The following is a 54,860-nucleotide window of genomic DNA, read 5'->3' as shown; positions in this document are numbered from 1 at the left end:
GGGCGCGGGGCAGGGGCGCGCGGTCGGTCAGGTGGTCCACCGCCTCGCGCAGCGTGCGCGGCGCAAGCACGGGGACGGCGGCGACCCAGGCCGCCTCGGGGCCGCAGGCGCGCGGCACGATCAGCGCCCGGCCATCCTCGGCCGCGGCCATGGCGGCGGGCAGGGCGCCCGTCACCGGCGAAAGCCGGCCGTCCAGCGCCAGCTCGCCCAAGGACACCACGCGCTCCAGCGCCTCGGCCGGGACGACCTCCAGCGCGGCCAGCACCGCCAGCGCAATGGGCAGGTCGAAATGCGAGCCCTCTTTCGGCAGGTCGGCCGGCGACAGGTTCACCGTCACCCGCCGCGCCGGCATGGCGATGGACAGCGCGCCGAAGGCGGCCTTGACCCGCTCGCGCGCCTCGCTGACCGATTTGTCGGGCAGGCCGACGATGGCGAACCCCGGCAGCCCGGCCGAGACCGAGCATTGCACCTCGACCAGCCGCGCCTCGACCCCGTCGAAGGCCACGGTATAGGCAATCGCCACCATTTTCGTCCCCACGTCACCCCAGCCCGGATTAACCCGGCAGGGCTTAAAGATTGGTTAACGGGCGCGGCTCGCTTGTTCCGGCCCGCGCTTCGGCCTATGTCCTTGCCAAGCGTCACGGCAAAGGAAGCGACCATGCAGGGCAGCCGCATATTGCTGATCGTCGGCGGGGGAATCGCCGCCTTCAAGATCCCCGAGCTGATCCGCATGATCCGGCGCGAGGGCGGCGCGGTGGTGCCGGTGCTGACCAAGGCCGGGGCCGAGTTCGTAACGCCGCTGACGCTGTCGTCGCTGGCGGAATCGCCGTGCCACACCGCGCTTTTCGACCTGACCCGCGAATCCGAGATGGGCCATATCCAGCTGTCGCGCGCCGCCGACCTGGTCGTGGTGGCGCCGGCGACCGCGGACCTGCTGGCGAAGATGGCGGCGGGGCTCGCGGGCGACCTGGCTTCGACCCTGCTGCTGGCGACCGACAAGCCGGTGCTGGTGGCGCCGGCGATGAACGTGCGCATGTGGCAGCATCCGGCGACGCAGCGCAACCTCGATACGCTGGAGAACGACGGCATCCGGCTCATTGGTCCGGACGAGGGCGACATGGCCTGCGGCGAATACGGCCCCGGCCGCATGGCCGAGCCCGAGGCGATCCTCGCGGCGATCCGCAGCGCGCTTGGCCATGACCGGCCGCTGCGCCTGCCGCCCGAGGCGGTGGTGTCGCTGCCGCAGCGGGTGCTGACCGGGCGGCATGTCATCGTGACCTCGGGCCCGACGCATGAGCCGATCGACCCGGTGCGCTATATCGCCAACCGCTCGAGCGGTGCCCAGGGCACGGCGATTGCCGCGGCGCTGCGCGACCTGGGCGCGCGGGTGAGCTTCGTCACCGGCCCGGCCGAGGTGCCGCCGCCGGAGGGCGTCGAGGTGATCGCCGTCGAGACCGCACGCGAGATGCGCGAGGCGGTCGAGGATGCGCTGCCCGCCGATGCCGCCGTGATGGCCGCCGCCGTTGCCGACTGGCATGTCGCCAATGCCCGCAACGGCAAGATCAAGAAGGACGGCTCGGGCCAGTTGCCCGAGCTGCAATTCGCCGAGAACCCGGACATCCTGGCCTGGATCAGCCAGCTGCGCCAGGGCCGGCCCGAGCTGGTCGTGGGCTTTGCCGCCGAGACCGACGATGTGCTGGCCAACGCCACCGCCAAGCTGATGCGCAAGGGCTGCGACTGGATCGTGGCGAATGACGTGAGCCCCTCGACCGGCATCATGGGCGGGGCCGAGAATGCGGTGACGCTGATCTCGGCCGCCGGGACGGAAAGCTGGCCGCGGCTTGGCAAGGACGAGGTGGCGCGCCGGCTGGCCGCGCGGCTGGCCGATGCCTTGAACCATGCGGGCGACACCTTGCCGGGGGATCGGGCATGAACAGGGTCTATCTGGACTGGAACGCCACCGCCCCGCTGCGCCCCGAGGCGCGCGCGGCGATGCTGGAGGCGAGCGAGATCGTCGGCAACCCCTCCTCGGTCCATGCCGAGGGGCGGGCGGCGAAATCGGCGCTGGAGCGCGCGCGCGAGGAGATCGCCACGGCACTGGGGGCCGAGGGCGCGGATGTCATCTTCACCTCGGGCGCGACGGAAAGCGCGGCCTTGATCCTGGGCGGGCGCGACCTGGCCTGCGCCGGGGTCGAGCATGCGGCCGTGCTGGCCTGGTGCCGCGAGGTCTTGCAGGTCGATGCGGCGGGCGCCGTCGCGGTGCCCGACCCGGCCGGGGCCACGCTGCAGCTCGCCAATGCCGAGACCGGGGTGATCCAGGACCTGCCCGAGGGGCTGGCGGTCAGCGACATGACTCAGGCCTTCGGGAAAGTTCCCTTTGCCTTCAACTGGCTGGGCATTCAGGCGGGCTTCGTCTCGGCCCATAAGCTGGGCGGGCCGCGCGGCATCGGCGCGCTGGTCGTGCGGCGCGGCACCGAGATCGAGGCGCGGATCAAGGGCGGCGGCCAGGAACAGGGCCGCCGCGCCGGGACCGAGAACCTGATCGGCATTCTGGGCTTTGCAGCGGCCGCAAAGGCGGCGCAGAATGATCTGGATCAAGGAATCGGGGAAAAAATCGGCGAAATCCGCGATTCACTGATGGGTGCTCTGGAATCCCGGACAGAAATGGTTACATTTCCGGGGCGCGAATCCCGCCGCCTGCCGAATACATTGTCGATCCTGACGCCGGGATGGCGCGGAGAGACGCAGGTGATGCAGATGGACCTCGCCGGATTTGCCGTTTCGGCAGGCTCGGCCTGTTCCTCGGGCAAGGTCCGGCCAAGCTCCGTCCTGACGGCCATGGGAATCGCGCCGGAATGGGCGGGCGATGCGATCCGCGTCTCGATCGGTCCGACAACGGACCCTCGGGACGTTCAGCGTTTCGCGGATGCCTGGCTGGCGGCGCACGACCGCTGGCGGCAAAGGAATGATCAGCGGGAGACCGCGGGAAGGGTGTGAGATGTCTGTTGAGACCGGCGAGGCCATCGAAGTCCGCGAGGGCGTAGACCGCGAGACCGTCGAGACCGTCCAGAACATGGGGTCTTACAAATACGGCTGGGACACCGAGATCGAGATGGACTATGCCCCCAAGGGCATCAACGAGGACATCGTCCGGCTGATCTCGGAAAAGAACGCCGAGCCGGAGTGGATGCTGGAATGGCGCCTGGCCGCCTTTCGCCGCTGGCAGACCATGGTCGAGCCGAAATGGGCGATGCTGAATTATCCGGTGATCGACTATCAGGACCAGTATTACTATGCCCGCCCGAAAAGCATGGCGGTGAAGCCCAAGTCGCTGGACGAGGTCGACCCGAAGCTGCTGGCCACCTATGAAAAGCTGGGCATCCCGCTGAAGGAACAGATGATCCTGGCGGGCGTCGAGGGCGCCGACGAGGCCCCGGCCGAGGGCCGCCGCGTCGCGGTCGACGCGGTCTTCGACAGCGTCAGCGTCGGCACCACCTTCAAGGACGAGCTGGCCAAGGCCGGCGTCATCTTCTGCTCGATCAGCGAGGCGATCCGCGAGCATCCCGAGCTGGTGAAGAAATACCTCGGCTCGGTCGTGCCGCAATCGGACAATTTCTTCGCCACGCTGAACTCGGCGGTCTTCTCGGACGGCAGCTTCGTCTATGTGCCGCCGGGCACGCGCTGCCCGATGGAGCTTTCGACCTATTTCCGCATCAATGCCGAAAATACCGGCCAGTTCGAGCGCACGCTGATCATCGCCGACAAGGGCGCCTATGTCAGCTATCTGGAAGGCTGCACCGCGCCCAAGCGCGACGTGGCGCAGCTGCACGCGGCGGTTGTGGAAATCGTCATCCTCGAGGATGCCGAGGTGAAATATTCCACCGTGCAGAACTGGTTCCCCGGCGACGAGGAAGGCAAGGGCGGCATCTACAACTTCGTCACCAAGCGCGCCGATTGCCGCGAGGCCCGCGCCAAGGTGATGTGGACGCAGGTGGAAACCGGCAGCGCGATCACCTGGAAATACCCCTCCTGCATCCTGCGCGGCGAGGAAAGCCAGGGCGAGTTCTATTCCATCGCCATCGCCAACAACATGCAGCAGGCGGATACCGGGACCAAGATGATCCATCTTGGCAAGAACACCCGCTCGCGCATTGTTTCCAAAGGAATTTCTGCCGGAAAGGCGCAGAACACCTATCGCGGCCTGGTGTCGATGCACCCGCGCGCCACCAACAGCCGCAACTATACGCAATGCGACAGCCTGTTGATCGGCGATCAATGCGGCGCCCATACCGTCCCCTATATCGAGGTGAAGAATACCTCGTCCCGGGTGGAGCACGAGGCGACGACTTCGAAGGTGGACGACGACCAGCTGTTCTATTGCCGCGCCCGCGGCATCGACGAGGAGGCCGCCGTGGCGCTGGTGGTGAACGGCTTCTGCCGCGAGGTCTTGCAGGCCCTGCCGATGGAATTCGCCATGGAGGCGCAATCGCTGGTGGCGATCAGCCTCGAAGGCTCGGTCGGATGACCGGCCGCCGCCGCGACATGAACACAAGGGCGCCCGCCGCGCGCGCCGCCACGACCGTTTGAGGGAATAAAAATGCTGGAAATCAAGAACCTGCACGTCAAACTTGAAGACGAGGACAAGCAGATCCTGAACGGCGTCGACCTGACCGTGCCGGCGGGCGAGGTCCATGCGATCATGGGCCCGAACGGTTCGGGCAAGTCGACCCTGTCCTATGTGCTGTCGGGCCGCGACGGCTATCAGGTGACCGAGGGCGAGGCGAGCCTCGACGGCCACGACCTCTTGGACATGGAGCCCGAGGAGCGCGCGAGCGCCGGCCTGTTCCTGGCCTTCCAGTATCCGGTCGAGATCCCCGGCGTCGGCAACCTGACCTTCCTGCGCACGGCGCTGAATGCGCAGCGCAAGGCGCGCGACGAGGAAGAGCTCAGCTCGGCCGAGTTCCTGAAGCTGGTGCGCGAAAAGGCCAAGACGCTGAAGATCGACGGCGAGATGCTGAAGCGCCCGGTGAACGTCGGCTTCTCGGGCGGCGAGAAGAAGCGCAACGAGATCCTGCAGATGGCCATGCTGGAGCCGCGCATGTGCATCCTGGACGAGACCGATTCGGGCCTGGACGTGGACGCCATGCGGCTGGTTGCCGAGGGCGTGAACGCGCTGCGCTCGCCCGAGCGCAGCTTCCTGGTCATCACCCATTACCAGCGCCTGCTGGACCATATCAAACCGGACGTGGTCCACATCATGTCGGCCGGCCGCATCGTCAAGACCGGCGGCCCCGAGCTGGCGCTGGAGGTCGAGCAGAACGGCTATGGCGACCTGCTGGCGGAGGTCGGCTGATGGCGGACACGGCTGTTCTGTCGGCCCAGACCCCGGCGGTCGAGGGCAAGGCACGGCCCGGCGCCTCGGCGCTGTCGGCCCGGCTTGAGGCGCTGGACCTGCCGCAGGGCGGGTTCACCGCAGCCGCGCGCCGGGATGCGGCCGAGCGGCTCGCTTCCATGGGCCTGCCCGGCGCCCGCGACGAATACTGGCGCTATACCGACCCCGCGCCCTTCAACGCCCCGCGCCCCGAGCCGCTGGCGGTGCCGGCGCGCGATGCCTCGCTGTTCAGCGACATCGACCGGCTGACGCTGGTTTTCGTCGACGGCGTCTTCGATGCCGCCGCCTCGGACGATCTGTCGGCCGAGGGCTTGCAGATCGAAAGCCTCGCCGCTGCCGACAGGGGTGCCGACCATTGGGCGGCCGGGCTTTACGGCACGCTGGAGGCCGCCGGCCAGGTCCCGGTCAAGCGGCCCTTCGCGGTGCTGAACACGCTCGCCGCCCGCGACGGGCTGTTGATCCGTGTCACCGGCCCGGTCTCGCGCCCGCTGCATGTGCTTTACCGCCGCCAGGACGCGGCGGCGGACGTGGTGCTCCACCATGTCGTCAAGCTCGAACCCGGCGCCGAGCTGACGCTGCTGGAAACCGGCGGCATCGGCGCCCGCTCGAACACGATGCTCGAGGTGGATCTGGCCGAGGGCGCGCGCTTCCACCACATCTCCAGCAAGCGCGCCGATGACGCCAAGCTGGGCATCGGCCATATTTTCGCCCGCGTGGGCGAGGGCGCGCTGTTCAAGTCCTTCGCGCTGTCGGTCAACGGCCGGATGATGCGCAACGAGGGCGTGATCGAGATCGCCGGCGACGATGCCGTGGCCCATATCGCCGCCGCCGTTCTGGGCGATGGCGACGAGGGTGCCTTCCACCACGACGACACCGTCTTCATCACCCATGCCGCCGAACGCTGCGAAAGCCGCCAGGTGTTCAAGAAGGTGCTGAAGAACGGCGCGCATGGCATTTTCCAGGGCAAGATCCTGGTCAAGCCCGGCGCACAGAAGACCGACGGCTACCAGATCAGCCAAGGGCTTCTGCTGGACGAGGGCAGCCAGTTCCTCGCCAAGCCCGAGCTGGAAATCTATGCCGACGACGTGAAGTGCTCGCATGGCTCGACCACCGGTGCGCTGGACGAGACGGCGATGTTCTACCTGCGCTCGCGCGGCGTGCCCAGGGAACAGGCCATCGTGCTGCTGGTCCTGTCCTTCCTGGCCGATGCGCTGGCCGAGATCGAGAATGACGGGTTGCGCGACGCCATCCTGGTCCGGCTGGACGAATGGCTGACCAGCCGCGCCCGGGGGTGACGGCCAAGGTGGCGCAGGCCGGGATCGTCCCCAGGATCGTGCAAAGCTGGTGGGCGCCCGGTCGGGTCGTCGCCGGCCTGCGCGGCCTGCCCGAGCGCGGCCTGATCGCCGTGCTGATGGCGGCGATGCTGGTGTTCCTGATCGCCCAGGCGCCCGGGCACCAGCGGGCGGCGCAGCTCGACCCCTCGGTGCCGTTTCAGGCCCGGATGGGCGGGGCGCTGCTGGCGGTGATGTTCATGATGCCGCTGCTGGCCTATGCGCTGGCGGCGCTGGTCTCGGCCCTGTCGCGTCTGGCGGGGCGGCCCGTCGCGCCCGGCGATTCCCGGCTGGCGCTGTTCTGGGCGCTGCTCGCGGCGGCGCCGGCCATGCTGCTGGCCGGCCTGACCGAGGGGCTGGTCGGCCCCGGCGCGGCGCTGAGCCTGACCCGGGGGCTGGCAGGCCTGGGCTTTCTGGTGATATGGGGCGCGGGACTGCGCGCATTGGCGGGGAACGGATGACTTCGGGCGATCTTGGCGATCTGGTGGTGCTGACCCTGCGCAGGCCCGAGGCGGCGCTGCAGGTGCTGCGCCGGCTGGCGCTGCCCATGTCGGCGCGCTGGACGCTGCTGCTGCTGGCGGTGACGCTGTCCACGCTGCTCGCCTGCCTGTCGCTGATGCTGTTCCCGGTCGAGTTCGACAATGCGCTGTCGCGCCTGCTGTCGCATCCGCTGACGCTGGCCGGGGTGCAGTTCGGCGCCATGGTCGTCTCGGCGCTGATGATGGCACAGGTCGGCCGCTGGTTCGGCGGCCAGGGCGATTTCGCCGATGCGCTGCTGGTCGTGGCCTGGGTCGAACTGCTGCTGGTCGGGTTGCAGGCGGTGCAACTGGTAATGACGCTGCTGTTCCCGGCCACGGCGGCGCTGCTTTCGATCCTGGCCTTCGGGCTGTTCCTCTATCTTGCCGTGACCATGACCAAGGCACTGCACGGCTTCACCAGCACCGCCAAGGTGGTGGTGGGCCTGGTCGGCAGCCTGTTCGTCCTGGGCTTCGTGCTGTCGCTTTTCGCGGCGGCCTTCGGCATCGTCCCCGAGGTGACTCCATGAGCTTCGACATCGACACGGTCCGGGCCGATTTCCCGATCCTGTCCACGCAGGTCAACGGCCGCCCGCTGGTCTATCTGGACAATGGCGCCAGCGCGCAGAAGCCGCGCCAGGTGATCGACGCCATGACCCGCGCCTATGAGGGAGAATATGCCAATGTCCACCGGGGCTTGCATTATCTCTCGAACCTCGCGACCGAGAATTACGAGCGGGTGCGCAGCATCATCGCCCGTTTCCTGCATGCGCCACACGAGGATGAGGTGATCTTCACCTCGGGCGCGACCGAGGGCATCAACCTGGTCTCCTATGGCTGGGCCGCGCCGCGGCTGCAGGCCGGCGACGAGATCCTGCTGTCGGTGCTGGAGCATCACGCCAATATCGTGCCCTGGCATTTCCTGCGCGAGCGCCAGGGCGTGCAGTTGAAATGGGTCGAGCCCGAGCCCGACGGCAGCCTGCCGGCCGAGAAGGTGCTGGCCGCCGTGGGGCCCAGGACGAAGCTGATCGCCGTCACCCATATGTCGAACGTGACCGGCACCGTGGTCGATGTCGGCGCCATCGCGCGCGGAACCTCGGTGCCGGTGCTGGCCGATGGCAGCCAGGCCTCGGTGCACATGCCGGTGGACGTGGGCGCGCTCGGCGTCGATTTCTACTGCATCACCGGGCACAAGCTCTATGGCCCCTCGGGCTCGGGCGCGATCTGGATCCGCCGCGAACGCCAGGCCGAGATGCGGCCCTTCATGGGCGGCGGCGACATGATCCGCACCGTGACCCGCGACACGGTCGATTACGCCGATCCGCCGCTGCGCTTCGAGGCCGGCACCCCCGGCATCGTCAACCAGATCGGGTTGGGCGCGGCGCTGGAATATCTGATGGGCCTCGGGATGGAGAACATCGCCGCGCATGAGCGGGACTTGCGCGACTATGCCCGCGAGCGGCTGCGCAGCCTGAACTGGCTGGCCATGCAGGGCGATGCGCCGGACAAGGGCGCGATCTTTTCGCTGACCATGCAGGGCGCGCATGCGCATGACATCTCGACGATCCTCGACAAGCGCGGCATCGCCGTCCGGGCCGGGACGCATTGCGCCATGCCGCTTCTGGACTTCTTCGGCGTCTCGGCCACGGCGCGGGCGAGCTTTGCCATGTACAACACCCGGGCCGAGGTCGATGCGCTGGTGGACGGTTTGGGCTTCTGTCACGAGCTTTTCGCCTGAACCCCATTGCAGAGCCGCGCGTTTGCGGCTAATCAACACGGGCTCGCGGTCCCATAGCTCAGCTGGATAGAGCGCTACCCTCCGAAGGTAGAGGCCACACGTTCGAATCGTGTTGGGACCGCCATTTTCCTTGTAAGACACTGAAATCCGGGCATCCTGCCTTGCCTTCTGGCGCGCGGGGCAAAAGATGGCAAGCCCCGCTCGTGGCAGGAGCGGGGCTTGATCCGGCCGCCGATCGCAGGGAGGAACGATCCGCGGCCCCTGGGTGACTGATGCTTGATCCGTCTCCGCTGGCTCATCTGGGCACGGCGCGGGCAAAGCGGAATGGGTGGGATTACCTATGACGCAGCGTCAATCGCGCGAATTTCGCTCCGCGACTACAATCGGCGCATGAAAAGCCCGGCCATCGCGGGGCGCCGGCCGGGTCCATCGGGTCGGAAAGGTTCAGGCCAGTTCCAGGTTCAGGGCCTTTTCGAAGGCGCCGCGATACAGCTGCGACAGTTCCGCCAACGGGGCGCTGTCTCCGCCCAGCGTCACCCGATCGCCGCCGAAGCGACCGACGCGCGCCAGGGGCACGCCAGCCGCCTGGGCAGCCTCGGCCAGCTTGGCGGCATTCTCGGCGGTGCAGGCAACCAGGTAGCGGGCCTGATCCTCGCCGAAGAGTTGGCCGATCTCGGCGGCATCCAGCGTCACGCCCAGCCCGGCCGCCTCGGCCAGTTCAAAGGCCGCCAGCGCCAGCCCGCCATCCGACAGGTCGGTCGCGGCGCTGAACAGCTTGCCATGGGCGCGGATGAATTCGCCATGCTTGCGCTCGGCCGCCAGATCGACGGGCGGGGCATCGCCCGCCTCGATGCCGAAGGCCTCGGCCGCCAGCGCCGACTGGCCCAGGTGGCCGGCCGTCTCGCCCAGGACCAGCGCCAGGTCGCCCTCGGCGGGCAGACCGGCGATCAGATCGTCCAGATTGGCGATCAGCCCGACGCCGCCGATGGTCGGGGTCGGCAAGATGCCCTTGCCGTCGGTTTCGTTGTAAAGCGAGACGTTGCCCGAAACGATGGGGAAATCCAGCGCCGCGCAGGCCTCGCCGATGCCCTTGATGGCGCCGACGAGCTGGCCCATGATCTCGGGCTTCTCGGGATTGCCGAAGTTCAGGTTGTCGGTCGTGGCCAGGGGCAGCGCGCCGCAGGCCGAGAGGTTGCGATAGGCCTCGGCCACCGCCTGCTTGCCGCCCTCATGGGGGTTCGCCTTGACATAGCGCGGGGTCACGTCGCTGGTGAAGGCCAGCGCCTTGCCGCTGCCATGCACCCGCACCACGCCGGCGCCCAGGCCCGGGCGGCGCACGGTGTCGGCGCCGACCTGGGTGTCGTATTGCTCCCAGACCCAGGCCTTGTGGGCATGGCTGGGCGAGCCGATCAGCGCCCGCAGCGCCGCGATGGGCTGGATCGCCGGCAGCGAAGGCATTGGCGCCGCCGCCGGGGTCGGCACCCAGGGCCGGTCATATTCCGGCGCGCTGGACGACAGTTTCGACAGCGGCAGGTCGGCCTTGACCTCGTTGCCATGGACGATCAGGAAGCGGTCTTCGGCGATGGTTTCGCCGACGATGGCGAAATCCAGGTCCCATTTCTCGAAGATCGCCCGTGCCTCGGCCTCCTTTTCGGGCTTCAGCACCATGAGCATGCGCTCCTGGCTCTCGGACAGCATCATCTCGTAAGCCGTCATCGCGGTTTCGCGTTGCGGCACGGCGTCCAGCACCAGCTTGATGCCCAGGCCGCCCTTGTCGCCCATCTCGACGGCCGAGCAGGTCAGCCCCGCCGCGCCCATGTCCTGGATCGAGATCACGCTGTCGGTCTGCATCAGCTCCAGGCAGGCCTCCAGCAGGCATTTCTCGGTGAAGGGGTCGCCGACCTGCACCGTGGGGCGCTTTTCCTCGATGGTGTCGTCGAACTCGGCACTGGCCATGGTGGCGCCGCCGACGCCGTCGCGGCCGGTCTTGGCGCCCAGATAGACCACCGGCATGCCGACGCCCGAGGCGGCGGAATAAAAGATCTTGTCGGCATCGGCGAGACCGGCCGCAAAGGCATTGACCAGGCAATTGCCGTCATAAGAGGCATGGAAGCGCACCTCGCCGCCCACGTTCGGCACGCCGAAGGCATTGCCATAGGCGCCGATGCCCTCGACCACGCCCTTGACCAGATGCGCGGTCTTGGGATGCTCGGGCCGGCCGAAGCTCAGCGAATCCATGGCGGCGATGGGCCGGGCGCCCATGGTGAAGACATCGCGCAGGATGCCGCCGACGCCGGTCGCGGCGCCCTGATGCGGCTCGATATAGCTCGGATGATTGTGGCTCTCCATCTTGAAGACCACGGCCTGGCCGTCGCCGATGTCCACCACGCCCGCATTCTCGCCCGGGCCGCAGATCACCTGCGGGCCGGTGGTGGGCAGGGTGCGCAGCCACTTCTTCGACGACTTGTAGGAGCAATGCTCGTTCCACATGGCCGAAAAGATGCCGAGCTCGGTGAACGTCGGCTCGCGGCCGATGATCTCGAGGATGCGCTGGTATTCGTCGGGCTTGAGGCCATGCGCGGCGATCAATTCCTGGGTGATCTGCGGTTCTAGCATGCTGGCGCCCCCTTTGCCCGGTTTTCCGGGCCTTTTAAGCGGCGCGCGGCCATTAGGAAAGGCCCTGCGCGCAGCCGATACGACGAAGAACCGGCCGGGCTTTCTCTGTTTTCCAAATACCCCGCCGACCGCGATGCCCGCCGCCGGGGCAGAAGCAAAAAAAAGCCGGGCATGAAGCCCGGCTCAAGTCCAACAGGGAGGTTGAAGGTGATGAGAGTTTCCTCAAGATCACCGCCTTCGAGAGTGGAAATATGTGCAGAGTGCGAACGGTTCAAGGCGCAAATGCCCTTGGCCGCACATGGCCGATATGCATTCTGCGAATATCTCGGGCAGGGCGCTTGCAGCACCGCCCGTCCGGCGGTCACTTGTCGGACGGATGCACCGCCTCTTCCTCGCTCTGCTGCTTGCGGATCGCCTGGATCTCTTCCAGCACGAAATCGCGGAAGGCGGTGACGCGGCGCGAGGTGCGCAATTCCTCGGGGAAGGCCAGGAAGACCGGCACCTCGCCGGATTCGATCGCCGGCAAGACCCTGACCAGGTTCGGGAAATCCGGCGTCAGATAGTCCGGCAGCACGCCGATGCCGACATGGTTCAGCACGCCCTGCAGCACGCCGAAGTAATTGTTCACCATCAGCGTCGAGGTCATGTTCAGCCCCAGCAGCATCTGCGACAGCACCGCGCCCGAGCTTACCTGCGGCGTCTGCGGGTTCTGACAGATCAGCCGGTGCGGGACCAGATCCTCCATGGTTTGCGGCACGCCGGCCTTGGCCAGGTATTCCCGTGTGGCATAAAGCCGCATGCGGATGTTCAGCAGCCGGCGCCGGATCAGGTCCTGCTGGTTCGGCTCCTTCATGCGGATCGCCACGTCGGCCTCGCGCATGGGCAGGTCCAGCACCCGCTCTTCCAGCATCAGGTCGATCTTCAGGTCCGGGTAGCGCTCATAGAGCTTGGCCAGCCGCGGCACCAGCCAGAGCGTGCCAAAGCCGGTGGTGGTGGTCACCTTGAGCTCGCCGAAGACGTTCTCCTCGCTGTCGCGGATCCGGGCGGCGGTGGTGTCGAGCTTGCGCACCATCGAGGAGGTGGCCTCGAACAGCAATTCGCCCTGCTCGGTCAGGATCAGGCCGCGGGCATGACGGTGAAACAGCGTGGTCGCCAGCGAATCCTCCAGCGCGCGGATCTGGCGGCTGACGGCGGATTGCGACAGATGCAAAACATCGCCCGCATGGGTCAAACTCCCAGCGTCCGCGACGGCGTGAAATATTCTTAATTTATCCCAATCCATAACAGTGCTTTCTTGCGGCATCAGCCATGCAATCCGTGCAACCCTTATCACAGAAGATAGGGTGAACAACCCTGCAAAACGCCAACAAATCCGTTAATCCGGCAGTATGGGTGACCCATTATGGCACGGCACTGCCTATCCCTGCGTCCGGCGCCGGATCGGCGGGCAGAATGCCGCCGCAAAACCCCGATTCGGGCCGGTCCCGGTCACGTCGTCTTGAGCGGCGGAGGAAATGCCGCACCTGACATAAATCATGGCAATCCGCCGCCGCGCAGCCTAAACAAGGCGCGTCGCGAGCAAGGGGAGACGAGCCATGGCGGTAGGGGTATTCGATTCGGGTCTGGGCGGGCTGACCGTGCTGGGCGCCGTCGCCGCCCGCCTGCCGGAACTGCCGCTGGTCTATCTGGGCGACAACAAGCACACCCCTTACGGCGTGCGCGATGCCGAGGACATCTTCAACCTGACCTGCGCCGGCGTCGAGCGGCTGTGGGCCGAGGGTTGCGACCTGGTGATCCTGGCCTGCAACACCGCCTCGGCCGCGGCCCTGAAGCGCATGCAAGAGAAATGGCTGCCCGAGGACAAGCGCGTGCTGGGCGTCTTCGTGCCGATGATCGAGGCGCTGACCGAGCGCCGCTGGGGCGACAATTCGCCGCCGCGCGAGGTCGCGGTCAAGCATGTGGCGCTGTTCGCCACCCCCGCCACCGTCGCCAGCCGCGCCTTCCAGCGCGAACTGGCCTTCCGCGCCATCGGCGTCGATGTCGAGGCCCAGCCCTGCGGCGGCGTGGTCGATGCCATCGAGATGGGCGACGAGATCCTGGCCGAGGCGCTGGTGACCAGCCATGTCGAGGCGCTGCTGCGCCGCATGCCGCATCCCGAGGCGGCGATCCTGGGCTGCACGCATTACCCCTTGGTCCAAGCGGCCTTCCAGAAGGCGCTGGGGCCGGATGTGACGGTCTATTCGCAACCGAACCTGGTGGCCGAAAGCCTGGATGACTATCTGAAACGCCATCCGCAGATGCTGGGCGCGGGCACGGTTTCGCGCTTCCTGACCACCGGCGACCCCGAGCGTGTCTCGGGCAAGGCCACGCAGTTCCTCCGCCATCCGATCAGGTTCGAAAGCGCCTGAACATGGAAAGCCACGATAATGAAATCGCTCAAGAAAAAGCGTAGAATCCAGGTCCTGATCGCCGCCGCCGTCGCGCTGCTGCTGGCCGTCGCGCTGATCGGCTATGGCTTCCGCGACGGCATCAACCTTTACCGCTCGCCCAGTCAGATGGCCGAGAGCCCGCCCTCGGCCGGCGAGGTGTTCCGCCTGGGCGGGCTGGTCGAGGAGGGCACGCTGATCCGCGGCGCCGGCGAGACCGTCAGCTTCAGCGTCACCGACGGCGGCGCCTCGATCCCGGTGCGCTTTGCCGGCGTGCTGCCCGACCTGTTCGCCGAGGGCCAGGGCATGATCGGCACCGGCCGCATGGAGGGCGACACCTTTGTCGCGACCGAGATCCTGGCCAAGCACGATGAAAGCTACATGCCGCGCGAGGTCATCGACTCGCTCAAGGAGCAGGGCGTCTACGAGGATCCGAACTCCTGACCGCCCCGATGCAACGCGCGCCTGGTTAACGAAAGGTTAACCGCGTCACCGCAGCCTTGGTCCGCTTCAGGCAAGGGGGCTGTGGATGAAGACGGTCGAGGAAATCGCGGCGGAAATCGTTGCGCGTGAGGGGGGCTACGTCAACGACCCCGACGATCCGGGCGGGGCGACGAATTACGGCGTGACGCTGGCGACGCTGCAGCGGCTGGGGATCGACAGGACCGGCGACGGCAGGGTGGACGTGGCCGACGTCAAGGCGCTGACCCGCGCCGATGCGGCGCGCATCTATGTCGAGCATTACTTCCGCAGGCCGCGGCTGGCGGAACTGCCGGCTTCGGTGCAGGCCTCGGTCTTCGATATGTATGTCAATGCCGGCACCAATGCGGTCAAGATCCTGCAAAGGCTGGTGACGCGGATGGGCTTTCCGGCCACGGACGACGGCATGATCGGGCCGGCGACGATCCGCGCCGCGACCCAGGCCGACCTGGCGGCGCCGGGCTATTTCGCCGACGCCTATGGCATCGCGCGGCGCAATTATTACTACGCGCTTGGCGATGCGCGCCCGGCCAGCCGCAAATACGCCCGCACCAGGGCGGGCGGCAAGGGCGGCTGGATCACCCGGGCCGAGGAGTTCATCTCGGCCAAGTATCACCTGACGGCGGCCGAGCATCGGGCGAGGGTGGCGAAATGGGGGTGATGGACCGTTTCCTAGGCGCCGGCACCGCCGTCACCACGGTCGCCAATGCCGCGACCGGCGTGGCCGAGGTGTTCCGCGAGAACGCGACAAGGCGCATGGAACTGGACGAGGAGGCCTATGCCCGCGCCATCGCCCAGCTGACCGGCGAATTCGCCGCCCAGCCGCGCGGCTGGTTCGACGGGCTGATGAACGGGCTGAACCGGATGCCGCGGCCGCTGCTGACCTTGGGCACCATCGGGCTTTTCGTCTATGCCATGGCCGAGCCGGTGGGCTTCGGGTTGCGCATGCAGAACCTGAACCTGGTGCCCGAACCGCTGTGGTGGCTTCTGGGGGCCATCATCAGCTTCTATTTCGGCGCGCGCGAGGCGCATTACTTCCGCACCCGCCCGACGATCCGCAGCGCCGCGCCGACGACGCTGGCCGGCCTGCCCGAGGGCGACGCCTTCGAGGACAACCCGGCGCTGCGCGACTGGGCGGCGGGGCAGGCCGAGCATTAGCGGCGCAGCGCTAGCATCTCTGTGACAATCTGACGGGCGCGGGGGGCTGGCTTGCCGCCCGCGCCCCGGCTATTCTTCCGGCCAGCCACCCGGAGGAAGCCCATGATCGCCGAAATCGGCCATTTCGCCCTGATCCTCGCCTTTGGCGTGGCGATCTTCCAGATGATCGTGCCCATGGTCGGCGCCGCGCGGGGCTGGAGCGGCTGGATCGACAGCGCCCGGCCCGCCGCGCTGGCGCAATTCGGACTGATCGCGATTTCCTTCGTGGCGCTGACGCTGGCCTTCGTCAGCTCGGATTTCTCGGTCCTGCTGGTCTATGAGAATTCGCATACCGCCAAGCCCATGCTCTACAAGATCAGCGGCGTCTGGGGCAATCACGAGGGCTCCATGCTGCTCTGGGTGCTGATCCTGTCGCTGTTCGGTGCCGCCGCCGCCACCTTCGACGCGAACCTGCCGCCCCGGTTGCGGGCGCGGGTGCTGTCGGTGCAGGCCGCGATCGGCGTGGCCTTCCTGGGCTTCATCCTGTTCACCTCGAACCCGTTCCTGCGCATAGAGGCGCCGCCCTTCAACGGCCGCGACTTGAACCCGCTGCTGCAGGACCCCGGCCTCGCCTTCCACCCGCCCTTCCTCTATCTCGGCTATGTCGGGCTTTCGATGGCCTTCAGCTTTGCCGTCGCCGCCCTGATCGAGGGAAGGGTCGATGCCGCCTGGGCGCGCTGGGTCCGGCCCTGGACGCTGGCGGCCTGGATCTTTTTGACCATCGGCATCGCGCTGGGGTCGTGGTGGGCCTATTACGAGCTTGGCTGGGGCGGCTTCTGGTTCTGGGACCCGGTCGAGAATGCCAGCTTCATGCCCTGGCTGATCGCGGCTGCCCTGCTGCATTCCGCCATCGTCGTCGAAAAGCGCGAGGTGCTGAAAAGCTGGACCATCCTGCTGGCGATCATGGCCTTCGGCTTTTCGCTGATCGGCACCTTCATCGTGCGCTCGGGCGTCATCACCTCGGTCCACAGCTTCGCCAGCGACCCCGAGCGCGGCGTGTTCATCCTGGCGATCCTGGGGCTGTTCGTCGGCGGGGCGCTGACGCTTTACACCTTCCGCGCGCCGGCGATGCAGGCCAAGGGCGTCTTCGCCCCGGTCTCGCGCGAAGGCGCCTTGGTGCTCAACAACATCCTGCTGGCGGTTGCAGCCTTCGTGGTCTTCATCGGCACGGTCTGGCCGCTGGTGGCCGAGATGGCCTGGGACAAGAAGCTTTCGGTCGGCGCGCCCTTCTTCGAAAAGGCCTTCACGCCCTTCATGGTGGCGCTGGCGATCGTCCTGCCCCTGGGCGCGATCCTGCCGTGGAAGCGCGGCAAGCTGAAACGGACGCTGATGCCGCTGCGCGGTGCGCTGGCCTTCGCGGCGGCCGTGGCGGCGCTGGTCTTTGCCGTCTCGACCGGGCATTCGGCGCTGGCGGTGATCGGCGCCGGCCTGGGCGCCTGGCTTTTGGGCGGCGCGGCGGTGGACCTGTGGCTGCGCACCGGCAATTCGGGGCTTTCGCGGCTTTCGCGGCTGCCGCGTGCCGATTGGGGCAAGGCCGTGGCCCATGGCGGGCTGGGCGTGACCTTCATCGGCATCAGCCTGCTGATGGCCTGGCAGGTCGAGGATATCCGCGTGGCGCAGGTCGGCCAGCCCTTCACCGTCGCCGGTTACGAGATCACCCTGGAAAAGGTCGAGGAACAGCCCGGCCCGAACTACGACGCCACCATCGCCACCATGCGCGTCAGCAAGAACGGCCGGCAGGTCGCGCTGCTGCACCCGGAAAAGCGGGTCTATCCGGTGCAGGCCATGCCGACGACCGAGGCGGCGATCCAGAACGGCCTGTTCCGCGACCTCTATCTGGTCATCGGCGATCCGCAGCAGGGCGGCGGCTGGGCGGTGCGCAGCTATGTGAAGCCCTTCGCCAGCTGGATCTGGCTCGGCTGCGCGCTGATGGCGCTTGGCGGGCTGGTCAGCCTGTCGGACCGGCGCTATCGCGTCGCCGCCGGCGCCCGGCGCGGCATCGTCGCCCAACCGGCGGAGTGAGCATGCGCGCGCTGATCCTGGCCCTGTCGCTGCTGATCGCCCTGCCGGCCCTGGCCGTGCAGCCCGACGAGGTGCTCACCGATCCCGCGCTGGAGGCCCGCGCCCGCGAGATCTCCAAGGTGCTGCGCTGCCCGGTCTGCCAGGGCGAGACCATCGACGAATCGAATGCCCCGATCAGCCGCGACCTGCGGCTCTACCTGCGCGAGCGGCTGGTCGCCGGCGACAGCGACGATGCGGCGGTCGCGGCGGTGGTGGACCGTTTCGGCGAATATGTCCTGTTCCAGCCGCCGGCGCGGGGCGTGAACTGGCTGCTCTATCTCGCCGGGCCGGTGATGGCGGCCTTCGCGCTGCTCCTGGGCTGGCGCTTCATCCGCTCGCGCCGCCCGGCCGAGGAGCGCGCCGAGACGCTCAGCGCCGAGGAAAAGGCCCGGCTCGACCAGATCATGCGCGACTGACGCGAGGTCCGGGCTTTTCGCCGCTGCCCGTCTTGGGCAGGATGGCGGGCAAAAGCAGGGGGGACCGCATGAGCTTTCAGACCATCGCCGTGACGCATCAGGACGGCATTGCCCGGCTGGCCCTGAACCGGCCCGAGGTGATGAACGCACTGAACCGCGTGATGCGGGCCGAGATCGTGGCGGCGCTGACCGACCTGCCGCAGGGCACCCGCTGCGTGGTGCTGACCGGGACGGGGCGGGCTTTCTGCTCGGGCCAGGACCTGACCGACGCCACCGGCGGCTTCGACGTGGAAACCATCCTGCGCCAGGAATACGAGCCGATGCTCGCCGCGATCCGCGAGGCGCCGGTGCCGGTGATCGCGGCGGTGAACGGCACCGCGGCCGGGGCGGGGGCGAACCTGGCGCTGGCTGCCGATGTGGTCATTGCCTGCGAAAGCGCCAGCTTCGTGCAGGCCTTCAGCCGCATCGGGCTGATCCCCGACGCCGGCGGCACCTATATCGTGCCGCGCGCCGTGGGCCAGGCGCGGGCGATGGGCATGATGCTGTTCGCCGACCGCATCCCGGCCGCGACGGCCGCCGACTGGGGCCTGATCTGGGAAGCCGTGCCGGACGCCGAATTCGACGCGGTCATCGCCGCCCGGGCCCGCACGCTGGCCGAGGGGCCGACCGCCGCCTTCATGGCGATCCGTGCCGCGCTGCGCGCCTCGGCGGGCAACGACATGGCGGCGCAGCTTGGCGTCGAGGCGCGGTTGCAGGGCAAGATGGCCCGCACCGCCGATTTCGCCGAGGGCGTCTCGGCCTTCCTGGAAAAGCGCGCGCCGCGGTTTCGCGGCCGCTAGCCGATCCGCATGAAGCGCGGGTTGGCGTCGCGGTTGTCGAAGAACGGCACCGACTCGGGCGCGCGCAGCGGCCCGCCGCCGGCCCGGGCGATGATGCCCGCAAGCTCGGCCAGCACCACCTCGGTGATGAAGGGCAGGTCCAGCGCCCGCGCCTCGGCCAGGGGCACCCAATGCAGATGCGACAATTCGTCGCAGGCGCCGGCGAAGTCGTGGCGGTCGCCATGCAGGTGCTCGGCATCCAGCAGCAGGAAGCGGGCATCGAATCGCCGCGGCCGGCCCGGCGGCGTGATGGCGCGGAACAGATAGATCAGCGCCGAGGCATCGGGGGCAAGCCCGGCGCCGGCGTAATGGTCCCAGCCCTCGGGCGCGGCGCCGGGCTGGCCGGTCAAGAGCCCGGTCTCCTCGGCCAGCTCGCGCAGGGCGGCGGCAGCCAGGGCATGCGGATCGCTGGCGACACCCGGGCGCGGCTCGGCGGCCAGCCGCGCGGCGGTCTCGGGCCCAGGGCCCGCGCCCAGTCGGGCCGCGGCATCGGCGGCATCGACCGCGCCGCCCGGAAAGACATATTTCGATGGCATGAACACCGCCGCGGCGCCGCGCTGGCCCATCAGCACCGAGGGGCCGGCGCTCGCGTGGCGGTCCAGCACCACCACCGTCGCCGCATCGCGGATCGGGGTTTCGGCAGGGGTCTCGGCACTCACGGCGCGCTGGCCTCCAGATGCGTTGCGCCTTCGCCGAAGCCATGCATGCGCCGCGCCCATTGGAAGCCGACGAAGCCGCCCTTGATGCGCGGCAGCAAGAGCAGCGACAGGATCACCGCGCCCAGGCCGAAGCCGATCAGCATCGCCATGGCCGAGGGCCGATACATCATGTAGATCGCGAGCAACAGCGGCGCGCCCAGATGCGAGACCAGCAGGATGGTCAGATAGGCCGGGCCGTCGTCGGCGCGCTGGTGGTGCAGCGCCTCGCCGCAATGGGCGCAAGCGCCGTTCACCTTGAGATAGCCGCTGAAGAGCTTGCCCTGGCCGCAGGCGGGACAGCGCCCCAGCGCGGCGCGCAGCATCGCCTGCTTGATCGGACGGTCCGCGGTTTCGGCGGCGGCATGGGGCATGGGCGCGCTCCTTTTGTGCTTGGCCTTCTATCTAGGGCATGGGCGGGCCGATGAAAAGTCCGCCTTGCCGCGCGGCGAAACGTCGCAGGGCGCAAGCGGGGGCTCAGGCGGCGATCATCTGCGGCGCGATGACGATGCGGTTGCGCCCCGAGGATTTCGCGGCAAGCAGCGCCCGGTCGGCGCTGGCAAGCAGGCTCTCGGGGTCGGGGGCGGCCTGCTGCGGCGCGCGGGCCTCGCCGATCGCCACGCCGACCGAGACGGTCACGCCCAGTTCGGCGCTGTCGCAACCCGCCGGCAGGCGCACCGGCGCCGCCATCACCGCCTGGCGCAGATCCTCGGCCACGCGGCGGGCGGTGCGCACCGGGCAATCGGGCAGCACGGCCAGGAACTCCTCGCCGCCGATGCGGGCCAGCACCGCATCCTCGGGCAGGACCGAGGCCAGGCGCGAGGCGACCTCGGCCAGCACCGCGTCGCCGGCGGGATGGCCGTGGATGTCGTTCACCCGCTTGAAGCGGTCCAGGTCCAGCAGCATCACGGCCAGGTCGCGCTGGCGCTCCTGCGCCTCGAAGGCCAGCTCCGACAGCCGGGGCAGGGCGAAGCGGCGGTTGTGCAGCCCGGTCAAGGGGTCGGTCATGGCGAAATGCATGTTGCGCCGCGTTTCGTTGCGGCGCCGGTCGGCCTCGTGCTTGCGGGCCAACTGGGTTTGCAGCCGCACCGCCGCCTCGGGGGCGAAATGCGGCGCGGCCAGGTCCCAGGGCAGCACGTCGCCCGCGCCCAGGTCCAGCGCCACCGGCATCATCTCGGCCCGTTCGGGGCGCAGCGCGACGACGAAGCCCGCGTCGCGCGAATGCGGGCGCGAGCGCAGTTCCGACAAGAGCCGCAGCCCGTCGCCGGATTGGCGGATGTCGGCGGCGATCAGGTAAAGCTCGGCCACCTTGCCGGCGGCGGCCTCGGCCAAGGCCCGCTCGGGCTCGCTGACCGAGATGGCGAAATCCACCCGCGCCTGCAGGGCATGGCGCCAGCCCAGCGCCGTGGCGGGCTGGTCGGCGACGAAGACCGCGCGCGGCCGCGGGTCGTGCAGGAAGGCGGCCGCCGGCTCGGCCATGCCATGCGCGGGTTCGAATCCCGCCGCGCCGAACCCGGCCGCCTCGTGCCGCATCAGCCCGCGGATGCGGGCAAGCAGCGTCAACTCGTCGCCGTCCGGGTCGATCAGAGCCGAGGCACCGGCCCGCAGCGCCGCGACCCGATCCTCGCCCCGCGCCAACACCAGCACCGGCATGTCGCCGCCCTGCGGCAGCGCCCGCAGCGCCGCGCAAAGCATCGGGCCGCCGATGTCGGGCAGGCCGGTGCCGATCAGCACGATCTGCGGATGGATCAGCCGCGCCATGCGCAGCGCCTCTTGCCCCGAGGCGGCGGTCGCCACCTCGTAGCAGGCCGAGCTCAGCCGCACCTTCATGGTGATGCGGTTGGTCGGCGCGCCGTCGACGACAAGAATCCTTCCGGCCATGCTTTCGCCCGCTTTACACCTGCTGCGCTGCCGAGCATCTTGCGCGGAAATGGTTAACAAATCCTTTCCAGCCGGTGCGAAAACGCCGGAAAGCATCACGAGGACGAGAGCGGCATGACAGCGGGCGAGGCACGCGACATCGCGGACAGGGGCTTTGCGCATCTGGCGGGCGATCCGGAACTGGTGCAGGCGCTGCTGGCGCAATCGGGCTGCGACGCGGCCGGGCTGCGCGCCATGGCGGCGCAGCCGGAATTCCCGGTCTTCGTGCTGGACTTCCTGCTGGAGCAGGACCAGCGCGTGCTGGACTTTGCCCAGGCCGCCGGGCTGCGCCCCGAGCGGGTGCAGATGGCGCGCGCCGTGCTGGGCGGCGGCGATCCGTGGTGAACCGATCCGTCTAGGTGAATCTGCGCATTGCGGCGGCTCTGCGCATCGGCCTGAATGGGCCACCGGCTTGCGGCCGGCCGAATTCAGGAGGTTGATCCGATGAAACGCATTTCCGTCCCCACGCTCGCGCTGGCGCTTTTCGCCGGGGCTGCCGTTGCGCAGACCGCGCCCAGCCCGGACATGGCGGTGGCTGCGGCCAAGAACCAGCTGGGCGTGCTGGAATATTGCCAGACCGAAGGCCATATCGACGGCACCGCCATCGAGACCCAGACCAAGATCATGGCGATGTTCCCGGCCGCCCAGGACGAAGCGGCGGTCGAGGCCAGCTATGAAAAGGGCAAGACCGGCACCGTCAGCGCCATGGGCGTCGAGCAATCGCTGGCCGATGCCGCCAAGGCCCAGGGCGCCGACGAGGCCGCGCTGTGCAAGCAGATCGCCCAGGCGGTCGAGCAGGCAGCGGCGCAACTGCCGAAATAAGCCTTCGATGATGGGAAAGCGCCCCCGGACGCGATCCGGGGGCGCTTTCTCGTGCCGGCGTCGCGCTGGTCAGGCGACCTCGGCAAAGACCTTGTCGAGCGCCTGTTCCAGCTTCGACAGCATCTCGTCCATCTGGCCCTCGGTCAGGATGAAGGGCGGGCACAGCACCACCGACTGCCCCAGCGGTCGGCAGATCAGGCCCAGGTCGGTGCAGGTGTTGGCGATGCGCTCGCTGACCGACAGGTTGGCCTCGAAGGGGGTTTTCGTGGCTTTGTCGCGCACCGCCTCCAGCGCCCACATGAAGCCTACGCCGCGATATTCGCCGATGTTCGGCTTTTCGGCCAGACGCTTCAGCCCCGCCTCGAGGCGCGGGGCCAGGCGGTTCACGTTCTCGGCCAGACCTTCGTTCATCACCACGTCGATGGCTTTCAGCGCGATGGCGCAGCCGACCGGATGGCCCGAGGCGGTGAAGCCATGCGGGAATTCCTCGATCGCCTCGACCGCCGCCTGCACGCGGCCGGCCAGGTCCGGCCCGAGGATCACCGCGCCCATCGGAAAGAACCCCGCCGTGAGGTTCTTCGACGAAATGATCGCGTCGGGGGTAAAGCCATAGGTCTGGCAGCCCCAGGTGTTGCCGGTGCGCCCGAAGCCGCAGATCACCTCGTCCGAGATCAGCGGGATGCCGTATTTCTTCAGGATCGGCTGCACCGCCTGGAAATAGCCCTTGGAGGGCGGAATGACCCCGCCCGCGCCCATCACCGGCTCGGCGAAGAAGCCGGCGATGGTGTCGGCGCCCTCGCGCTGGATGGTTTCTTCAAGCTCGCGCGCCAGCCGGGCGGTGAACTGCTCCTCGGTCTCGCCCTGCGCGCCGAAGCGCCAGTAATGCGGACAGGTCAGGTGGATGAAGCCCGGCAGCGGCAGGCCGAAGACCTCGTTATAGGGCTTGCCGGTCATGCTGGCCGAGACCGCCGTAACGCCGTGATAGGCATTCCAGCGCGTCAGGATCTTGCGCTTCTGCGGATTGCCCTCGGCGGCGTGCAGGAACCACAGGAGCTTGACCATGGTGTCGTTCGCCTCGGAGCCCGAGTTGGTGTAGAACACCTTGCCGCTGACGAAGGGCGAGACCTCGACCAGTTTCTCGGACAGCATCACCGTCTGGTCGGACATGCGGCCGAAGAAGGCATGATAGCCCGGAAAACGCTCGTATTGCGCCTTGGCCGCGTCGATCAGCCCGCGGTGGTCGAAGCCCGCGACCATGTTCCACAGGCCCGAATTGGCATCCAGATAGCGCCGGCCGTGGACATCGACGACATAAGGCCCCTCGCCATGCGTCAGCACCACCGTGCCGCGCTGGTGGATGCTCGGCATGTCGGTGAAGCCATAAAGCGAGAATTCCTCGGCCCTGGCCTCCCAGCTTTGCGGTTGGTTCATCGCGGCCTCCTCAAGCGTGCGTCGGACCCGAGGCTAGCCGGGCCGCGGCAGCGGTTCAATGGGGCGCGACCTTGGTCCGGCTTGCCGCAGCGGCCGCCCCGGCGCAGGATGGCGGCGGGGGGAAAGGCTCATGCGGAAACTGCTCTTGGCGCTGGCGCTGCTGCCCGGGATGGCGCAGGCCGAGGCGCTGCTGATCGCGCCGGTGAAACTGCTCGATACCTCGCACGAGGCGCGCGACCAAGCGGCCGACCATGCCCGGCGCCAGGCGCTGCTGGCCGAGGTGCTGGCGGCCGAGATGTCGGCCAGCCTGCTGCCCGCCGCGGCCGTGGCCGAGGCCTGCCCGCAGGAGACCGCCGACTGCCTGGTCACGCTGATGCGCGAACGCGGCGCGGATCGCGGGCTGTTCATCGTGGTGCAAAAGGCCAGCACGCTGATCCTGCAGGTCTTTGCCAGCCTGGTGGACCTCGAGGCCGGCAAGCTCATCACCCACGAGGAACTGAACTTCCGCGGCGACAACGACGAATCCTGGCGCCGCGCCGGCGTCTTCCTGGCCCGTCAGCTGCGCGACTGAGGCGCGATCAGCCCGATCTCGCGCAGCGCCGCCTCGATGGGCGTCATGCCGCCGCCGCGCGTCTCGGCCACGAGCGCGTCGAAACGGCGGCGCAGCGCGGCCTTTTCCTCGCCGCGGCAGTCGTTCCAGGGCCGGCCCTGCAGCGACATATGCAAGACGTAATACCAGATGAAATGCGGCCGCGTGCCGGCGCGCAGCATGGCGGCATAGGCGTCATGCGCCCCCATGGCGCGCAGCGTCTCGGCATCCGCGACGCCGGCCTCGCGCAGCGCCTGCGCCGTGGCCGGGCCGATATTCGGGATGCTGGTCAGGTCCGTCATCTTGCGCCCGCACTTTCCAAGTCCCGCATCTTGCTGTATCAGCGCCGCATCCTCAAGGACAGCGCGGCATGACGGACCAAGCCAATACCCCGGCGGTGAAGAAACTTTTCATCAAGACCTATGGCTGCCAGATGAACGTCTATGACAGCCAGCGCATGGCCGAGGCCATGGGCGCCGAGGGCTATGTCCTGACCGAGAACCAGGCCGAGGCGGACATGGTGCTGCTGAACACCTGCCACATCCGCGAAAAGGCTGCCGAGAAGCTGTATTCCGACCTCGGCCGGCTGAAGCCCTTGAAGGCCGAGCGGCCCGACCTGAAGATCGGCGTCGCCGGCTGCGTGGCCCAGGCCGAGGGGGCCGAGATCCAGCGCCGCATGCCCATCGTCGATCTGGTCGTCGGCCCGCAGGCCTATCACCGCCTGCCGGCCATGGCGCGCGCGGGCAGGGGCGTCGATACCGAATTCCCGGCCGAGGACAAGTTCGAGCACCTGCCGAAACCCGCCGCCACAAGGCGCGCCCCCGCCGCCTTCCTGACCGTGCAGGAGGGCTGCGACAAGTTCTGCGCCTTCTGCGTGGTGCCCTATACCCGCGGCGCCGAGGTCTCGCGCCCCGTCAGCCGCATCCTGGCCGAGGCCCGCGACCTGGTCGCGCGCGGCGTGCGCGAGATCACGCTTCTGGGCCAGAACGTCAACGGCTGGCACGGTCAGGGCGACAGCGGCGAATGGGGCTTCGGCCGGCTGATCCGGGCCCTGGCGGAAATCGACGGGCTCGACCGCATCCGCTACACCACCAGCCATCCGAACGACATGGCCGACGACCTGATCGAGGCGCATCGCGACGAGCCGAAGCTGATGCCCTATCTGCACCTGCCGGTGCAGTCGGGCAGCGACCGCATCCTCAAGGCGATGAATCGCAAGCATACGGTCGCGGAATACCTGCGGCTGATCGACCGCATCCGCGACGCGCGGCCCGACATCATGCTGACCTCGGATTTCATCGTCGGCTTCCCGGGCGAGACCGACCAGGACCACCGGGACACGCTGGACCTGGTGGCGCGGGTGAATTTCGGCACCGCCTTCAGCTTCAAATATTCGCCGCGCCCCGGCACGCCGGCCTATGAGCGGCCCGAGGTGGACAGCGACCTGGCCGACGCCCGGTTGCAGGAATTGCAGGCGCTGCTGAGCCGCCAGCAGAAGGCCGCGCAGCAGGGCATGGTCGGACGCGAGCTTTCCGTGCTGTTCGAGAAACCCGGTCGCCTGCCGGGCCAGATGGTCGGCAAGTCGGATTACCTGCACGCGGTCTTCGTCGAGGCGCCCCAGGCGCAGGTCGGCGACCTGCTGCGCGTGCGCATCACCGCCAGCGCGCCGAATTCGCTGGCGGGCGAGTTGGTCGCCTGATCGCGGCCTATTTGCCGTTCAGCGCGCCCAGTTCCGGGAACTTGTTCCAGGGCACGTCGCTGCGGTTGCAGATCGGATGGTCCAGCTCTCCGCCGATGGGCTTGCCGTCGCGCAGCGGGATGCCAATGCTGTGCACGCCGGTATAGATGCCCTTGACGTTCTTGCTGTCGGCGCGGACGCAGACGCCTTGCACGCCATTGCCGAAATCCGCGACATTCGAGATCTCGGCATAGCGGATCGAGGCCGGGTCATAGGCCACCCGCACCGCGCCCTCTACCAGCAGCGCCCGAAGTTCCGGGCTGGGCGGGGTCGAGCGGGCGATGATCTCGCCATAGCGGTCGCCCTCCTGGCCTGCGCAACCCGCCAGCAACAGCAGGCTTGCCGCAAGGGTCATGCCGGTCTTTTTCATCTGCCCATCCTCGCTCGGTGATCTTCGCTGCCGAGGCTAACGGTCTTTCGCCGCGAAGGAAAGCCCGTGGCGAGCGTCTCGAAAGTTTCTGGGATTCTACGGCATTGCATTGAAAAAAATTACATAAACTGTGAGGTTCAAGCATGGCCGCCAGGTGGCACCCACTATTCGCCGTTCACCCCGCATCCTCGGCCGGGAAACCGGCGAAACTCCTGCGCATGGGGTGTGGAACAATACCTGCCGGCGCAATGTTCGGAATGAGCCAACCATCTCAAGGCCATGCCGAGGTTGATATGCGACCGATCCGCGTGTTCACTTCACATGCCGAGCCGGCACGAACCGAAAGGGAAATGAAATGCTGAAGCCTGTCTCGCTGTCGCTCATCGCCTTCGCCGCCGGTTTCGGCACCGCCCATGCCGAGGTCGTCGTGTCGTCAAAGATCGATACCGAGGGCGGGGTGCTGGGACAGATCATCCTTCAGGTGCTGGACCATGCGGGCATCCCGACGCGCGACCGCATCCAGCTGGGCGGCACGCCGATCGTCCGCGAGGCGATCCTTGCGGACGAGATCGACATCTATCCCGAATATACCGGCAACGCCGCCTTCTTTTTCAACCGCGCCGACGAGCCGATCTGGCAGGATGCCAGCGCGGGTTACGAGACCGCCAAGCAACTGGACCAGGAGGCCAATGGCATCGTCTGGCTGACGCCCGCACCCGCCAACAACACCTGGGGCGTCGCCCTGCGCTCGGATCTGGCCGAAAAGGCGGGTGTGGGCACGTTCTCGGAGTTCGGGAAATGGGTGGCGGGGGGCGGTCAGGTCAAGCTGGTCGCCTCGGCCGAGTTCGTCAATTCGGCGCCGGCGCTGCCCGCCTTTCAGCAGGCCTATGGCTTTGCGCTGACGCCGGACCAGCTGATCGTGCTGTCGGGCGGAGACACGGCCGCCACGATCCAGGCGGCGGCCAACGGCACCAGCGGGGCGAATGCGGCCATGGTCTATGGCACCGACGGCGCGCCTGCCTTTTCCGGCCTGACGGTGCTGCAGGACGACAAGAACGTGCAGCCGGTCTATCAGCCCGCCCCCGTTGTCCGGGCCGAGGTGCTGGCCGAATATCCGCAGATCGCCGAACTGCTGGAACCGGCTTTCGCGGGGCTGGACCTTGAAACCCTGCAAGGGCTGAACGGGCAGGTTCAGGTCGAGGGCCTGCCCGCCGCCGAGGTCGCCCGCACCTATCTGACCAAGGCTGGGCTGCTGGACTGAGGATGCCGGTGCCGCGCATCGACCGGCTGTCGGCCGTCATGGCCCTGCCGCTCCTGGCGTCCCCGGCGCTGATGGCATTCGGCTTTCGCCCCAACCGGATCGCGCCCCCACAGCCCCGGACCTGGGCCGAGGCGTTCGGCTGGCCCATGACCGGTGCGCTGCTTGCCGGGGTCGTTCTGCTGGCGGTCGCGCTGCTGTTGCTGCGACGCCCCGGAATGCGGCTGTTGCTGCTTGCCGGCGCATCGACCGCGCTGGCGGTTCTGCTGGGCCACGGGGCGGCGCTGCTGCAGGAGCAGGCGGCGCCCGCGGCGCGGGTCTCGCCCGGTGCGGGGTTCTGGCTGGCCGCCGGGACGCTTTTACTGCTGCTGGTGGACGCCTTCGCGCGGATGCGGCCCGGCCCGGCGGCACGGGCGGCGCTGCTGACCTGCGCCGTGGCGGGGGTCGCGGTGCTGCTTGGTTCGGGCACGCTGGGCGGTCTTTCGGTCGCCGCCGAGTTCCGGGTGCGCGCGGATGCCTTTCACCGGGCGACCGCGGACCACCTGGTCCTGGCCTTCGGCTCGTTCCTAGCGGCGCTGGGGGTCGGCCTGCCGACGGGGCTTGCCATCCAGCGCCATCCGGGCTGGCGCGGCCCGGTGCTGAACCTGCTGACGCTGATCCAGACCATCCCCTCGATCGCGCTGTTCGGGATGCTGATCGTGCCGCTGGCCTGGGTCGCGGCCCATGTTCCGGGGGCGGCGGATGCGGGGATCAAGGGGATCGGCATGGCCCCGGCGCTGATCGCGCTGTTTCTCTATTCGCTGCTGCCCATCGTCGCCAATACCGTCGCCGGCATCGATGCCGTGCCGCGCGAGGTCGCCGAGGCGGCGCGCGGCATGGGCATGACCGGGGCGCGGCGGCTGTGGTGGATCGATCTGCCGCTGACCCTGCCGGTCATTCTGGCCGCCGCGCGCATCGTCCTGGTGCAGAATATCGGGCTGGCCACCGTGGGGGCGCTGATCGGTTCGGGCGGCTACGGCAGTTTCATCTTCCAGGGCATCGGCCAGACGGCCACCGACCTGATCCTTCTGGGCGTGATCCCGACGGTGGCGCTGGCCTTCCTGACATCCTCGGTCATGGACCTGCTGATCGCATTTTCCGGGGGGCAGCCGCAATGATCGAGCTCCAGGCCCTGACCAAGACCTATGACGGCAGGCCCGTGGTCGACAAGGTCACCGCCCGCTTCGCGAAGGGCACGCTCACCGCCATCGTCGGCAGTTCCGGCTCGGGCAAGACGACGCTCTTGCGGATGATCAACCGGCTGGTCGAGCCCACGTCGGGACGGGTGCTGATCGACGGCCAGGATGCCGGCCGGATCCCCGAAACTTCCCTGCGTCAGGGCATCGGCTATGTCATCCAGGGCTATGGGCTGTTTCCGCATTGGACGGCGGCGCGCAATATCGGTGTCGTCCCGACCCTTCTGGGTTGGCCCAAGGCCCGGATCGCGGCCCGAGTCACCGAGCTGTTGCAGATGCTGCAACTCGACCCGGCCGAGATCGCAAACCGCTATCCGCACCAGCTTTCGGGCGGGCAGGCGCAGCGGATCGGCGTCGCGCGGGCGCTCGCCGCGCGTCCCGATGTGCTGCTGATGGACGAGCCCTTCGGCGCGCTGGACCCGCTGATCCGGCGCCAGGCGCAGCGCGATCTGGCCCGGATCCGCCGCCAGCTGGGCACGACGATCGTCCTGGTCACCCATGACATGAATGAGGCGCTGTATCTGGGCGATGCCATCGCCGTGATGCGGGACGGACGGTTCGAGCAGTTCGACACCCCCGACCGGATCATCCGCGCGCCTGCCACGCCCTTCGTGGCCGATCTGGTGGGCGAGACGGGCCGCGCCCTGCGCCTGCTGGCGCTGCACCCGGTCGGCTCGCTGTCGTGTGCGGGCGAGGCCCTGGGCGCGCCGGTCGATGTGGCCGCTTCGCTGTCGGACGCGCTGGCCGAAATGATCTGGACCGGGCGCGACCGGTTGCCGGTGACCGATGCGCAGGGGCGCCGGCTTGGTATCGTCACGCGCGACGACATCCTGGCACGGGGCCGGGAATGACGGCGCTGCGCTGGATCATCCTGATCGGCGTGGCGGGCGGGCTGATCCTGTTTCCCGCGCTGTTCGAGCCGCTGCTGCGCCCCTTCGCCCCCGCGGGCGGACCGGTGATCTACGACCGCGCATCGCTGGCCAGCCTGACCGTCTCGCATCTGGCGCTGGTGGCGCTGGCGATGGTCCCCTCGACCCTGATCGCGCTGGCGCTGGCCATCCTCGTCACCCGCCCCGCCGGGGCCGAGTTCCTGCCCATGGCGCGGGTGCTGGCGAATATCGGCCAGACCTTCCCGCCGGTCGCCGTGCTGGCGCTGTCCGTGCCCTTGCTGGGCTTCGGCGCCCGGCCCACGGTGCTGGCCCTGTTCCTCTATGGCCTGCTGCCGATCTTCGAGAACGCGCTGGCGGGGCTGCGGGCGGTGCCCGGCTCGGTCCTGCTTTCGGGCAAGGCGGTGGGCATGACGCCGCGCCGGATGCTGGCGCAGGTCGAGATGCCCCTTGCCATGCCGCTGATCCTCGAAGGGATCCGGATCTCGATCGTCATCGCGCTGTCCACGGCGACCATCGGCTCGACCGTCGCGGCGCGCAGCCTGGGTGAGGTGATCATCGCCGGGCTGACCTCGAACAATCCGGCCTATGTCATCCAGGGCGGGGTGCTGACGGGCTGCATCGCCGTGCTGCTTTACGATGGCTTCGGGCTGCTCATCGAGATCGCGAAACGCCGCATCGGCAGAGAGACCCGGCAGGCGACTTGAAGGGCTTCGTCGTTCTTCGCTGCGCCCCTCCGAAAAAGTGAAGAGGCCGGCGTCGCCCCTCGTTTACCGGCCAGATCAGCAATGGCGCGGACCTTGCAGGTGTCGGCGCGAGGGACAGGCGCCCGGATGGCCAAGGGCGCGCGCCTGCGGCGGCCGGGCCGGGATCTCCCGTGCCCGGCCATGCCCTTATTCCTGCTCCAACAGGTCGGTGATCCGGCGCACGGCGACGCGGCGGTTCGCGCGGTCCTCGCCCTCGCCCGGGACCAGAAGGAACTGCTCGCCATAGCCCTGCACGACCATGTTCTCGGGCGGGACGTCGTAATATTCGGTCAGCGCCAGCGCCACCGATTCGGCCCGCCGGTCCGACAGGGCGAGATTGGCCGCAGGCGAGCCGACCGCGTCGGTATAGCCCTCGATCATGTAGACCTCGTTCGGATTCTCGTCGATGGACTGCCGGATCACGCTGCCCAGCGTGGCGAGCTGCTCGGCCTGCTCGGGGGCCAGGGCGGCCGAGCCGCTGTCGAAGGTCACGTCCGCCACGTTGACCGGGGCCACCAGCGAGCGGACCTCGGGAATGTCGCGAATCTGGCCCAGGGTAAAGCGGCGATCGACCGCGCTTTCCTGAAGCAGCGCCTGGCGCAGCGCCGATTCGTCCAGCGGGCGGCTGACATATTCCACCGGCGCCGGCGCGGGCAGGGTCGAGATCTGTACCGGCCGCACCACGCTGTCGCCGATCAGCCGGGTCTCGCGCCCGTCGGGGCCGATCAGGGTGCGGCGCAGGATGTTCATGTCGGCGTCGCGGATCGTCACCACGCGGCTGCCGTCGGCGCGCAGCACCGTGGTGCGGGACGAGCCGTCGGCGAAATTCTCGGTGCTGACATCCGAGCCGGGGCGATACAGCAGCGCGTTGTCGTCGCGCACGATCTGCTGGCTGCCGTCGGGCAGGGTCAGCACCGCGCGGTCGCCGCTGTTGAAGGCAACCTGGCGGTTGTTCGACAGCATCTTGCCGACCGCGAAACCCGCCACGCCCGCCAGCAGCAGCTTGGCGATGTCGCTGCCGTGGTCGTCGTCATCGTCGTCCCGCGAGTCGTAATAGCGGCGGTCGAGGTCACGCTCCCGGCGGTCGAGGCGCTGCTCCTCGCGGCGCAGCTCGCGTTCGCGGCGTTCCAGGATCCGGCGCGTCTCCTCGGGCGAGAGGCGGCGGCTGCCGTCGCGGATCGAGGTGCGGAACTCCTGATCCGGGCGGCGGAAGTCGTCGCGGCCGATCTTGCGCCTGATCACGGTTTCGTCGTCGTCGCGCCTGCGGTCGCTGTCCTGGCGGTCATCGCCGCGCCTTGCCATTGCGGCAAGAGCGGCGGCGGCCGGCGCGTGGTCCTGCGCGGCGGCGCGGCGGGCCAGCTCGTTGGCGCGGAAGCCGCGTTCGGGCGCGGGCAGGCGCGCGGCGCCGTTCCCCTGCTGCAGCCGTTCGCGAAGCTCTTGCGGAGAGCGGGGTGCGGTCAGGTCCTGTCCATTCCTGACTCCGTTCGCCGCGTTGCGCGGCGGCTGGCCGTCCGGGCGACGGGCCTGCGGCTGCGGCGCCTTGCGGTCGCGTTCCCTCATCCTCTCGCGCAGGGTGTCGGCATCCATCGGCGCCGGCCGGGGCTGCCCGCCCTCGGCGCGCGAAGGCTGCTTCTTGTCCGCGCCATTGCCGTTGCCGGCGTTGCGGATCGGCGGAGATCCGGGGACCGGCCTGTCGTTCTGCTGCGGCTTGGCGAGCTGTTGCGGCTTTCGGTCCTGTTGCTGCCTTGCGGCCTGCTGCGCGGGCGGCTTGGGCGCGGCCTTGGGCTCTTGCGTCCGGCTGGTCCCGGCCGGGGTGTCGCGCCGGGGCTGCGGGGCGGGTTTCGCGGACTGCTGCCGCTCCTTGCCGGGAACGGGCTTTTGCACCGCCTTCGGGCCGGGATCCTGCCGCTTGGCGTCCTGCGCCCGGGCGTTTTCCCGCGCAGGTTTGGGCTGCTGCGCCTCTGCCCGAGGCTTTTGCTGCTGCTGCGGCTTCTGCCGCTGGGCCTGAGCCTTGGGTTGCTGTGCGGCAGGCTTTTCCGGCTGCTTCCGGGCGGCCGGCTTTTGCTGCTGCTGTGGGCCAGCGCAAGATCGGGGGCGATCAGCGAGAGGCAGGTCAGGATGGCGGTTGTCGTCTTGAAGATGCGACGCATGTCGGTCTCTTTCGGGTTGGCGCGAATACTGGGCTGCAAGCTAACATTTCTTGCCGGGCGCAGTTCCCGAACAAGCCTGTGATCACAACGTGAACGGCGGATTTCAGCCGCCATGACGCGATGGAGCGCCTGCGAAGGACGGGGCCCGCCGCCTTGGTTCGTCGAAGGGCGATGCGATCCAGATGCTGGCCGGCAATCCGGGACTTGCGGTCAAGGCTTCGACGCCGCAGATGTGGACGATGCCATGGGGTCTGGTCCACCGCTCCCTTCGCTTTCGTCATCTACTACGCCGGGCTGCAGACCGTCCCGCAGGATACGCTGGAAGCGCGATGATCGACGGGGCCGGCAGGTGAGAGCGCATCCGCTATGTCGTGATCCCGCATCTGCTGCCGCTGACCACCTTCATGGCGCTGATCAAGATCATGGACAATCTCCGGGTCTCGAACCGATCGTCAGCTTCAGCGCCTCGGGCCATGCACAGCCGCCGAGCTATTTCATCTATTCCGACCTCGGCGGCGAGACGCGGCGATTGTCATCGGCCGCGGCCATCTCGGTCCTGACCATCCCGGGCGTCGTCGTGCCCGTTGTCGCCCGTGCTCATCGGTACCTTTGGAAAGGGCGCAGGATGACCACCCGCACAGCCGACCGTCGCCCGCCACGCTTCCGGCTTTCTGCGGCTGATCGTCGCCGTCTTTCCATTCCTCTGGACCTATGGGGCAGCTTCAAGGTCGAGGGGGACTTCTTGAGGCGGTTATTCAGCGTGCGCTTGAAGCGCGGGCCGGACTCTGATGATTGGCTTCGGCTAGCCGATCTTGCGGCAGATTCGTTCCAGCGTCTGCACCACGTCCTCGCCGCGATACTGGAAGCGCACATCGTTCGCCTGGCAATAGCGGAATGCGTATCGACAATGGTCAGGATCCGCAGCTTCTTGCCCCAGAGCCGACTGGTCGTGGACAAAGTCCATTGCCCAGACCTCGTTCGGCCCGACGGCATCAGCGCGATCATCGCACAGCTTCGCCTTCACACGCCGTTTTGGCGCCTTGTTCGCAACTGCAGGCCTAAAGCTCTGTAAACATTGTAGACCATCTTGATGCTGACCTCCCACCTTCCCGGGCGAGGACGACGTAACGCGACGGCAGCCATAGCACACACGCGCTTCGCAGATCTCCCTGATCCGCCGTTTCAGCTCTGCCGGATCGGTCCGGCTGGCGCATGCCACGCTTGGGGCGGCGGGCTGGGCGGTGAAGCGACAAGCCAGCTTTTCACAGTTTTGTAAGCGTTCGGCCGGTCGCGGCAGGCGCTTCTAGCCGTTTCCTTGACATGCAACACATGCAAAGGTTGTCGGAGATGTAAAATTATTCAATAAAATCAACAGAAAGTGGCGGAGCGCGCGGGCTTGAAGTCCAACCTTCTCCACCTCCACGCGAATGCCGCAGCCGTCGCCAAAAGATCATAGTGTATTGAAAATAGGGTAAAAATTGTCCAGGCTGGTTTGCTCCCAACCGATGCGGAGGCCGCGCGCGAAAAGCGACGAAGAAGTTTTGCTTCGGCTTTCCGCGTGACACGTGCTTGAAACCGTTGTTAACCTCTAGGTGGAACTTCAGTTTCGATTCAAGCTTTTTTGATGTTGAGGCGGCGAATGTCCAAGGTTAAACAGTTCGACGAGCTGCGTCCGTTCTTCCTAGCTTTCGCAGTAGGTGGATTACGACGGCTTGCCGAAACTGCTTACAACGAAGCCGCACCCAAGAGCAGGGCAGCGATCGTGGGAGACAGCTCCAAATCAGACTATCTCCACTCTGAGGTTCTCGATGCGCAAGGCGACAAGGCCCTGCCGTTCAGCCATGATCACCTGCCGAGGATTGAGCACCTCCCCGAAAATCGGACAGTGACGTAAGCTCTGATCTTCCGTCTGCTGGTCTCCAAGAACGAGGAGAACAGACGATGTCGAAACGCAGGAACCATGACGCGGGCTTCAAGGCTCGCGTGGCGCTGGAAGCCGTGAAGGGCGAGCGCACCGTGTCGGAGCTGGCCGCGGAATACGGCGTGCATCCGACGATGATCCACCAGTGGAAGAAGGCGCTGCTCGAGGGGGCATCGGACATCTTCGAACGCGGCAGGAAGAAGAAGGCCGAGGTCGACGAGGAGACGGTGCGATCGCTGCACGCCAAGATCGGAGAGCTGGCCGTCGCCAACGATTTTTTGTCACGAAAGCTCAAGCCCTGGACCGGCAGGTGAGGCGCGGGATGATCGAACGCTCTCACCCCACGCTGTCGGTCGGGGCGCAATGCCGTCTGCTGTCGATCTCGCGGTCGTCGTTCTACTACGCACCGCAGGGCGAGACCGAGATGAACCTGGCGCTCATGCGGCTGATCGACCGTCAGTTCCTGGAAACCCCCTTCTACGGCGTCCAGCAGATGACCTGGCACCTGCAGAACGAAGGGCACCCAGTGAACATGAAGCGCATCCGGCGGCTGATGCGGCTCATGCGTCTGATGCCGATCTACCAGAAGCCCAACACCAGCAAGCCTGCGAAGGGGCACAAGACCTACCCCTATCTGCTGGGTGGCCTGCGGGTCGATCGGCACAACCATGCCTGGTGTGCCGACATCACCTATCTGCCGATGCGACGAGGCTTCCTCTACCTGGTCGCCATCATGGACTGGTTCACCCGCAAGGTGCTGGCCTGGCGCATCTCGAACACGCTCGAAGCCGACTTCTGCGTCGAGGCGCTGAACGAGGCGGTCCACCGCTTCGGCCCGCCCGAGATCATGAACACCGATCAGGGCTCGCAGTTCACGTCCTTCGCCTGGACCGACCGGCTGAAACGGATCGGCACCCGGATCTCGATGGACGGCAAGGGCCGGTGTCTCGACAACATCTTCATCGAGCGCCTTTGGCGGTCCCTGAAGTATGAGTGCGTCTATCTGCACGCCTGGGAGACCGGCTCGCAGGCGAAGGCGGGCGTTGGCCGATGGATCACCTTCTACAACCACCAGCGGCCCCACGCCGCCCATGGCGGACAGCCGCCCGCCGTGGTCTACTTCAACCAGATCGAAACCGATCAGCAGGGGCAGAGAGTAGCTTAAATCATCCCGGAAACTGTCCAAGAGATGGGGAGTAGCTCAACGCGCAGATGTTCAACAACGGCAACAACTGACCGGGAGGCTCGCCATGGACGGCAAGATGCTGGCCCGGCTCGGGGCCGTGGTGTTCATCGCCATCGCCGTCACGGCGACCGCAATCGACATGGCGCGGAAGGATGAACCTTCCGCGCCGCCCCCGGCCTCGGCCTTCCAGCCCCCGGCCGATCCCCTGCGTGAAACCCTGCGCCGTTGCCAGCAGCTCGGCGAGGGGGCGGCGAGTGACGCCGGCTGCCTCGCCGCTTGGGCGCAATCCCGCGACCGATTCCTCGGCCGCCCGTCATCCCCCGCCGCGCCGCAGACCAGCGAAGGGCGTTGACCATGGGAAACACCGGCGTCATCGACAATTTCCTCGGCGTATTCACCAGCTACATCGACAGCGGTTTCGGCCTGCTCGGCGGCGAGGTGGCGTTTATTGTCACCACGTTGGTCGTCATCGACGTGACGCTCGCCGCGCTGTTTTGGGCATGGGGCGCGGATGACGACATTATCGCGCGGCTGGTCAAAAAGACCCTGTTCGTGGGCGTGTTCGCCTACATCATTTCCAACTGGAACAACCTCGCGCGCATCGTCTTCGAGAGCTTCGCCGGCCTCGGCCTCATGGCATCCGGCACCAGCTTTTCGGTTGCCGATCTGATGCGGCCGGGCCGCGTCGCGCAGACCGGCCTCGACGCTGGCCGCCCGCTGCTCGACTCCATTTCCGACCTGATGGGCTGGATCGCGTTCTTTGAGAACTTCATCCAGATCGCGTGCCTGCTGTTCGCATGGGCGCTTGTGGTGCTGGCCTTCTTCATCCTCGCCATCCAGCTTTTCGTGACCCTGATCGAGTTCAAATTGGTCACGCTCGCCGGCTTCGTCCTCATCCCGTTCGGACTTTGGGGCAAGAGCGCGTTCATGGCCGAGAAGGTCTTGGGCAACGTGGTGTCGTCCGGCATCAAGGTTCTGGTGCTTGCCGTCATCATCGGCATCGGCAGCACCTTGTTTTCGCAGTTCACGGCCGGTTTCGGCGGGGCAACCCCGACCATCGACGATGCCATGGCAATTGTGCTCGCCGCGCTGTCGCTTCTCGGCCTCGGCATCTTCGGCCCCGGTATCGCCAACGGCATCGTCTCGGGCGGCCCGCAGCTCGGCGCGGGCGCAGCCGTGGGAACCGGCCTCGCTGCTGGCGGCATGGTGCTTGCGGGCGGCGCGGCAGCCGGTGGCGGGGCCATGCTTGCCGCGAAGGGCGGCGCTGCTGCCCTGTCCGGTGGAGCCGCGGCCGTTCGCGGAGGCGCAACGGCCGCGGGCGCGGCGACCGCTGCCTATAGCGTCGGCTCGCTCGGTCAAAGCGGGGCGGCTGGCGTTGCCTCCGGCCTCGGCGGCGTCGCCCGAGCCGCAGGGTCGGCCGCTATCTCGCCGCTCAAGCGCGCCGCCTCCAGCGCAGCATCGCAAGCAGGCGAAAGCGTCAAGTCCAGCTTCGCCGATGGCGTGCGCGCCGGTTTCGGTGCGTCGGGCGGCACGTCCTCCATGGGCACGGTTGGCGGTGCGAGCGCCGCCCCGGCAGCCGCGCCGCCGACTTCTCCCGATGGTCCTCCGGCTTGGGCGCAGCGGATGCGGCGCTCGCAGGCTATGAACCACGGCACGACCATGGCCGCCCATGCGGTGCGCTCCGGCGACAGCCACGGCTCCGGTTCCTCCGTCAACCTTTCCGAAAGTGACCGCTCATGAGCATCTTCAAACGATCAGCAACCCATTACGGCAAATCGCCGGAACCCGAGACGCCCTATCAGAAGGCCGCGCAGGCATGGGACGAGCGTATCGGCTCGGCCCGCGTGCAGGCTAGGAACTGGCGGCTCATGGCCTTCGGCTCCCTGATCCTTTCAGCCAGCTTCGCCTCGCCGCTGGTCTGGCAATCCGCACGCGGGACCGTGGTGCCGTGGGTGGTGCAAGTCGATAATCTTGGTCAGGCGCAGACCGTCGCGCCTGCCAACGCTGACTATCGGCCGACCGATCCGCAGATTGCTTTCCATCTCGGCCGCTTCATCGAGCAGGTGCGCGCGATCCCGGCCGACGCGATCATTGTCCGCCAGAACTGGCTTCGCGCCTATGAATGGACCACGGATCGCGGCGCGGCGGCATTGAACGACTACGCCCGCGCCAACGACCCGTTCAGCAAGGTCGGCCGCCAGCAGGTCGCCGTCGAGGTTTCCAGCGTCATCCGGGCATCGCCGGACAGCTTCCGCGTCGCATGGACCGAACGCCATTTCGAGAACGGCCAGCTTTCCACCACGGAACGATGGACGGCCATCCTTACCATCGTCATCCAGCCGCCGCGCGACGCCGAACGCCTGCGCGCCAATCCGCTTGGAATCTACGTCAATGCAATTTCGTGGTCGCGGGAGATGAGCCAATGAGGACGATCACCCGCACCCCTACAATCGCGGCCGTCCTGCTTTCGGCCACCATGCTCGCAGGCTGTGCCACCAACCGGACGCCGCAATTCAGCTACGACGCCAGCGTGCCGCCGCTGCCGACCGTGCAGGCGGCGGCAACCGACAACACGCCCCGGCCGCTGCATGTGCCCCCCGCAGGGACCGTGGCGCGCGGCGGCACGGCTGCCGGCACGCCGACCGGCCGCGTCGAGAACGCCAATGCTGCCGCCCGCGTCGAGCCGCGCCGCGAAGGCTACTACAACGCCATTCAGGTTTTCCCTTGGAGCGAAGGTGCACTCTATCAGGTCTATGCCGCAGTCGGGCAGATCACGACGATCGCGCTGGAGCCGGGCGAGAGCCTGACAGGCGCGGGGCCAATTGCGGCGGGCGACACCGCCCGCTGGATCATCGGCGACACCGAGAGCGGCAGCGGTGCAAATCGCCGTGTCCATATCCTTGTGAAGCCGACACGGCCGGACATTTCCACCAACCTTGTCGTCACCACCGACCGGCGCACCTACATGATCGAGCTGCGCGCACGGGAATCGCTCTACATGCCGGCCGTGGCATGGGCCTATCCCGCGCCACCTGCCGGCCAGCGCCGGACGGTCCCGGCAGCCCCGGTCATTCCGGCCGAGGCGACGCGGAATTATCGCTATGGGTTGCAGGTGCAGGGCGACAGCCCGCCGTGGCGGCCGGTTTCCGTCTTTGACGATGGCAGGCGCGTTTATATCGTCTTCCCGGCCGGGATCGTGCAGGGCGAGATGCCGCCGATCTTCGTGCTCGGCGCGAACGGCGAACCGCAGATCGTCAATTCCCGCATCCACCAGAACGTCCTGATCGTGGACCGCCTGTTCGGCGCGGCCGAGCTGCGCCTTGGCAGCGGCAATCGCCAACAGGTCGTCAGGATCGTCCGCACCAACCCGACGCAGGCCGCAGCAGAGCCAGCCAGCGCGACCACGGGAGGATCGTCCTCATGAGCGATACAGATACCGCAGCCCCCATGCGCCTTCGCGCTGAATCGCCCCGTGTCACCCGTCTGTCCCGCAAGATGCTGGCAGGCGTCGGCGCGGTGGCGCTTCTCAGCATCGGTGGCGCGCTGATTTACGCGCTCCAGACCCGCGATGCAGGACCGGGAGGTGACGAACTCTATTCGACCAACAACCGGCAAACTGCCGATGGGCTGGCGGGCCTGCCGAGCGACTATAGCGGGCCGGTGCTCGGCCCCGCGCTGCCCGGAGATTTGGGCCGACCCATTCTCGACGCGCAGAACCGGGGACAGCCGGTCGCGCCCCCTGTCATGACGACGCCCGCCGTCGATCCCGAGGAAGAACGCCGCCGCGCCGAGGAAGAAGCCGCGCGCTTGAGCAATGTGTTTTTCCAGTCCAGCCCGCGCATGGGGACACCGGCAGGAACCACCATGCCCGGCCTTGCCGATCTTGGCCTTGGTGGACAGCCCGCGACGCAGGACCGGCACGCGGCTTTCCTCAATGGTCCCGTGGACCGGCAGACCGTCGCCCCGGATCGTGTCGCGCCGCCGGCATCCCTGTCACGCACCATGAAGACGATGGAGAGCTACGGCCTTGTCCGCTTGGAGAAGGAAGGCCGCAAGGTCGCGCCCAAGGTTGTCCATGACCGTGTTGAACTGGCGCTGCCGTTGCTCGACCGCCGCATGGCGCAAGGAGGCCGGTGATGAACATTCATTCCCCGCACGTCGCCCTGCGCGCCGCGCTCTATCTGCGCGTCTCGACGGCACGGCAGGCAGAGCATGACGTGTCGATCCCCGACCAGAAGCGGCAGGGCGAAGCCTATTGCGAGTCTCGCGGCTATCAGCTTGTGGAAACCTTCGTCGAGCCGGGCGCATCGGCGACCAACGACCGCCGCCCCGAGTTCCAGCGCATGATCGAAGCCGGCACGTCCAAGCCGCCAGCGTTCGACGTGGTGGTGGTGCATAGCTTCTCGCGGTTTTTCCGCGATGAATTTGAAATGGAATACTACTACCGGAAGCTGGCGAAGAATGGCGTCAAGCTCGTTTCCATGACGCAGGAACTTGGCGACGATCCGATCCACCAGATGATGCGGCGGATCATGTCGCTGTTCGACGAATACCAGTCCAAGGAGAACGCCAAGCACGTCCTACGTGCCTTGAAGGAGAACGCCCGGCAAGGCTTCTGGAACGGTTCGCTGCCGCCCATCGGCTACCGCGTCGTCGATGCCGAGCAGCGCGGCACCAAGATGAAGAAGAAGCTGGAAATCGACCCGCTGCACGCCGACACCGTGCGGCTGATCTTCCGCCTCGCATCGGAAGGCGACGGCACGTCCGGCCCCATGGGCGTCAAGAACATCGTCAGCTACCTCAACAGGAACCGCATGTTCACCCGCAGCGGCGGACGTTGGGGCATCGGCCAGTTTCACCGCGTCCTGACCCGCCGCACCTATATCGGCGAACACCGCTTCAATCGCCGGTCCAAGAAGGGCGAGGTGAAGCCGGAGGAAGAAGTCGTCACCGTCGCGGTGCCGCCGCTGATTGACCTTGAGATGTTCGAGGCGGTGCAGAACCGCTTGAAGGTCAACAATCCGAAGGTGACGCCGCCGCGCGTCGTCAGCGGCCCGAACCTGCTGACCGGCATTTGCTATTGCGGCAATTGCGGCGGGGCCATGACGCTCCGCACCGGCAAGAACGGCCGCTACCGCTACTATGCCTGTTCGATCCGGGCGCGGCAGGGCGAAACCGGCTGCAAGGGCCGCGCGATCCCGATGGACAAGCTGGACCGCATCGTGGTCAGCCACATCGAGGAAAGGCTGCTGGACCCCGAGCGGATCGAAGACGTGCTCGCCTCGCTTCTGGAGCGTCGGCAGGAGAGCGTCGAGCGGCGCAGCCAGCACATCGCCGAATTGAACCAGAGCGCGGCCGAGGCCGACATGCGCCTCAAGCGGCTCTATGAGGCTATCGAGGCCGGTTCGCTCGACCCGGCCGAATCCGCCCTTGGCGAACGCATCGCCGGTCTTACGGCGATACGGGATCAGGCACGAGCCGACGCCGTAAGGACCGAAGCCATGCTGAAAAACGCGGCCCATAAGGGCCTCACAGGGGCGGCCGTGCGGGAACTGGCGAGCGAGGCACGCACCGGGCTTCGGCTCGAAAAGGGCGGCTATCGGCGGGATCACGTCCGGGCTTTCGCCCAGCATGTCGAGGTCGCGGATGATGCGATCTACATCAATGGCAACAAAAACACGCTGTTGAGGACGCTGATCGCCACTAAGGGAGGGAAATCGGCGGGAATCGGCGTTCCCGGTTTTATACCAAGGTGGCGGAAGCGGTGGGATTCGAACCCACGGTGGGGTCTCCCCCACGCTGGTTTTCAAGACCAGAGCCTTAAACCACTCGGCCACACTTCCTCGGCCCTTCCTTTCGCAGCCCCGGCGGCAGCAAGTCAAGACGTCGGGATCGCCGGCAGGCTCAGCACGGCGCGCAAGCCGCCCAGGTCGGACCGCTCGAGCGCCAGCGCGCCGCCGTGCAGCGCCGCGAGATCGGCGACGATGCCCAGGCCCAGGCCGGTGCCGGGCGGGCCGGTCTCGTCCAGCCGCGCGCCGCGGGTCAGGGCCAGCGCATGATCGGCGTCGGGCAGGCCGGGGCCGTCGTCCTCGATGGCGATGCGCAGCCGGTCGCCCTGGACCGCAGCACCGATGCGGATCCGGCCCGAGGACCATTTCACCGCATTCTCGACCAGGTTGCCGACCATCTCCTCGAGATCCTGGCGCTCGCCGGCGAAGGCGGGGGCGCCGGGGGCCGCGACCTCGACCGCCAGGTCCGATTCGCGGATCGGGCCGCGCAGCACCAGCAGGATGTCCTCGATCACCGGCAGGGCGGCGGTGCTGTGGCCCAGCAGGCGCGGTGCGGCCGAGGAGCGCGCCCGGCGCAGGTGCCAGCCGATCTGGCGGTCCATGCGCGCGACCAGCGCATGGCCGGGGTGATCGGGCGGCAGGGCATTGTCCAGCGCCGCCAGCGGCGTCTTCAGCGAATGCGCGAGATTGCCCAGATGCTCGCGCGCGCGGGCCAGCACGCTGCGGTTCTGTTCCAGAAGCGCGTTGATCTCGGCCGCGACGGGGCGCAGCTCGGCCACGGCGGGCAGGGGCAGGCTTTCGGCCCGGCCGGCGCGGATGCGGCGCAGGTCGCGGCCCAGCCGGTCCAGGCTGCCGAGCCCCGCCGCGACCTGCAGCAGGCTCGCCACGGTCAGCGCCAGCCCCAGCACCGCCAGCGACACCGCCAGCGGCCGGCGCAGCCGCGCAAGGCTCGCGTCGATCTCGGCCCGCGGCGCCGTCACCGTCACCGCCAGCGCCGAATCGCTGCCGGGCAGGGTGAAGCCGTGGCGGGTGACGCGCAGCGCCTCGCCATCGGGGCCGAGGCCGGGGCCGCCCTGCAACTCGGCATCGGGGGGCCGCAGCACATTGTCGAACAGCGAATGCGACTTGGCCGTCACCCGCCCGTCCTGCGACAATTGCCAGAACCAGCCCGAGAGCGGAATCTGGAAGCGCGGGTCGGTCGGCTCGGGGCCAGCCAGCAGCCGGCCGCCGGCGTCGATGCTGGCGCCGGCGATCAGCGCATCGGCCACCGCCTCGGTCTCGGCATCGAAGCGGCCGGCGATGAAATCCTCGAGAATGGCGGCAATGGTCAGATAGCCCGCGACCAGCGCCGCCAGCGTCAGCGCCGCGCCAAGGCCGATCAGCCGGGCGCGGATGGAATCGCGCGGCCAGATCACGGCGCGGCCTGCAGGACGTAGCCCTCGCCGCGCCGGGTCTCGATCAGCCCCTCGCCGATCTTGCGGCGCAGCCGGCCGATGACGACCTCGATCGACTTGAAGTCGCGGTCGGCGGCGGAATCATAGAGGTGGTCGGACAGCTCGCTGCGGCTGACGACGCGGTTCTGGTGGTGGATGAGATAGGACAGGATGCGGGTCTCGAAGGCGGTCAGCTTCAGCGCCATGCCGTTCCTGGTGATGACGCCCAGCTGGCTGTCCAGCCGCAGCGGCCCGGCCTTGATGACGGCCTGGGCATGGCCGGCAGCACGGCGCACCAGGGTCTGGGCGCGGATCACCACCTCTTCCAGCCGAAACGGCTTCACGGCGTAATCGTCGGCGCCGGCGCGAAAACCCGCGACCTTGTCGGTCCAGTCGCCGCGCGCGGTCAGGATCAGCACCGGCATGGTCACGCCGCCCTCGCGCCAGCGGGTCAGGACCTCGATCCCCGGCAGGCCGGGCAGGCCCAGGTCGAGGATGGCGAGGTCATAGGTTTCGGTCGCGCCCAGGAATTCGCCCTGCGTGCCGTCGGCGGCCAGGTCGCAGGCGAAGCCGCCGTCGCGCATTGCCTGCGCCAGCTGCGCCGACAGGGTCGGGTCGTCCTCGACGATCAGGCATCTCATCGCTCGTCCTCCCGGCGGCGCGCCTCGGTCAGCCCGGCGCCCGCCACATCGAGGAAGGCGCCGGTCCGGGCGTCGAGCCGGATCACCAGCACGTCGCGCGCCGGAGTCAGCAGCCGCAGCTGATGCACCAGCACCACGCCGCGCGCGCGTTCCTCGGGCGTGGGGGCGGCGATGCGCGCGGCGATCAGCCGGCCGCGAAAGCGCTTGGCCACGATGCGGAACGCCTGTTTCAGCGGCAGGACGTGGCTCTCCGGCAATTCCATATCGTGGAACTCGGGCGCCAGATCCTCGGGCCTGGGGCCGCGGTCGCGGTCGTGGTCGTCGGCCGCGGCGGGCAGGGCCAGCGCGGCGATCAGCGGCAGGGCAAGGATGCGGGCATGGACCATCTGCCCCATGTAATGCGACAAAACCAAACGAAAGCCAAACGGGCTGTTGGCGTTTCGTTGGCAAGGGGCGGGGTATTTCCGATTCGCATGGGGCCGGATCGCCCCGACACGCAAGGAACCAGAAAATGAGCAGAACATTCCGCACCCCCCTCGCGCTGACCGCCGTGCTGGCACTGCTGGCCGGCCCGGTGCTGGCGCAGGATGCCGCCCCCGCCGCGCCGACGCCTCCGGTGGCCGAGACGCAGGCGGCCCAGGCCCAGGCTTCCGCCCTGCCGAAGGTGCTGCAGGACGCCGGGCTGACCGATGTCACGACCAGGCGCGGCCCGCGCGGCGGCAGCCGCGTCGAGGGCAAGCTGCCCGACGGCAGCCAGATCCAGGCCATGCTGACCGCCGAGGGCGCGCTGCGCGGCGTCAAGGCCCAAGGCGACGCGGCGCTGCCGCAGCCGCTGGTCGAGCAACTGGTGCCGCAGGCGGTGCGCGACAACGCGGTCTTTGCCGAACTGGGCAGCCTGCGCGCGGTCTTCACCAGCGAGCGCGGCGTGATGCTGGCCGGCCAGGACGCCGAGAAGAACCGCATCCGCGCCGCCTTTGCCGAGGACGGCACGCTGCTGCGCTTTGGCCGCGGCGACGACGATCACGACCGCAAGGATCGCGGCCGCGACCACGGCAAGCGCCATGACGACCGGCGCGGCGACCGCGACCGTGACCACGACCGCGACTGGGGCGGCAAGCGGGATCACGACCGCCGCGAGGGGCGCGGTCCCGACGCGCCTCGGCCGGCCGGCGACGCGCCCGAGCGCGCGGCGATCGCGCCTGAGGCGCTGCGCCAGGCGCTGACCTCGGCCGGCTATACGCAACTGGGCGAGATCGCCCAGGACGGTCCCCGCATCACCGCCCAGGCCCATAATCCCGAGGGCGAGCCGGTGCTGCTGGAGCTGAACCCGCAGGGCCGGGTGCTGCGCGAGATCGCGCGCTGATCCAGTGCCATGAAACCCAAGGGGCCGCGCGGGCATTTGACCTGCGCGGCCCTTTCTGCGACGATTTTCCCGCAACTCTCGGCAAGTGGTTGCCACCTGACGCGAAAAGGCTTGCCTGATCCGCGCGGCAATGCGAAATCCGCTCGGAATTTCTGGGCCTTCGCGCCCGAAGAATGAGGATGGTCGATGCGTCGTCGCGATTTTGTCATCTCTGCCGGGGCCGCCATGACGGCGGTCGGCGCGCTGTCGTCCTCGCTGGGCGCGGCGCTGGCGCAGGAAGGCCCCGAGACGGCCACGCCCGAACCGCAGACCGAACCGGCCGATGCCGCGCCGCCCAAGCCCTTCGATTTCGAGGATGTGGCGGCCATGGCCAAGGACCTGGCCAGCAAGCCCTATGAATATCGCGATGCCGAATTGATCGGCACCTTCGGCAACCTGACCTATGACCAGTATCGCGGCATCCGCTTCCGCCGCGACCGCGACCCCTGGGTCGGCAGCCGCGATTTCGCGCTGGACCTGCTGCCGCCCGGCTCGATCTTCCACGAGCCGGTGGACATCAGCCTGGTCGACAATGGCGTGGTGATCCCGGTCAAGTTCGACCCGCATATGTTCGACTTCGACCCGGCGCAGTTCCCGGACGGGGTGGATTACGAGACGCTGGGCGACATGGGCTGGTCGGGCTTTCGCATCCGCACGCCGCTGAACCGGCCCGACGTCATGGACGAGGTCGCGGTCTTCCAGGGCGCGAGCTATTTCCGCGCCGTGGCGCGCGGCACGCTCTACGGGCTTTCGGCGCGCGGCCTGGCCATCGGCACCGGCAGCCCCGAGGGCGAGGAATTCCCGCTGTTCCGCGGCTATTGGATCCACAAGCCGGGCGACCAGGACCGCTCGGTGCTGATCCACGCGCTTCTGGACAGCAAGTCGGTCTCGGGCGCCTTCGAGTTCCGCATCACCCCGGGCGCCGAGACGGTCTTCGACACCCGTGTCTCGCTGTTCCCGCGCAGCGACATGAAGAACATCGGCATCGCGCCCCTGACCTCGATGTACTGGTTCGGGCCGACCGACCGCTCGCGCGTCGACGACTATCGTCCGGCGGTGCATGACAGCGACGGCTTGCAGATGCTGACCGGCGACGAGCAGCGGCTGTGGCGGGTGCTGTCGGGGCATTCGACGCTGCAGACCTCGGCCTTCATGGACAACAACCCGCTGGGCTTCGGCCTGGCGCAGCGGGCGCGCGACTTCGAGAGCTACAAGGACGCCGAGGCGCGCTACGAGCGCCGGCCCTCGGGCTGGATCGCACCGCAGGACGGCTGGGGCAAGGGCACCGTCAACCTGATCGAGATCCCGGTCGAGAACGAGTTCAACGACAATATCGTCAGCTTCTGGCAGCCGGCGGACACCTTGGTCACCGGCAACCGCTACGACTTCAACTATATTCTGAGCTTTGCCTCGGAAGTGCCTGACAGCGCGCCGATTTCGCGCGTCATCGAGACCATGTCGGGCAAGGCGATCAACGATCCGAACGCCCGCACCTATATCGTCGATTTCGACCTTGGCCTGTTCGGCGCCGAGGATCCGGTGCCGGCGGTGCGCGCCTCGGCCGGGCGGATCGGGCACAGCTATCTGCTGCGGCTGCCGGAACAGCGCCGGATGCGGCTGGCGTTCGAATACGTGCCCGAGGGCGCCAAGCTGGCCGATCTCTCGGCGGTGCTGAACGGTCCCGAGGGGCCGCTCAGCGAAACCTGGATTGCGCGCTGGACCCGCGAGTGACCGACGTGACCGATACCCGCAGCCAGCCGGCCGCCGCGCCGGCCAGCCCGCCCGAAACCCTGCCGCTTGCGGCCGAGGACAGCTGGGAGGCGCTGGACCTGCCGCAGGCCGACGGCCCGGCGACGCCGCCCGAGGCGCCGCTGGACATGCCCGAGCAGGATTTCCGCGCCCGCCCGCCGCTGGGGCCGGACAGCCGCTGGCCCGGGCTGGGCACCATCGCGGCGCGGATCGTGGCCTTTGGCGGCGCCGCGGCCATCGCCTGGTATGGCTGGAAGCAGATGGTGCTGGCCTTTGGCACCTCGATGACCTTCCTGCAATCGGTGCTGCTGGTGCTGTTCGCGATCACCTTCACCTGGGTCGGCTTCTTCCTGACCTCGATGATCGCCGGCGTCTTCGCGCGCCGGCCGCGCACGCCCGACGGCCCGAACGAGGCCCGCATCGCCGTGGTCATGCCGGTCTATAACGAGGACGCGGCGGCGACCGCGGGGCTGCTCGCGGCGCTGGCGCGCGACCTCTACCGCGTGGGCCTGGGCCAGCGGGCCGAGATCTTCGTGCTCTCCGACAGCCGCGACCCGGATGCGGTGCTGGCCGAGATGGCCGCCGTCAGCCGCCTGCGCGACATCTCGCCGGTGCCGGTCTGGTATCGGCGCCGGCGCGACAACAAGGGCCGCAAGGCCGGCAATGTCGGCGAATTCGTGCGCCGCTGGGGCGGGCGCTATGACCAGATGGTGGTGCTGGACGCCGACAGCGTGGTCGGCGCGGCGACCATCAAGGCGCTGTCGGCACGGATGAACGCCGATCCCGCCGTGGGGCTGATCCAGACCATGCCGATGCTGGTCGGCGGCCAGACTATCTTTGCCCGGCTGACCCAGTTCGCCGGCCGCATCTATGGCCCGGCCATCGCGCGCGGCGTCTCGGCCTGGTCGGGCGACAGCGGCAATTTCTGGGGCCATAACGCCATCATCCGCGTGCCCGCCTTCGCGCAATGCTGCGGCCTGCCGGAGCTGCCGGGCAAGCCGCCCTTCGGCGGCCATGTCCTGTCGCATGATTTCGTCGAGGCCGCGCTGCTGCGCCGCGCCGGCTGGAAGGTGCGGCTGGACCACGACCTGCGCCAAAGCTTCGAGGGCAGCCCGCCCACGCTGCTGGACATGGCCGTGCGCGAGCGCCGCTGGGCGCAGGGCAACCTGCAACATGCCCGCATCATCTTCTCGCGCGGGTTTGCCTGGATCAGCCGGGTGCATTTCACCATCGGCATCCTGGGTTTCCTGATGTCGCCGATCTGGCTGGCGATGATCCTGGTCGGGCTGGCGCTGTCGGCCAATGTGCTGCTGTCGCGGCCGGATTACTTCCCGCAGACCTATCAGCTGTTCCCGACCTGGCCGACCTTCGACCCGGTGCGCATGCTGTGGCTGTTCATCGCCGCCATGTCCTTCCTGCTGGTGCCGAAGTTCATCGCCATCTTCCGCGCCTGGCTGCGGCCCCTGGCCCGCAACTCGGGCGGCAGCGTGCGGCTCTTGGGCTCGGGCCTATTCGAGATGGTGCTTTCGGCGCTGATCGCGCCGGTGCAGATGCTGATCCAGACCCGGCAGATCTTCGAGATCCTGCGCGGCCGCGATTCCGGCTGGGAGGCGCAGGTCCGCGCCGGGCAGATGCCGCCCTGGCACGTCGTGCTGCGCCGTCATGCCATCCATGTCGTGGCGGGCGTCGGCACGCTGGTGGTGCTGGCGATCCTGTCGCCCTGGCAGCTGGTCTGGCTGTCGCCGATCCTGGCCGGGCTGATCCTGTCGCCGCTGACCTCGCGCTGGTCGGCAAGCCCGGTCTTCGGCCGCTGGGCCCGGCGCCAAGGCCTGCTGGTCACCCCCGAGGAACGCGAGCCGCCCGAACTGCTGACCGCCGCCAATGCGCTGGACTTCCGCATCGCCGCCAGACTGCCGACGCGGGGCATCGCCGCCCTGGGCGACGACCCGGCGCTGCGGGCGCGGATGCTGGCGCTGCTGCCCGAGGCCCCGTGCGGCCCCGCGGCCGAGCGGCTGGACGCGATCGCGGCCGAGGCCAAGATCGGCCATGCCACCAGCCAGGCGCAGGCGCTGCGCTTCCTGAGCCCGGCCGAGACCCTGGCGCTGGTCGAGAACCGCGCCCTGATCGAAGCCTTCGCAAGCCTGCCCGCAGAATGAAACGCATCGCGGCTCTCGACATGCTGCGCGGCTATGCGCTGGTCTGCATCATGCTGGATCACATGCCCATCGGGCTGCTGCGCAATGTCACGCTGACGAATTTCGCCGTCTTCGACGCGGCCGAGCTGTTCGTGCTGCTGTCGGGCTTCCTGGTCGGCATGGTCTGGGTCAAGGTCGAGGCGCGCCAGGGCCGCCGCACGGCACAGCTGCGCTTCCTGCGCCGCTCGGCCCAGGTCTGGCTGGCGCTGATCGCCGGGGCGGTGCTGCTGGCGCTGTTCTCGGCGCTGCTGTTCAAGCTGCACATGAACCACACGGCGGTCTGGTTCCAATACGCGCGCTGGATCTTCGAGCATCCCATCGGATATGTCGCCACCGTGGCGCTGATGTGGATGCAGCCGAACCTGCTGGACGTGCTGGCGCTTTACGTGCTGCTGATCGCCACCGTGCCGCTGACCGTGCCCTTCATGCTGCGCATGCCCTGGCTGGCGCTGGCCGTCTCGGTCGCGGTCTGGTGGTTCGCCGAGCCGCTGAACGCGCTGATCCCGAACCAGAGGCCGGGGCCGGGGCTGCTGTTCAACCCCTTCGGCTGGCAGCTGCTGTTCTTTGCCGGCGTCGCCATGGGCGCGTTCCGCGACCGCATCATGCCGGTGCTGCGCCGCCATGCCGGGCTGCTGACCGTGCTGTCGGTCGCGGTGATGCTGTTCAGTCTGACCACGGTCATGGCCTGGCGCATCGGGCCTCCGGCCAAGCCGGTGACGGATTTCATCCGCTCGCTGACCGGCGGCATCGACAAATGGTCGCTGGATTTCGCGCGGCTGATCGCGATCCTGGCCGCAAGCTGGCTGGTGGCGGTGCCGCTGGCGCGGCCCTTCGCCTGGATGGCCGGCACCGCGCCGGGCGAGGCGCTGGCCGAGATCGGCCGCGGCGGGCTTTTCTCGTTCATCGTCTGCGTGCTCTTCTCGATCTGGGGCGACGCGCTGGACATGACCGTGCCGCAGGGGGGCGCGGCCTGGTTCTGGCTGCGGCTTGCGATCGACCTGTGGCTGATCGTCGCCTTCTGGGCCATCGCGGCGGTCTGGATGCGGCGCGAGGCCTGGGTGCCGCCGCTGCGGGCGCGACTTCGGTTGGATTGACGCATGGCCCTGCGCCCCGCAATTTGGCGCGCGGGGGTCATGGAGGGAAAGATGAAATCGGATATCGAGATCGCCCGCGCGGCGAAGAAGCAGCCTATCGGCAAGATCGCAGCCCGGCTTGGACTGGGCGAGCGGGACATCCTGCCCTATGGCCATGACAAGGCCAAGATCAGCCATGACTGCATCCGCGGGCTGGCCGACCGGCCGCTGGGCCGGCTGGTGCTGGTGACGGCGATCAACCCGACCCCCGCGGGCGAGGGCAAGACCACGACCACGGTCGGCCTGGGCGATGCGCTGAACCGCATCGGCCAGCGCGCCACCATCTGCATCCGCGAGGCGAGCCTGGGTCCGAACTTCGGCATGAAGGGTGGGGCCGCCGGCGGCGGCATGGCCCAGATCGTGCCGATGGAGGACATGAACCTGCATTTCACCGGCGATTTCCACGCCGTGACCAGCGCCCACAACCTGCTGTCGGCGATGATCGACAACCACATCTATTGGGGCAATGCGCTGCGCATCGACCCGCGCCGCATCACCTGGCGCCGGGTCATGGACATGAACGACCGGGTGCTGCGGCAGATGGTCATCGCGCTTGGCGGCCCGGCCAACGGCTATCCGCGCGAGACCGGCTTCGACATCACCGTGGCCTCGGAGGTGATGGCGATCCTGTGCCTTTCGCGCGATCTCGAGGATCTGCAGGACAGGCTGGGCCGCATCGTCATCGGCTATACCATCGAGCGCCAGCCGATCACCGCCCGCGACATCGGCGCCGACGGCGCCATGACGGTGCTGCTGCGCGACGCGCTGCAACCGAACCTGGTGCAGACGCTGGAAAACAATCCGGCGCTGGTCCATGGCGGCCCCTTTGCCAATATCGCCCATGGCTGCAATTCGGTCATGGCCACCCGCACGGCGCTGGCGCTGTCGGATTACGTGGTGACCGAGGCCGGCTTCGGCGCCGATCTGGGGGCCGAGAAGTTCCTTGACATCAAGTGCCGGCTGGCCGGGCTGGAGCCCGAGGCGGTGGTGCTGGTCGCGACGGTGCGGGCGCTGAAGATGAACGGCGGCGTCACCCGCGCCGAGCTCGGGGCCGAAAACGTCGCGGCGCTGCGCGACGGCTGCGCGAACCTTGGTCGCCATATCGAGAACCTGCGCGGCTACGGCCTGCCGGTGGTGGTGGCGATCAACCACTTCACCACCGACACCGGGGCCGAGGTCGCCGCGCTGCAGGATTATTGCGCCGAGCATGGCGTGCGGGCGGTGCTCTGCAAGCATTGGGCCGAGGGCGGCGCCGGCGCCGAGGAGCTGGCCCGCGCCGTGGTCGAGATGGCCGAGGCCGGCGCCGATTTCGCGCCGCTCTATCCCGACGCCATGGCCCTTCGCGACAAGATCGAGACCGTCTGCAAGCGCATCTATCGCGCCGAGGCGGTCGAGTTCCTGCCGCATATCCTGGAACGGCTGAGCGAATGGCAGGCGGCCGGCCATGGCCATCTGCCGGTCTGCATGGCCAAGACGCAATATTCCTTTTCCGCCGATCCGACGGCGCTCGGCGCGCCCGAGGGCTTTACCATCCCGGTGCGCGAGGTGCGGCTGGCGGCCGGCGCGGGCTTCGTCGTGGCGATCTGCGGCGACATCATGACCATGCCCGGCCTGCCGCGCGAGCCGGCGGCGCTGCGCATCGGCCTTGATGCCCAGCGCCAGGTGCAGGGTCTGTTCTGATGCGGGCCGGACTGCCCCTCGCGCGCGCCGGCATGCGGATCGGCCTTCTGGGCGGATCCTTCGACCCGGCGCATGAGGGGCATGTTCATATCACCGAGGCGGCGCTGCGCCGCTTCGGTCTCGACCGGATCTGGTGGCTGGTCAGTCCCGGCAATCCGCTGAAGGCCCATGGCCCGGCGCCGCTCGCGCACCGCATCGCGGCGGCGCGGGGCATCATGGCCCATCCGCGGGTCGAGATCACCGACATCGAGGCGCGGCTCGGCACCCGCATGACGCGGGACACCATCGCGGGCCTGCAGCGGCTTTATCCGGGCGTGCGCTTCGTCTGGCTGATGGGTGCCGACAACCTGGCGCAATTCGACCGCTGGGACCAGTGGCAGGACATCGCCGCGCGGGTTCCGATCGGGGTGATCGCCCGGCCGGGCTGGCGCATGCCGGCGCGGTTCTCGCGCGCGGCGCGGATGCTGTGGCGCGCGCGCCTGCCCGAGGACCAGGCGCGCCACCTGGCCGATGCCGCCCCGCCGGCCTGGGCGATGATCAACGTGCCGCTGAGCAAGCTCAGCTCTTCGGCGATCCGGGCCAGCAAACGCAAGGAGGCCGCATGACCGCATTGCTCAGGCGCCAGGTCCTGGCCGGGCTCGGCCTGGTGGCGCTGGCGCCGCGTCTGGCGCAAGCCGCCGCCGACCCCGTCGAGGCGCTGATCGCCGGTGCGGAGCTGGGCGGCGCAGTCGGTTTCGCGGTGATCGACACCGCGACCGGCGCGCTGCTGGCCGAGCGGCAGGCCGACCTGGCGATGGCCCCGGCCAGCACGCTGAAATCGGTCACCGCGCTTTACGCGCTGGACCGGCTGGGACCGGCGCATCGCTTCGCCACCCGCGTGATCCGCGCGGGCGAGATGCTGATCCTGGCCGGCGGCGGCGACCCGGTTCTGGACACCGACGCGCTGGACGAGCTCGCCGTCGCCACCGTCGCCGCCGAACAGGCGGCGGGACGCGGCGCGCCGCAGCATTTCGCGGTCTGGGGCGGGGCGCTGCCGCGCATCGACCGGCTGGACCCGGCTCAGGACGCGCATCTGCCCTACAACCCCTCGGTTTCGGGGATGATCCTGAATTTCAACCGCGTGCATCTGGACTGGCGGCGCGGCGACAAGGGCTATCGGCTGTCGTTGCAGGCGCGGGGACGACGGCTGTCGCCGCGTGCCTATACCGCCTCGATCGCGGCGGTCGAGCGCAGGCTGCCGCTCTTTACCTATGAATCCGGCAAGTTGGAAAGCTGGACCATCGCCCGCGCCAGCCTTGGCAAGTCGGGCAGCCGCTGGCTGCCGGTGCGCCGGCCCGAGCTTTACGCCGGCGACGTGTTCCAGACCCTGTGCCGGGCCCGCGGGCTGGTGCTGCCCACGCCCGAGGTCATCGAGCTTCTGCCCGAGGGCGCCGAGATCGCCCGGCACGAGAGCCAGCCGCTGCAGGACATCATCCACGACATGATGGAATATTCGACCAACCTGACCGCCGAGACCATCGGCCTGGCCGCCAGCGGCGCCGGCGACATCCCGGCCTCGGCCGCCGCCATGGCGGACTGGCTGCGCGGGCAGGGAATCGAGACCGGCTTCAGCTTCCACGACCATTCCGGCCTGTCGCCCCGGAACCGGGTCACGGCGCGGACCATGGCCCGGCTGGTCGCCGGCCCCGGCGCCGCGGGCGGGCTCAAGCCGCTGATGAAGCCGATCCCGCTGCGCGACGCCAAGGGCAGGAAGCAGCCCGGCGACATCGCCATCGCGGCCAAGACCGGCACGCTGAACTTCGTCTCGAACCTTGCCGGCTATGCGCAGCGCACGGGCGGGCGCGAACTGGCCTTCGCCATCCTGACCGGCGACGAGGCGCGCCGCGCCGCCACCCAGGGCCAGGAGCTGCCCGAGGGCGTCATGGCCTGGACCAGGCGCGCCAAGCGCCTGCAACAGGCGCTGATCGAGCATTGGTGCGCCGGCGCCTGATCTTCTTCGTTCTGCAAATACCCATGCCGACCGCGCCGCCGGCCGGGGCGCGTCACAAAAGGCGATGCCGCGCCCGGGCCGCCAGCTCGATGGCGCCGGCATGCAGCCGGTCGATTTCCAGCTGGTCGCGGATCTCGGCTAGCATCTCGGCCTCGATCTCGCCCAGCCGGCCGTCGGATGCCGCCACGTCGCAGGCCAGCACATAGGCGGTGTCGAACATCTTCTGCGGCAGCGCCTCGCGCACCAGGCCGAAGAGCGCGTCCAGCCCGTCCTCTTCCTCGAACAGGCTCAGCACGGTCTGCGATACGGCGCGGATGCGGTCGATGTCGTAATTGGCGAAGACCGGCGTATGGTTCACCGCCCGCTCGATGGCGAGAAGCTCGGCGGTGCGCGGGTTCTGGTCCGAGGCCGAGACCCCCACCATCACCGCGACCAGCGCGTCGCAGGGCGAGAACGAGGGAACATTGTCGGTCATGGCAAATCTCCGTGGCTGCCCGGCGAAATTATTGACCATTCCGGCCCGTTTCAATACGGGGGAAGCCTTAGCCACCGGAGACCCGACCATGACCGCCCTGCGTGATGCCGCGATGAAATCCAAGGCCTGGCCCTTCGAGGAGGCCCGCCGCGTGCTGAAACGCTATGAGAAGAAGGACCCGGACAAGGGCTATGTGCTGTTCGAGACCGGCTACGGCCCCTCGGGCCTGCCGCATATCGGCACCTTCGGCGAGGTGGCGCGCACCACGATGATCCGCCGGGCCTTCGAGATGATCTCGGACATCCCGACGCGGCTGTTCTGTTTCTCGGACGACATGGACGGCATGCGCAAGGTGCCCGAGAACGTGCCGCAGCA

52 protein-coding genes, 2 tRNA genes and 3 pseudogenes (2 of these 57 cut by a window edge) are annotated in these 54,860 nt (G+C 68.3%); 40 read left to right on the top strand and 17 right to left on the bottom strand.

The features are described 5' to 3' along the window. Positions 1-526 carry the beginning of a YifB family Mg chelatase-like AAA ATPase gene (locus tag PARN5_RS0118575; RefSeq protein ID WP_018001273.1) on the bottom strand. 989 nt of this gene lie to the left of the window's left edge, so 526 of the gene's 1,515 nt are visible here — the first part of the coding sequence; the start codon lies at positions 524-526; the stop codon falls past the left edge of the window. 132 nt (positions 527-658) lie between these two features. On the opposite strand from PARN5_RS0118575, the gene coaBC reads away from it, so the two are divergent. The 9 genes from coaBC to PARN5_RS0118530 all read left to right on the top strand — a co-directional run bounded on the left by coaBC (position 659) and on the right by PARN5_RS0118530 (position 9,100). Beyond that, a complete protein-coding gene (gene coaBC / locus PARN5_RS0118570) occupies positions 659-1,933 on the top strand; it encodes a bifunctional phosphopantothenoylcysteine decarboxylase/phosphopantothenate--cysteine ligase CoaBC (RefSeq protein WP_018001272.1) in 1,275 nt (424 codons plus the stop codon). Beyond that, complete coding sequence (locus PARN5_RS0118565; RefSeq protein ID WP_018001271.1) at positions 1,930-2,997, top strand: cysteine desulfurase family protein; 1,068 nt, start codon at positions 1,930-1,932, stop codon at positions 2,995-2,997. The genes coaBC and PARN5_RS0118565 overlap by 4 nt, the downstream gene beginning before the upstream one ends. Before the next feature lies 1 nt (position 2,998). After that, a complete protein-coding gene (gene sufB / locus PARN5_RS0118560; RefSeq protein WP_018001270.1) occupies positions 2,999-4,525 on the top strand; it encodes a Fe-S cluster assembly protein SufB in 1,527 nt (508 codons plus the stop codon). A 72-nt stretch (positions 4,526-4,597) separates the two neighbouring features. Further along, complete coding sequence (sufC, locus tag PARN5_RS0118555) at positions 4,598-5,353, top strand: Fe-S cluster assembly ATPase SufC (protein WP_018001269.1); 756 nt, start codon at positions 4,598-4,600, stop codon at positions 5,351-5,353. Continuing rightward, positions 5,353-6,687 carry a SufD family Fe-S cluster assembly protein gene (locus PARN5_RS0118550; RefSeq protein WP_018001268.1) on the top strand — a complete coding sequence of 445 codons (1,335 nt, stop codon included), beginning with the start codon at positions 5,353-5,355 and terminating at the stop codon, positions 6,685-6,687. Before sufC ends, PARN5_RS0118550 begins: the two co-directional genes overlap by 1 nt. Next, on the top strand, positions 6,660-7,184 hold the full coding sequence (locus tag PARN5_RS0118545) for a hypothetical protein (RefSeq protein WP_018001267.1): 525 nt from the start codon (positions 6,660-6,662) through the stop codon (positions 7,182-7,184). Before PARN5_RS0118550 ends, PARN5_RS0118545 begins: the two co-directional genes overlap by 28 nt. Further along, the gene (locus PARN5_RS0118540) at positions 7,181-7,768 is read left to right on the top strand and encodes a Yip1 family protein (RefSeq protein ID WP_018001266.1); all 588 of its coding nucleotides are present in this window, start codon (positions 7,181-7,183) and stop codon (positions 7,766-7,768) included. Before PARN5_RS0118545 ends, PARN5_RS0118540 begins: the two co-directional genes overlap by 4 nt. Next, positions 7,765-8,976, top strand: a complete 1,212-nt coding sequence (locus tag PARN5_RS0118535) for a cysteine desulfurase (RefSeq protein WP_018001265.1) — start codon at positions 7,765-7,767, stop codon at positions 8,974-8,976. Before PARN5_RS0118540 ends, PARN5_RS0118535 begins: the two co-directional genes overlap by 4 nt. 47 nt (positions 8,977-9,023) lie before the next feature. Next, positions 9,024-9,100, top strand: a tRNA-Arg gene (locus PARN5_RS0118530). Positions 9,101-9,420: 320 nt separating this feature from the next. Here PARN5_RS0118530 and purL read toward each other — a convergent pair. Both purL and PARN5_RS0118520 read right to left on the bottom strand, forming a co-directional pair. After that, positions 9,421-11,592 carry a phosphoribosylformylglycinamidine synthase subunit PurL gene (purL, locus tag PARN5_RS0118525; protein ID WP_018001264.1) on the bottom strand — a complete coding sequence of 724 codons (2,172 nt, stop codon included), beginning with the start codon at positions 11,590-11,592 and terminating at the stop codon, positions 9,421-9,423. Positions 11,593-11,953: 361 nt separating this feature from the next. After that, positions 11,954-12,874 carry a LysR family transcriptional regulator gene (locus tag PARN5_RS0118520; RefSeq protein ID WP_036745000.1) on the bottom strand — a complete coding sequence of 307 codons (921 nt, stop codon included), beginning with the start codon at positions 12,872-12,874 and terminating at the stop codon, positions 11,954-11,956. A gap of 313 nt (positions 12,875-13,187) precedes the next feature. On the opposite strand from PARN5_RS0118520, the gene PARN5_RS0118515 reads away from it, so the two are divergent. The 7 genes from PARN5_RS0118515 to PARN5_RS0118485 all read left to right on the top strand — a co-directional run bounded on the left by PARN5_RS0118515 (position 13,188) and on the right by PARN5_RS0118485 (position 19,011). Beyond that, complete coding sequence (locus tag PARN5_RS0118515; RefSeq protein WP_018001262.1) at positions 13,188-14,000, top strand: aspartate/glutamate racemase family protein; 813 nt, start codon at positions 13,188-13,190, stop codon at positions 13,998-14,000. An 18-nt stretch (positions 14,001-14,018) separates the two neighbouring features. After that, complete coding sequence (gene ccmE, locus PARN5_RS0118510; RefSeq protein WP_018001261.1) at positions 14,019-14,462, top strand: cytochrome c maturation protein CcmE; 444 nt, start codon at positions 14,019-14,021, stop codon at positions 14,460-14,462. Between the two features lie 85 nt (positions 14,463-14,547). Beyond that, on the top strand, positions 14,548-15,159 hold the full coding sequence (locus PARN5_RS0118505; RefSeq protein WP_018001260.1) for a holin-associated N-acetylmuramidase: 612 nt from the start codon (positions 14,548-14,550) through the stop codon (positions 15,157-15,159). Continuing rightward, on the top strand, positions 15,159-15,656 hold the full coding sequence (locus PARN5_RS0118500) for a 3TM-type holin (RefSeq protein ID WP_018001259.1): 498 nt from the start codon (positions 15,159-15,161) through the stop codon (positions 15,654-15,656). The genes PARN5_RS0118505 and PARN5_RS0118500 overlap by 1 nt, the downstream gene beginning before the upstream one ends. Positions 15,657-15,758: 102 nt before the next feature. Beyond that, complete coding sequence (locus tag PARN5_RS0118495; RefSeq protein WP_018001258.1) at positions 15,759-17,717, top strand: heme lyase CcmF/NrfE family subunit; 1,959 nt, start codon at positions 15,759-15,761, stop codon at positions 17,715-17,717. Between the two features lie 2 nt (positions 17,718-17,719). Continuing rightward, positions 17,720-18,172 (top strand): cytochrome c-type biogenesis protein, encoded by a 453-nt coding sequence (locus tag PARN5_RS0118490; RefSeq protein ID WP_018001257.1) that lies wholly within the window; start codon positions 17,720-17,722, stop codon positions 18,170-18,172. A 68-nt stretch (positions 18,173-18,240) separates the two neighbouring features. Beyond that, the gene (locus tag PARN5_RS0118485; RefSeq protein WP_018001256.1) at positions 18,241-19,011 is read left to right on the top strand and encodes an enoyl-CoA hydratase-related protein; all 771 of its coding nucleotides are present in this window, start codon (positions 18,241-18,243) and stop codon (positions 19,009-19,011) included. Here the strand turns inward: PARN5_RS0118485 and PARN5_RS0118480 are convergent. The 3 genes from PARN5_RS0118480 to PARN5_RS0118470 form a co-directional block, all read right to left on the bottom strand. Continuing rightward, entirely contained in the window at positions 19,008-19,709 is a 702-nt protein-coding gene (locus PARN5_RS0118480) for an NUDIX domain-containing protein (RefSeq protein WP_018001255.1), read from the bottom strand. The two genes, PARN5_RS0118485 and PARN5_RS0118480, sit on opposite strands and share 4 nt — an antisense overlap. Continuing rightward, on the bottom strand, positions 19,706-20,119 hold the full coding sequence (locus tag PARN5_RS0118475; RefSeq protein ID WP_018001254.1) for a DUF983 domain-containing protein: 414 nt from the start codon (positions 20,117-20,119) through the stop codon (positions 19,706-19,708). The genes PARN5_RS0118480 and PARN5_RS0118475 overlap by 4 nt, the downstream gene beginning before the upstream one ends. A gap of 103 nt (positions 20,120-20,222) precedes the next feature. Next, a complete protein-coding gene (locus PARN5_RS0118470) occupies positions 20,223-21,626 on the bottom strand; it encodes a diguanylate cyclase (RefSeq protein ID WP_018001253.1) in 1,404 nt (467 codons plus the stop codon). A gap of 114 nt (positions 21,627-21,740) precedes the next feature. On the opposite strand from PARN5_RS0118470, the gene PARN5_RS0118465 reads away from it, so the two are divergent. Both PARN5_RS0118465 and PARN5_RS0118460 read left to right on the top strand, forming a co-directional pair. Next, entirely contained in the window at positions 21,741-22,010 is a 270-nt protein-coding gene (locus tag PARN5_RS0118465) for a DUF3572 domain-containing protein (protein ID WP_018001252.1), read from the top strand. 99 nt (positions 22,011-22,109) lie between these two features. Further along, positions 22,110-22,487: a pore-forming ESAT-6 family protein gene (locus tag PARN5_RS0118460; protein WP_018001251.1), complete on the top strand. Its 378-nt coding sequence runs from the start codon at positions 22,110-22,112 to the stop codon at positions 22,485-22,487. Between the two features lie 69 nt (positions 22,488-22,556). On the opposite strand, the gene PARN5_RS0118455 is transcribed toward PARN5_RS0118460, so the two are convergent. Further along, entirely contained in the window at positions 22,557-23,918 is a 1,362-nt protein-coding gene (locus tag PARN5_RS0118455; protein ID WP_018001250.1) for an aminotransferase, read from the bottom strand. 130 nt (positions 23,919-24,048) lie between these two features. Between PARN5_RS0118455 and PARN5_RS0118450 the strand changes: the two genes are divergently transcribed. Further along, complete coding sequence (locus PARN5_RS0118450; RefSeq protein WP_018001249.1) at positions 24,049-24,489, top strand: DUF2380 domain-containing protein; 441 nt, start codon at positions 24,049-24,051, stop codon at positions 24,487-24,489. On the opposite strand, the gene PARN5_RS0118445 is transcribed toward PARN5_RS0118450, so the two are convergent. Beyond that, entirely contained in the window at positions 24,474-24,809 is a 336-nt protein-coding gene (locus PARN5_RS0118445; RefSeq protein ID WP_018001248.1) for a TfoX/Sxy family protein, read from the bottom strand. The genes PARN5_RS0118450 and PARN5_RS0118445 overlap by 16 nt on opposite strands. Before the next feature lie 68 nt (positions 24,810-24,877). On the opposite strand from PARN5_RS0118445, the gene miaB reads away from it, so the two are divergent. Next, the gene (gene miaB / locus PARN5_RS0118440) at positions 24,878-26,206 is read left to right on the top strand and encodes a tRNA (N6-isopentenyl adenosine(37)-C2)-methylthiotransferase MiaB (protein ID WP_018001247.1); all 1,329 of its coding nucleotides are present in this window, start codon (positions 24,878-24,880) and stop codon (positions 26,204-26,206) included. A 7-nt stretch (positions 26,207-26,213) separates the two neighbouring features. Here the strand turns inward: miaB and PARN5_RS0118435 are convergent, their stop codons facing one another. After that, positions 26,214-26,615: a hypothetical protein gene (locus PARN5_RS0118435; protein WP_018001246.1), complete on the bottom strand. Its 402-nt coding sequence runs from the start codon at positions 26,613-26,615 to the stop codon at positions 26,214-26,216. 355 nt (positions 26,616-26,970) lie between these two features. Here PARN5_RS0118435 and PARN5_RS0118430 point away from each other — a divergent pair, with 355 nt between their 5' ends. From PARN5_RS0118430 to PARN5_RS0118415, 4 genes are read left to right on the top strand one after another with little or no spacing between them, the layout of a single operon-like run. Continuing rightward, positions 26,971-27,876, top strand: coding sequence for an ABC transporter substrate-binding protein (locus PARN5_RS0118430; RefSeq protein ID WP_018001245.1), 906 nt, complete (start codon positions 26,971-26,973; stop codon positions 27,874-27,876). 8 nt (positions 27,877-27,884) lie between these two features. Then, positions 27,885-29,030, top strand: coding sequence for an ABC transporter permease (locus PARN5_RS0118425; protein WP_232419459.1), 1,146 nt, complete (start codon positions 27,885-27,887; stop codon positions 29,028-29,030). Further along, a complete protein-coding gene (locus PARN5_RS0118420; protein WP_018001243.1) occupies positions 29,027-29,959 on the top strand; it encodes an ABC transporter ATP-binding protein in 933 nt (310 codons plus the stop codon). Before PARN5_RS0118425 ends, PARN5_RS0118420 begins: the two co-directional genes overlap by 4 nt. Continuing rightward, positions 29,956-30,702 carry an ABC transporter permease gene (locus tag PARN5_RS0118415; RefSeq protein ID WP_018001242.1) on the top strand — a complete coding sequence of 249 codons (747 nt, stop codon included), beginning with the start codon at positions 29,956-29,958 and terminating at the stop codon, positions 30,700-30,702. The genes PARN5_RS0118420 and PARN5_RS0118415 overlap by 4 nt, the downstream gene beginning before the upstream one ends. A 186-nt stretch (positions 30,703-30,888) precedes the next feature. Here the strand turns inward: PARN5_RS0118415 and PARN5_RS25170 are convergent, their stop codons facing one another. Further along, positions 30,889-32,625, bottom strand: a complete 1,737-nt coding sequence (locus PARN5_RS25170) for an OmpA family protein (RefSeq protein ID WP_051071044.1) — start codon at positions 32,623-32,625, stop codon at positions 30,889-30,891. On the opposite strand from PARN5_RS25170, the gene PARN5_RS25010 reads away from it, so the two are divergent. Further along, positions 32,620-32,973 (top strand): hypothetical protein, encoded by a 354-nt coding sequence (locus tag PARN5_RS25010; RefSeq protein WP_018001241.1) that lies wholly within the window; start codon positions 32,620-32,622, stop codon positions 32,971-32,973. The two genes, PARN5_RS25170 and PARN5_RS25010, sit on opposite strands and share 6 nt — an antisense overlap. 723 nt (positions 32,974-33,696) lie before the next feature. Here PARN5_RS25010 and PARN5_RS25005 read toward each other — a convergent pair. Then, a pseudogene (locus PARN5_RS25005) lies at positions 33,697-34,095 on the bottom strand (DDE-type integrase/transposase/recombinase); the annotation flags it as partial. A gap of 435 nt (positions 34,096-34,530) precedes the next feature. Here PARN5_RS25005 and PARN5_RS24375 point away from each other — a divergent pair. The 7 genes and pseudogenes from PARN5_RS24375 to PARN5_RS22595 all read left to right on the top strand — a co-directional run. Then, positions 34,531-34,785, top strand: a complete 255-nt coding sequence (locus tag PARN5_RS24375; protein ID WP_157404079.1) for a hypothetical protein — start codon at positions 34,531-34,533, stop codon at positions 34,783-34,785. Between the two features lie 47 nt (positions 34,786-34,832). Continuing rightward, positions 34,833-35,977, top strand: a pseudogene (locus PARN5_RS0118385) (IS3 family transposase). An 85-nt stretch (positions 35,978-36,062) separates the two neighbouring features. Continuing rightward, positions 36,063-36,350 (top strand): putative entry exclusion protein TrbK-alt, encoded by a 288-nt coding sequence (gene trbK-alt / locus PARN5_RS0118380; protein ID WP_018001238.1) that lies wholly within the window; start codon positions 36,063-36,065, stop codon positions 36,348-36,350. A 2-nt stretch (positions 36,351-36,352) separates the two neighbouring features. Then, the gene (gene trbL / locus PARN5_RS0118375; protein ID WP_018001237.1) at positions 36,353-37,738 is read left to right on the top strand and encodes a P-type conjugative transfer protein TrbL; all 1,386 of its coding nucleotides are present in this window, start codon (positions 36,353-36,355) and stop codon (positions 37,736-37,738) included. Beyond that, a complete protein-coding gene (gene trbF, locus PARN5_RS0118370) occupies positions 37,735-38,424 on the top strand; it encodes a conjugal transfer protein TrbF (RefSeq protein WP_018001236.1) in 690 nt (229 codons plus the stop codon). The genes trbL and trbF overlap by 4 nt, the downstream gene beginning before the upstream one ends. Continuing rightward, entirely contained in the window at positions 38,421-39,422 is a 1,002-nt protein-coding gene (gene trbG, locus PARN5_RS0118365) for a P-type conjugative transfer protein TrbG (protein WP_018001235.1), read from the top strand. The genes trbF and trbG overlap by 4 nt, the downstream gene beginning before the upstream one ends. Then, positions 39,419-39,988: pseudogene (locus PARN5_RS22595) on the top strand (conjugal transfer protein TraI); the annotation flags it as partial. The gene trbG and the pseudogene PARN5_RS22595, both read left to right, overlap by 4 nt. Positions 39,989-40,578: 590 nt before the next feature. On the opposite strand, the gene PARN5_RS25000 reads toward PARN5_RS22595, so the two are convergent. The 5 genes from PARN5_RS25000 to PARN5_RS0118335 all read right to left on the bottom strand — a co-directional run bounded on the left by PARN5_RS25000 (position 40,579) and on the right by PARN5_RS0118335 (position 44,247). Then, positions 40,579-41,631 (bottom strand): hypothetical protein, encoded by a 1,053-nt coding sequence (locus PARN5_RS25000; RefSeq protein ID WP_026155553.1) that lies wholly within the window; start codon positions 41,629-41,631, stop codon positions 40,579-40,581. Positions 41,632-41,751: 120 nt separating this feature from the next. After that, a tRNA-Ser gene (locus PARN5_RS0118350) sits at positions 41,752-41,841 on the bottom strand. A gap of 35 nt (positions 41,842-41,876) precedes the next feature. Beyond that, positions 41,877-43,202, bottom strand: a complete 1,326-nt coding sequence (locus PARN5_RS0118345; protein WP_018001233.1) for a HAMP domain-containing sensor histidine kinase — start codon at positions 43,200-43,202, stop codon at positions 41,877-41,879. Then, entirely contained in the window at positions 43,199-43,861 is a 663-nt protein-coding gene (locus PARN5_RS0118340; protein ID WP_018001232.1) for a response regulator transcription factor, read from the bottom strand. Before PARN5_RS0118340 ends, PARN5_RS0118345 begins: the two co-directional genes overlap by 4 nt. Then, positions 43,858-44,247, bottom strand: coding sequence for a hypothetical protein (locus PARN5_RS0118335; RefSeq protein WP_036745125.1), 390 nt, complete (start codon positions 44,245-44,247; stop codon positions 43,858-43,860). The genes PARN5_RS0118340 and PARN5_RS0118335 overlap by 4 nt, the downstream gene beginning before the upstream one ends. A 125-nt stretch (positions 44,248-44,372) precedes the next feature. On the opposite strand from PARN5_RS0118335, the gene PARN5_RS0118330 reads away from it, so the two are divergent. From PARN5_RS0118330 to PARN5_RS0118300, 7 genes are all read left to right on the top strand, one after another. Continuing rightward, positions 44,373-45,224 (top strand): hypothetical protein, encoded by an 852-nt coding sequence (locus tag PARN5_RS0118330; RefSeq protein WP_026155552.1) that lies wholly within the window; start codon positions 44,373-44,375, stop codon positions 45,222-45,224. Between the two features lie 186 nt (positions 45,225-45,410). Further along, positions 45,411-46,994, top strand: coding sequence for a glucan biosynthesis protein G (locus PARN5_RS0118325; protein ID WP_018001230.1), 1,584 nt, complete (start codon positions 45,411-45,413; stop codon positions 46,992-46,994). Then, the gene (gene mdoH / locus PARN5_RS0118320) at positions 46,991-49,168 is read left to right on the top strand and encodes a glucans biosynthesis glucosyltransferase MdoH (protein WP_018001229.1); all 2,178 of its coding nucleotides are present in this window, start codon (positions 46,991-46,993) and stop codon (positions 49,166-49,168) included. The genes PARN5_RS0118325 and mdoH overlap by 4 nt, the downstream gene beginning before the upstream one ends. Then, the gene (locus PARN5_RS0118315) at positions 49,165-50,301 is read left to right on the top strand and encodes an OpgC domain-containing protein (RefSeq protein ID WP_018001228.1); all 1,137 of its coding nucleotides are present in this window, start codon (positions 49,165-49,167) and stop codon (positions 50,299-50,301) included. Before mdoH ends, PARN5_RS0118315 begins: the two co-directional genes overlap by 4 nt. A gap of 51 nt (positions 50,302-50,352) precedes the next feature. Continuing rightward, positions 50,353-52,020 (top strand): formate--tetrahydrofolate ligase, encoded by a 1,668-nt coding sequence (locus PARN5_RS0118310; RefSeq protein ID WP_018001227.1) that lies wholly within the window; start codon positions 50,353-50,355, stop codon positions 52,018-52,020. Then, positions 52,020-52,625, top strand: coding sequence for a nicotinate-nucleotide adenylyltransferase (locus PARN5_RS0118305; protein WP_018001226.1), 606 nt, complete (start codon positions 52,020-52,022; stop codon positions 52,623-52,625). The genes PARN5_RS0118310 and PARN5_RS0118305 overlap by 1 nt, the downstream gene beginning before the upstream one ends. Then, positions 52,622-54,010, top strand: coding sequence for a D-alanyl-D-alanine carboxypeptidase (locus PARN5_RS0118300; protein ID WP_018001225.1), 1,389 nt, complete (start codon positions 52,622-52,624; stop codon positions 54,008-54,010). Before PARN5_RS0118305 ends, PARN5_RS0118300 begins: the two co-directional genes overlap by 4 nt. A gap of 52 nt (positions 54,011-54,062) precedes the next feature. On the opposite strand, the gene PARN5_RS0118295 is transcribed toward PARN5_RS0118300, so the two are convergent. Continuing rightward, positions 54,063-54,485, bottom strand: coding sequence for a tellurite resistance TerB family protein (locus tag PARN5_RS0118295; protein ID WP_018001224.1), 423 nt, complete (start codon positions 54,483-54,485; stop codon positions 54,063-54,065). Positions 54,486-54,573: 88 nt separating this feature from the next. Between PARN5_RS0118295 and PARN5_RS0118290 the strand changes: the two genes are divergently transcribed. Further along, on the top strand, positions 54,574-54,860 hold the beginning of the coding sequence (locus PARN5_RS0118290; RefSeq protein ID WP_018001223.1) for a lysine--tRNA ligase. The gene runs 1,306 nt beyond the window's last position; 287 of the gene's 1,593 nt are visible here — the first part of the coding sequence; its start codon is at positions 54,574-54,576; the stop codon falls past the right edge of the window.

The organism is Paracoccus sp. N5 (assembly GCF_000371965.1).
Classification (GTDB): Bacteria; Pseudomonadota; Alphaproteobacteria; order Rhodobacterales; family Rhodobacteraceae; genus Paracoccus.
The sequence above is the reverse complement of the archived record's forward strand: the minus strand, read 5'-3'. Positions and strand labels throughout refer to the sequence as shown.

What these genes read in the sequence shown, in the direction of transcription:
- coaBC (WP_018001272.1), top strand. Translation starts at nt 659, where the DNA reads ATGCAGGGCAGCCGCATATTGCTGATCGTCGGCGGGGGAATCGCCGCC.
- PARN5_RS0118565 (WP_018001271.1), top strand. Translation starts at nt 1,930, where the DNA reads ATGAACAGGGTCTATCTGGACTGGAACGCCACCGCCCCGCTGCGCCCC.
- sufB (WP_018001270.1), top strand. Translation starts at nt 2,999, where the DNA reads ATGTCTGTTGAGACCGGCGAGGCCATCGAAGTCCGCGAGGGCGTAGAC.
- sufC (WP_018001269.1), top strand. Translation starts at nt 4,598, where the DNA reads ATGCTGGAAATCAAGAACCTGCACGTCAAACTTGAAGACGAGGACAAG.
- PARN5_RS0118550 (WP_018001268.1), top strand. Translation starts at nt 5,353, where the DNA reads ATGGCGGACACGGCTGTTCTGTCGGCCCAGACCCCGGCGGTCGAGGGC.
- PARN5_RS0118545 (WP_018001267.1), top strand. Translation starts at nt 6,660, where the DNA reads ATGGCTGACCAGCCGCGCCCGGGGGTGACGGCCAAGGTGGCGCAGGCC.
- PARN5_RS0118540 (WP_018001266.1), top strand. Translation starts at nt 7,181, where the DNA reads ATGACTTCGGGCGATCTTGGCGATCTGGTGGTGCTGACCCTGCGCAGG.
- PARN5_RS0118535 (WP_018001265.1), top strand. Translation starts at nt 7,765, where the DNA reads ATGAGCTTCGACATCGACACGGTCCGGGCCGATTTCCCGATCCTGTCC.
- purL (WP_018001264.1), bottom strand. Translation starts at nt 11,592, where the DNA reads ATGCTAGAACCGCAGATCACCCAGGAATTGATCGCCGCGCATGGCCTC.
- PARN5_RS0118520 (WP_036745000.1), bottom strand. Translation starts at nt 12,874, where the DNA reads ATGGATTGGGATAAATTAAGAATATTTCACGCCGTCGCGGACGCTGGG.
- PARN5_RS0118515 (WP_018001262.1), top strand. Translation starts at nt 13,188, where the DNA reads ATGGCGGTAGGGGTATTCGATTCGGGTCTGGGCGGGCTGACCGTGCTG.
- ccmE (WP_018001261.1), top strand. Translation starts at nt 14,019, where the DNA reads ATGAAATCGCTCAAGAAAAAGCGTAGAATCCAGGTCCTGATCGCCGCC.
- PARN5_RS0118505 (WP_018001260.1), top strand. Translation starts at nt 14,548, where the DNA reads ATGAAGACGGTCGAGGAAATCGCGGCGGAAATCGTTGCGCGTGAGGGG.
- PARN5_RS0118500 (WP_018001259.1), top strand. Translation starts at nt 15,159, where the DNA reads ATGGACCGTTTCCTAGGCGCCGGCACCGCCGTCACCACGGTCGCCAAT.
- PARN5_RS0118495 (WP_018001258.1), top strand. Translation starts at nt 15,759, where the DNA reads ATGATCGCCGAAATCGGCCATTTCGCCCTGATCCTCGCCTTTGGCGTG.
- PARN5_RS0118490 (WP_018001257.1), top strand. Translation starts at nt 17,720, where the DNA reads ATGCGCGCGCTGATCCTGGCCCTGTCGCTGCTGATCGCCCTGCCGGCC.
- PARN5_RS0118485 (WP_018001256.1), top strand. Translation starts at nt 18,241, where the DNA reads ATGAGCTTTCAGACCATCGCCGTGACGCATCAGGACGGCATTGCCCGG.
- PARN5_RS0118475 (WP_018001254.1), bottom strand. Translation starts at nt 20,119, where the DNA reads ATGCCCCATGCCGCCGCCGAAACCGCGGACCGTCCGATCAAGCAGGCG.
- PARN5_RS0118470 (WP_018001253.1), bottom strand. Translation starts at nt 21,626, where the DNA reads ATGGCCGGAAGGATTCTTGTCGTCGACGGCGCGCCGACCAACCGCATC.
- PARN5_RS0118465 (WP_018001252.1), top strand. Translation starts at nt 21,741, where the DNA reads ATGACAGCGGGCGAGGCACGCGACATCGCGGACAGGGGCTTTGCGCAT.
- PARN5_RS0118460 (WP_018001251.1), top strand. Translation starts at nt 22,110, where the DNA reads ATGAAACGCATTTCCGTCCCCACGCTCGCGCTGGCGCTTTTCGCCGGG.
- PARN5_RS0118455 (WP_018001250.1), bottom strand. Translation starts at nt 23,918, where the DNA reads ATGAACCAACCGCAAAGCTGGGAGGCCAGGGCCGAGGAATTCTCGCTT.
- PARN5_RS0118450 (WP_018001249.1), top strand. Translation starts at nt 24,049, where the DNA reads ATGCGGAAACTGCTCTTGGCGCTGGCGCTGCTGCCCGGGATGGCGCAG.
- PARN5_RS0118445 (WP_018001248.1), bottom strand. Translation starts at nt 24,809, where the DNA reads ATGACGGACCTGACCAGCATCCCGAATATCGGCCCGGCCACGGCGCAG.
- miaB (WP_018001247.1), top strand. Translation starts at nt 24,878, where the DNA reads ATGACGGACCAAGCCAATACCCCGGCGGTGAAGAAACTTTTCATCAAG.
- PARN5_RS0118435 (WP_018001246.1), bottom strand. Translation starts at nt 26,615, where the DNA reads ATGAAAAAGACCGGCATGACCCTTGCGGCAAGCCTGCTGTTGCTGGCG.
- PARN5_RS0118430 (WP_018001245.1), top strand. Translation starts at nt 26,971, where the DNA reads ATGCTGAAGCCTGTCTCGCTGTCGCTCATCGCCTTCGCCGCCGGTTTC.
- PARN5_RS0118420 (WP_018001243.1), top strand. Translation starts at nt 29,027, where the DNA reads ATGATCGAGCTCCAGGCCCTGACCAAGACCTATGACGGCAGGCCCGTG.
- PARN5_RS0118415 (WP_018001242.1), top strand. Translation starts at nt 29,956, where the DNA reads ATGACGGCGCTGCGCTGGATCATCCTGATCGGCGTGGCGGGCGGGCTG.
- PARN5_RS24375 (WP_157404079.1), top strand. Translation starts at nt 34,531, where the DNA reads ATGTCCAAGGTTAAACAGTTCGACGAGCTGCGTCCGTTCTTCCTAGCT.
- trbK-alt (WP_018001238.1), top strand. Translation starts at nt 36,063, where the DNA reads ATGGACGGCAAGATGCTGGCCCGGCTCGGGGCCGTGGTGTTCATCGCC.
- trbL (WP_018001237.1), top strand. Translation starts at nt 36,353, where the DNA reads ATGGGAAACACCGGCGTCATCGACAATTTCCTCGGCGTATTCACCAGC.
- trbF (WP_018001236.1), top strand. Translation starts at nt 37,735, where the DNA reads ATGAGCATCTTCAAACGATCAGCAACCCATTACGGCAAATCGCCGGAA.
- trbG (WP_018001235.1), top strand. Translation starts at nt 38,421, where the DNA reads ATGAGGACGATCACCCGCACCCCTACAATCGCGGCCGTCCTGCTTTCG.
- PARN5_RS25000 (WP_026155553.1), bottom strand. Translation starts at nt 41,631, where the DNA reads ATGCTGGGCGAAAGCCCGGACGTGATCCCGCCGATAGCCGCCCTTTTC.
- PARN5_RS0118340 (WP_018001232.1), bottom strand. Translation starts at nt 43,861, where the DNA reads ATGAGATGCCTGATCGTCGAGGACGACCCGACCCTGTCGGCGCAGCTG.
- PARN5_RS0118335 (WP_036745125.1), bottom strand. Translation starts at nt 44,247, where the DNA reads ATGGTCCATGCCCGCATCCTTGCCCTGCCGCTGATCGCCGCGCTGGCC.
- PARN5_RS0118330 (WP_026155552.1), top strand. Translation starts at nt 44,373, where the DNA reads ATGAGCAGAACATTCCGCACCCCCCTCGCGCTGACCGCCGTGCTGGCA.
- PARN5_RS0118325 (WP_018001230.1), top strand. Translation starts at nt 45,411, where the DNA reads ATGCGTCGTCGCGATTTTGTCATCTCTGCCGGGGCCGCCATGACGGCG.
- PARN5_RS0118315 (WP_018001228.1), top strand. Translation starts at nt 49,165, where the DNA reads ATGAAACGCATCGCGGCTCTCGACATGCTGCGCGGCTATGCGCTGGTC.
- PARN5_RS0118310 (WP_018001227.1), top strand. Translation starts at nt 50,353, where the DNA reads ATGAAATCGGATATCGAGATCGCCCGCGCGGCGAAGAAGCAGCCTATC.
- PARN5_RS0118305 (WP_018001226.1), top strand. Translation starts at nt 52,020, where the DNA reads ATGCGGGCCGGACTGCCCCTCGCGCGCGCCGGCATGCGGATCGGCCTT.
- PARN5_RS0118300 (WP_018001225.1), top strand. Translation starts at nt 52,622, where the DNA reads ATGACCGCATTGCTCAGGCGCCAGGTCCTGGCCGGGCTCGGCCTGGTG.
- PARN5_RS0118295 (WP_018001224.1), bottom strand. Translation starts at nt 54,485, where the DNA reads ATGACCGACAATGTTCCCTCGTTCTCGCCCTGCGACGCGCTGGTCGCG.